The sequence below is a fragment of the Bizionia gelidisalsuginis genome (assembly GCF_008086185.1).
GTDB lineage: Bacteria > Bacteroidota > Bacteroidia > Flavobacteriales > Flavobacteriaceae > Bizionia > Bizionia saleffrena.
This window is the reverse complement of the sequence record NZ_VSKN01000008.1, coordinates 1-57,671: the sequence shown is the minus strand read 5'-3', so window position 1 is coordinate 57,671 and position 57,671 is coordinate 1. Positions and strand designations below refer to the sequence as shown.

Here is a 57,671-nt window from a genome sequence, read left to right as displayed (position 1 = left end):
GATTAAGAAGCAAAAAGGAACAGGTACTGCAAGAGCAGGTAGTATTAAGTCTGGTGTGTTTAGAGGTGGTGGACGTATGTTCGGCCCAAGACCTAGAAGCTACACAATGAAACTTAATAAAACGTTGAAGCGTTTAGCACGTAGATCGGCATTGAGTATCAAAGCGGGTGAGAAGTCAATTATGGTATTAGAAGATTTTAATTTCGACGCACCAAAAACAAAAAACTTCACTAACGTATTAAAGGCTTTAGACTTACAGAATAAAAAATCTCTGTTTGTGTTGGGTGATTCAAATAATAATGTATATTTGTCTTCACGTAATTTAAAAGGTTCTGAAGTTATAACTAGTTCAGAATTAAGCACTTACAAGATTTTAAATGCAAGTAGAGTAATCCTTTTAGAAGGTGCTTTAGAAGGAATTGAAACGAATTTAAGTAAATAGAGAAACAATGAGTATCTTAATTAAACCTATAATCACAGAAAAAGCAACTGCAAACAGTGAGTTAAACAACTGCTTCAGTTTTTTCGTGAATACCAAGGCGAACAAGGTAGAAATTAAAAAAGCGGTGGAAGCTGCTTATGGCGTTTCTGTTGAAAAAGTTCGTACTATAAATGTCCGTCCAGATAGAAAAACTAAGTTTACAAAAACTGGTATTCAACATGGTAAAACAAATGCTCTTAAAAAAGCAATTGTACAACTGGCGGAAGGTGAGATAATTGATTTATACACTAACATGTAATTAAAAACAAATGTCAGTAAGAAAATTAAAACCAATCACACCAGGACAGCGATTTAGAGTAGTAAATGGATTTGACGCCATCACTACTGATAAGCCGGAGAAGAGTTTATTAGCTCCGAAAAAACGTTCAGGTGGAAGAAACAGTCAAGGTCGTATGACTATGCGCTACATAGGTGGTGGTCATAAGAAAAGGTACCGTATCATTGATTTCAAAAGAAACAAAGTAGGAGTTCCTGCTGAAGTGAAATCAATTCAATACGATCCTAACCGAACAGCGTTTATTGCGTTGTTAAATTACCAAGATGGTGAGAAAACTTATGTCATTGCTCAAAATGGCTTACAAGTTGGACAAACCGTGGTTGCAGGCGAAGGTAGTGCTCCAGAAATTGGAAACGCTATGCCTCTAGCGACTATTCCCTTAGGAACTATTATATCTTGTGTTGAATTACGTCCAGGTCAAGGAGCTGTTATGGCTCGTAGCGCTGGATCATTTGCACAATTAATGGCAAGAGACGGTAAATTTGCATCTATTAAATTACCATCAGGTGAAACAAGATTAATCTTGGTTACGTGTATGGCGACAATAGGAGCAGTATCTAACTCAGATCATCAATTATTAGTTTCAGGAAAAGCTGGTAGAAGTAGATGGTTAGGTAGAAGACCGCGTACAAGACCAGTAGTAATGAACCCAGTCGATCATCCAATGGGTGGTGGTGAAGGTAAATCTTCTGGTGGACATCCACGTTCTAGAAATGGAATACCTGCTAAAGGTTATAGAACCCGTTCTAAAACAAAAGCGAGTAATAAATATATTGTAGAACGTAGAAAGAAATAAGATATGTCAAGATCACTAAAAAAAGGACCTTACGTTCATTATAAGCTAGAGAGAAAAGTTGCTGCTAACGTAGAAGTTAACAAAAAGACAGTAATTAAAACATGGTCTAGAGCCAGTATGATTACTCCAGATTTTGTTGGACAAACAATAGCAGTGCATAACGGTCGCCAATTCGTACCTGTTTACGTAACAGAGAATATGGTAGGTCACAAGTTAGGAGAATTTTCACCAACAAGATCTTTTAGAGGTCACTCTGGTGCTAAAAATAAAGGTAAAAAGTAGTAAGCTATGGGAAGTCGTAAAAAACAAATGGCAGACGCTATCAAGGAAGGTAAAAAGCAAATCGCTTTTGCAAAACTTAATAACTGTCCTACATCACCGAGAAAAATGCGTTTAGTAGCCGATTTAGTAAGAGGTGAACGCGTAGAAAAAGCACTTAACATTTTAAAGTTTAGTTCTAAAGAAGCATCAAATCGTTTAGAAACGTTGTTAGTATCAGCTATCGCTAACTGGCAAACAAAAAACGAAGACGAAAGCATCGAAGAAGCAGAACTTTTTGTTAAGGAGATTACAGTGGATGGCGGATCAATGTTAAAAAGATTGCGTCCAGCGCCACAAGGTCGTGCACACAGAATTAGAAAACGTTCTAACCACGTAACAATTGTGGTAGGAGCTAAAAACAATACACAAAGCTAAGATAGATATGGGACAAAAGACAAATCCAATCGGGAATCGCTTAGGAATTATCAGAGGATGGGAATCTAACTGGTATGGGGGAAACGATTATGGTGATAAACTTGCCGAAGACGATAAGATCAGAAAATACGTTCACGCGCGTTTATCTAAAGCTAGTGTAAGTAGAGTAATTATCGAAAGAACTTTAAAACTTGTAACCGTTACTATCACAACGGCTCGTCCAGGTATCATTATTGGTAAAGGCGGTCAAGAGGTAGACAAGTTAAAAGAAGAACTTAAGAAAATTACTGGTAAAGAAGTTCAGATTAATATTTTTGAAATAAAAAGACCTGAGCTTGACGCATTCTTAGTAGCCTCAAGTGTTGCCCGTCAAATTGAGAACAGAATCTCTTACAGACGTGCAATTAAAATGGCTATCGCGGCAACAATGCGTATGAACGCTGAAGGAATTAAGATCCAAATTAGTGGTCGTTTAAATGGCGCTGAAATGGCGCGTTCTGAACACTACAAAGAAGGACGTATTCCTTTATCAACTTTTAGAGCCGATATTGACTATGCACTTGTTGAGGCACATACTACTTATGGTAGATTAGGTGTTAAAGTGTGGATCATGAAAGGTGAAGTATATGGTAAAAGAGAACTTTCTCCTCTTGTTGGATTATCTAAGAAGCAAGGAAAAGGTGGGCGTGCAAGTGGAAATAATAAAAACCAATCTCGTCGTAGAAAGTAATTTTTTAAAGAAAAGAAAAAATGTTACAGCCTAAAAGAACAAAATTTCGTAAAATGCAAAAAGGCCGTATGAAGGGGAACTCGGGAAGAGGAACCCAACTTTCAAACGGTACCTTTGGAATAAAATCACTAGATTCGAACTTTTTAACTTCGCGTCAAATAGAAGCAGCTCGTATTGCAGCTACTCGTCACATGAAAAGAGAGGGGCAACTTTGGATTAAGATATTTCCAGACAAGCCTATTACAAAGAAACCTCTAGAAGTACGTATGGGTAAAGGTAAAGGAGCCGTAGAATATTGGGCAGCAGTAGTTAAACCAGGTAGAATACTTTTCGAAGTAGGAGGAGTGTCGTTAGACGTTGCTAAAGAAGCGCTTCGATTGGCAGCCCAAAAATTACCTGTAAAAACTAAGTTTTTAACCGCTAGAGATTACGAAGCATAATTTATTTGATGTTATGAAACAATCAGAAATTAAAGAATTATCTGTAGCTGAGTTACAAGAGAAACTTAGCGAAACAAAAAAGAGTTATTCAGACCTTAAAATGGCACATGCAATATCTCCTTTAGAGAACCCAATTCAATTACGCTCTGTAAGACGTGATGTAGCGAAATTGGCAACAGAAATAACTAAAAGAGAATTACAATAATTCTGCTTAATGATGGAAAAAAGAAACTTAAGAAAAGAACGTATAGGAGTAGTTACTAGTAACAAAATGCAAAAATCAATTGTAGTTGCTGAAGTGAAAAAAGTAAAACATCCTATGTACGGTAAATTCGTGTTAAAGACAAAGAAATATGTTGCGCACGATGAAACAAACGACTGTAACATTGGAGATACAGTAAAGATCATGGAAACACGACCTTTAAGTAAATCTAAATGTTGGAGATTAGTTGAAATAATTGAAAGAGCGAAGTAATTATGGTACAACAAGAATCAAGACTAAAAGTAGCAGATAACACTGGGGCAAAAGAAGTATTAACAATACGTGTTCTAGGTGGTACTAAAAGAAGATATGCTTCTGTAGGAGACAAAATTGTTGTTACAGTTAAAGAATCGACTCCTAATGGAAACATTAAAAAAGGAGCCGTTTCAACAGCAGTAGTTGTTCGTACTAGAAAAGAAGTGAGACGTCCAGACGGATCTTATATAAGATTTGACGATAACGCTTGTGTCCTTTTAAACCCTACAGGGGAAATGAGAGGAACGCGTGTTTTTGGACCGGTTGCTAGAGAACTTCGTGATAAACAATTCATGAAAATTGTATCATTAGCACCAGAAGTGCTTTAATTGATAAATCAGATGACAAAGCTTAAAATAAAATCAGGGGATACTGTAAAAGTAATAGCTGGAGATCACAAAGGATCTGAAGGTGTTGTACAAAAAGTATTGACAGATAACAACAAAGCGATCGTAGAGGGTATTAATATGGTTAAAAAACATACTAAACCTAGCGCGCAAAATCCTCAAGGAGGAATCGTGGAAAAAGAAGCTCCAATTCAAATCTCTAACCTATCACTGTTAACTTCGAAAGGAGAAGCGACACGTGTAGGTTACAGAGTAGAAGGAGATAAGAAAGTAAGATTTTCTAAAAAATCTAATGAAGTAATATAGTTATGGCATATACACCTAGACTCAAAGAAGAGTATAAAAGCAAAATAATTGCAACTCTTACAGAAGAATTTGGTTATAGTAATGTAATGCAAGTACCAAAACTAACTAAGATAGTTCTATCTAAAGGTGTTGGTGCTGCAGTAGCAGACAAAAAGTTAGTGGATCACGCAGTTGAGGAACTAACGTCTATAACAGGACAAAGAGCTATTTCAACGTTGTCTAAAAAGGATGTTGCAACATTTAAATTACGTAAAGGAATGCCAATTGGCGCTAAAGTAACTTTACGTGGTGAAAAAATGTACGACTTTTTAGACCGTTTAATTACTTCAGCCTTGCCTCGTGTAAGAGATTTTAATGGAATTAAAGCAACTGGATTCGACGGTAGAGGTAACTACAATTTAGGAGTTACTGAGCAAATTATTTTTCCAGAGATAAATATTGACAAAGTTAATAAAATCTCAGGAATGGATATTACATTTGTAACAACAGCCGATACGGATAAAGAAGCAAAATCATTATTAACTGAATTAGGGTTACCTTTTCAAAAAAACTAAGTTATGGCTAAAGAATCAATGAAAGCCCGCGAGGTGAAAAGAGCTAAAACAGTAGCTAAATATGCGGAGAAACGTAAAGCTTTGAAAGAAGCTGGAGATTACGAAGCATTACAAAAGTTGCCAAAAAATGCCTCACCGGTACGTCTACACAATAGATGCAAATTAACGGGTAGACCAAGAGGTTATATGCGTACATTTGGTCTTTCGCGTGTAATGTTTAGAGAAATGGCGAACCAAGGATTAATACCAGGAGTTAGAAAAGCAAGCTGGTAGAATTATAAATTGGACTAAGGTTTAAGAAGCAAACTTAAAAACCAAGTCCGCAAATAAATACACATGTATACAGATCCAATTGCAGATTACCTTACTAGAGTTAGAAACGCCGTGCGTGCTAACCATAGAGTAGTTGAAATACCTGCATCAAATTTAAAAAAGGACATTACTAAGATATTATTCGATCAAGGATATATTTTAAGTTATAAGTTCGATGATTCAAAAGTACAAGGAACTATTAAAATAGCTCTTAAGTATAATAAGGATACTAAAGAACCTGTAATTAGAAAGATCCAAAGAATAAGTAAACCTGGTTTACGTAAATATTCTAGTTCAAGCGACTTACCACGTATTCTTAACGGTCTTGGTATTGCCATAGTTTCAACATCTCACGGTGTTATGACAGGTAAACAAGCAGAAAGAGAAAATGTTGGTGGTGAAGTTTTATGTTACGTTTACTAATCTAAAAAAGGAGAAGAAATGTCAAGAATAGGAAATAATCCAGTAGTAATTCCAGAAGGGGTTACTGTAGAAGTAAAAGATAACGTAATCACAGTAAAAGGAAAATTGGGAGAATTAACTCAAAATTTCAATGCTGTAGATTTAAAGGTTGAAGAAGGAAAAGTTATAGTTACACGTACATCTGATATTAAAGATCACAAAGCCAAACATGGTTTATTCAGAGCTTTAGTAAATAATATGATAGAAGGAGTTTCTAAAGGTTGGACTAAAGAACTAGAACTAGTAGGTGTTGGTTACAGAGCAAGTAACCAAGGACAAAAACTAGAAATGGCTTTAGGGTTTTCTCACAACATTGTTTTGAGTATAGCACCAGAAGTATCAGTTGAAACAGTTTCAAATAAAGGTAAGAATCCAATTATCAAATTAACTTCTCATGATAAGCAATTGGTAGGACAAATCGCAGCGAAGATTCGCGGCTTTAGACCACCAGAGCCTTACAAAGGAAAAGGAATTAAATTTGTAGGTGAAGAGTTAAGAAGAAAAGCAGGTAAATCAGCTTAATAATTAAGTTATGGCGTTAACAAAAAACGAAAGAAGAATAAGAATTAAAAACAGAATTCGTAAAATTGTCTCTGGTACTGAATCAAAGCCAAGATTATCTGTTTTTAGAAGTAATAAAGAAATTTATGCTCAATTAGTCGATGACGTAACTGGTAAAACTATCAGCGCGGCATCTTCAAGAGATAAAGACATTAGTGCTGCAACAGGAGGCAAAGCCGATATCGCTACTTTAGTAGGTAAATCGGTTGCTGAAAAAGCTTTGAAGGCAGGTGTAGAAACAATCGCTTTTGATAGAGGCGGTTATTTATATCACGGTAGAGTAAAATCATTAGCTGAAGGAGCTAGAGAAGCAGGACTTAAATTCTAAGAAATTATGTATCATAAATACAAAAGTGCAGAGTTAGTAAAACCAAGTGGATTAGATCTTAAAGATCGTTTAATTGGTGTACAAAGGGTAACAAAAGTAACTAAAGGGGGTAGAGCTTTCGGTTTCTCGGCAATTGTTGTTGTAGGAGACGAAGCGGGAGTAGTAGGTCACGGTTTAGGTAAATCTAAAGATGTAGCTAGTGCAATTGCTAAAGGCATCGAAGACGCTAAGAAAAACTTAGTACGTATTCCTTTAGTGAAAGGAACATTACCACACGAACAAAAAGGTAAGTTTGGTGGAGCGAGAGTAAACATTATTCCTGCAGCGCCTGGTACAGGGGTTATCGCTGGTGGAGCTGTAAGAACAGTTCTCGAGGCAGTAGGAGTACATGATGTTTTATCTAAATCACAAGGTTCATCAAACCCACATAACGTAGTAAAAGCAACTTTTGATGCTTTACTACAGTTAAGAGACGCGAAAACAATTGCTCGTGAAAGAGGGATTTCTTTAGAAAAAGTTTTTAACAGTTAATATTTAAAGCAATGGCAAAAATAAAAGTAACAAAAGTTAAAAGCGCAATCAATCGTACTAAAACTCAGAAGCAAACTTTAGTAGCTTTAGGTCTTAAAAAGATTGGGCAAACTGTAGAGCACGAAAACACTTCTAGTATACTAGGAATGGTAAGAAAAGTAAATCACTTAGTTTCTGTTGAGGAAGCTTAAAAAACAATACTGAAAAATGGATTTAAGTAATTTAAAACCTGCAGAAGGTTCAGTTAAAACTCAAGGTAAAAGAATAGGTAGAGGACAAGGTTCTGGTAAAGGTGGTACTGCAACACGTGGTCACAAAGGAGCTAAATCTCGTTCTGGTTATTCTAAGAAAGTTGGATTTGAAGGAGGGCAAATGCCACTTCAAAGACGTGTACCTAAGTTTGGCTTTACAAATATCAACAGAGTAGACTATCAAGGTGTTAACTTAGATACTTTACAGAAATTAGTTGATGAGAAAAAAATCGAAAGTACATTAGATTTTGGAACTCTAGTAGATTTAGGATTAGTTGGTAAAAACGAACTAGTTAAAATTTTAGGACGAGGAGAATTAAAATCAAAACTTAATGTAACAGCTCATAAATTTACTGCTTCAGCAAAAGCTGCAATCGAAGCTGCTGGTGGAGAAGCTGTAACTTTATAAGACCAATTTAGAGTATGAAATTTATAGAGACTTTAAAAAATGTTTGGAAAATTGAAGAACTAAGAAATAGAATCATAGTTACACTAGGTCTATTATTAGTTTACCGTTTTGGAGCCCAAATCGTTTTACCAGGAATCGATGCCGCACAGTTAGAAAACTTACAGAGCGGTACCGAAAATGGTATTATGGGGTTACTAAATGCATTTACAGGTGGAGCTTTTGCTAATGCTTCTGTATTTGCATTAGGTATTATGCCTTATATATCCGCTTCAATTGTAGTACAGTTAATGGGAATAGCAATTCCTTATCTGCAAAAACTACAAAAAGAAGGGGCTAGTGGTCAGAAAAAAATTACTCAAATTACACGATGGTTAACCATAGCAATTTGTTTAGTGCAAGCGCCAGGTTATTTAGCGAGTTTAAGTACTATGTTTGGTATCCCTGAATCGGCCTTCTTATTAGGTCAAGGAGGGGTATTCTACTTCTCTTCTATAGTTATCTTAGTAACAGGGACTGTATTTGCAATGTGGTTAGGAGAAAAAATTACGGATAAAGGAATTGGTAATGGTATTTCATTATTAATTATGGTAGGTATTATAGCAAATATGCCTAAGTCATTTTTACAAAATGCAGTGTCTAGAATAGAGACTGGTAATAACGTAATGATGATTCTTTTTGAATTGGTAATTTGGATGGCTATCATTTTAGGATGTGTAATGTTAGTAATGGCTGTTAGAAAAATAGCTGTACAATATGCAAGAAGATCTGCAACTGGAGGCTATGAGAAAAACGTGTTTGGTGGAGCAAGACAATTTATACCTTTAAAGCTGAATGCTTCAGGAGTTATGCCCATTATTTTTGCTCAAGCGATTATGTTTGTTCCAGGTTTAATTGGGAGTTCGTCTTTCTTAGAAGGGACTGAAACTGGACAATGGATGCAAGCTAATTTCTCAGACATATTTGGACTTTGGTACAACATGTTATTTGCTTTCTTAATTATAGTGTTTACTTATTTTTATACGGCAATTACGGTACCAACAAATAAAATGGCAGACGATTTAAAAAGAAGTGGAGGTTTTATTCCAGGCATTCGTCCGGGATCTGAAACATCTGAGTATCTTGATAAAATTATGTCACAAATCACCTTACCAGGTTCTATATTCTTAGCACTAATAGCTGTATTCCCGGCGTTTATAGTTAAGTTGTTAAACGTACAATCTGGATGGGCTCTATTTTTTGGTGGTACATCATTATTAATTTTGGTTGGAGTTGCAATTGACACTATGCAACAAGTAAATTCTTACTTGTTAAATAGACACTATGATGGCTTGATGAAAACTGGTAAAAATAGAAAAGCAGTAGCTTAAATATTATACTATGGCAAAACAAGCAGCAATAGAACAAGACGGAACAATTATAGAAGCATTATCTAATGCTATGTTTCGTGTTGAATTAGAAAATGGTCACATTGTGACTGCACATATATCCGGTAAAATGCGTATGCATTATATTAAATTATTACCAGGTGATAAAGTAAAATTAGAAATGAGCCCTTACGATTTAAGTAAGGCTCGCATAACTTATAGATACTAATTACGATGAAAGTAAGAGCATCAGTTAAAAAAAGAAGTGCAGATTGTAAAATCGTGCGTAGAAAAGGTAGACTTTACGTCATTAACAAAAAGAATCCTAGATTCAAACAAAGACAAGGGTAATTATGGCAAGAATTGCAGGTGTAGACATACCAAAACAGAAAAGAGGAGTGATTTCATTAACTTACATCTATGGTGTAGGGGGAAGTAGAGCTCAAGAGATTTTATCAACGGCTAATGTTGATGAGAACATCAAAGTACAAGATTGGACAGATGAGCAAATTGGAGCGATCCGTGAAGCTGTTGGAACTTTTACTATTGAAGGTGAATTACGTTCTGAAACTCAAATGAACATTAAGCGATTAATGGATATTGGATGTTACAGAGGTATACGTCATAGAGCGAGTCTTCCATTGAGAGGGCAACGTACTAAAAACAACTCTAGAACTAGAAAAGGTAGAAGAAAAACAGTTGCCAATAAGAAAAAAGCAACTAAATAATAAGTAGTATGGCAAAGACAAATACTAAAAGCATAAAAAAACGTAAAGTTATAATTGACGCGGTTGGGGAAGCTCACATTACTGCTTCTTTTAACAACATTATTGTGTCTTTAACAAATAAGAAAGGTGACGTTATTTCATGGTCATCTGCTGGTAAAATGGGATTCAGAGGTTCTAAAAAGAACACACCTTACGCAGCTCAATTAGCTGCAGAAGATGCATCTGGAGTTGCTAAAGAAGCCGGACTTAAAAAAGTTAAAGTTTATGTAAAAGGACCAGGTAACGGTAGAGAATCTGCTATCCGTTCTATCCATAATGCAGGAATTGAAGTAACAGAAATTATTGATGTTACGCCTTTACCTCACAATGGATGTCGCCCTCCTAAACGTAGAAGAGTATAATTTATTCAAAAAAATGAATTAATATCAATTATAATTAATTTATAGTTGGTATTAATTTTTTATGTTTAAATTTGCAAATTATAAAAATAATCAAGTATTAATAAGAGAACAACGATTATCGAAGGATAAGATTAAGACCTTAATTCATAATCACTCTTTAAAAAACAATTAGAAATGGCAAGATATACTGGTCCTAAAACTAAAATAGCACGTAAATTTGGCGAAGCTATTTTTGGAGACGATAAAGCTTTCGAGAAAAGAAATTACCCTCCAGGTCAACACGGAAACGCAAGAAGACGTGGAAAGAAATCTGAATATGCAATCCAATTAATGGAAAAGCAAAAAGCTAAATATACTTACGGTATTTTAGAAAAACAATTCAGAAATATGTTTAAAAAAGCTACAGCATCTCCTGGAATTACAGGTGAAGTTTTATTACAATTATGTGAGTCTAGATTAGACAACGTTGTATTTAGAATGGGTGTTGCACCTACACGTAGCGCAGCAAGACAGTTAGTTTCTCACAGACACATTACTGTAAATGGTGAGTTAGTAAACGTACCATCTTACAACTTGAAAAGTGGAGATGTTGTTGCGGTTAGAGAAAAATCAAAATCACTTGACACTATAGATAGATCTTTATCTAGCTCAAGTAACGTATACGAGTGGATTACTTGGAATAACGACACGAAACAAGGAACTTACGTTTCTATTCCTGCTAGAATCCAAATCCCAGAAAACATCAATGAGCAATTCATAGTCGAATTATACTCTAAATAATAACTGATAGAAATCGCAAATATGGCAGTATTTAATTTTCAGAAGCCCGATAAAGTAATCATGATTGATTCTACCGACTTCGAAGGTAAATTTGAATTTAGACCTTTAGAACCAGGTTACGGATTAACAATAGGGAATGCTCTTAGAAGAGTTTTACTATCTTCTCTTGAAGGATTTGCAATTACATCAGTTAGAATCGAAGGTGCAGACCACGAATTCTCAACACTTGCTGGTGTAGTAGAAGATGTGACTGAAATGATTTTGAACTTAAAACAAGTACGTTTTAAAAGACAAATTGAAGATGTTGATAACGAATCTGTTTCAATTTCTATTTCAGGACAAGATCAAATAACAGCTGGTGACTTTCAGAAATTTATCTCAGGATTCCAAGTATTAAATACAGATTTAGTTATTTGTAACTTAGAATCTAAAGTTAATTTTAATATGGAACTTACTATCGAAAAAGGTAGAGGTTATGTTCCTGCAGAAGAAAATAAGAAAGCTTCAGCGCCAATTGGAACGATCTTTACAGATTCGATTTATACGCCTATAAAAAACGTAAAATACAGTATCGAGAACTACCGAGTAGAACAAAAGACAGATTACGAAAAACTAGTTTTCGAGATCCAATCAGACGGTTCTATATCGCCTCAAGATGCTTTAACTGAAGCAGCGAAAACGTTAATTCACCACTTTATGTTATTCTCAGATGAGAGAATAACATTAGAAGCTGATGAAATAGCGCAAACTGAAACTTACGATGAAGAATCGCTTCATATGAGACAGTTGCTTAAAACAAAATTAGTTGATATGGATTTATCTGTACGTGCACTAAACTGTTTAAAAGCTGCGGAAGTAGATACTTTAGGAGACTTAGTATCATTCAATAAAAATGATTTAATGAAGTTCCGTAACTTTGGTAAAAAATCATTAACAGAACTAGAAGAACTAGTAAATGTTAAAGGTTTAAACTTCGGAATGGACTTATCAAAATATAAACTAGATAAAGATTAAAACATCATATTTTGCTCCTCTATAACGAGTAGTAGCAAGATGGTGATTAAAACTAAATGTCATGAGACACGGAAAAAAAGTAAACCACTTAGGGAGACAAACAGCGCATAGAAAAGCAATGTTAGCAAATATGGCTTGTTCTTTAATACAACACAAACGTATTAATACTACTGTAGCTAAAGCTAAAGCTTTAAAGCAATTTGTTGAACCTATGATCACAAAATCTAAAGAAGATACAACACACAACAGACGTATTGTTTTTTCTAGATTAAGACAAAAAGAGGCCGTTACAGAATTATTTAGAGATGTAGCAGCTAAGGTAGGTGATCGTCCAGGTGGATACACACGTATTATTAAGTTAGGAAATCGTTTAGGAGATAACGCTGATATGGCAATGGTAGAATTAGTTGATTACAACGAAATCTATAATGCTGGTAAAGCTGAAAAGAAAACGACGCGTAGAAGTAGAAGAGGAGGTAAAACTCAACCAGCTGCAGATACGGCTTCTAAAGCTTCTAACGAAGAAGAAGAATAAAAATGTTAATAAGCATTTAAAATAAAAGGATAAACTATTTTAGTTTATCCTTTTTTTTATGCAATTTTGTCAAACTTTTGGAATCAATGAAATATCAAAAACTTAAAAAAGCAATTGTCTTACTCGCAGATGGCACTATTTTTCATGGTAAAGCTGTAGGTAGAGAGGGTAGCGCTGTTGGTGAAGTATGTTTTAATACCGGCATGACAGGATATCAAGAAATTTTTACGGATCCGTCTTACTTCGGTCAGCTATGTGTAACTACCAATGCACATATTGGTAACTATGGTGTTACTAAAAACGATGTAGAATCAGATTCTATAAAAATCGCTGGTTTAATTTGTAAAAACTTTAGTTACGATTATTCAAGAGATATCGCAACAGGCTCATTAGAAGACTTCCTAAATGAAAACAATTTGTTAGCCATTTCAGATGTCGATACAAGAGCGTTGGTAAGCTACATTAGAGATAACGGTGCAATGAATGCTGTTATTTCTACAGACGTCGATAATATCGAAGGATTAAAGACGCTTTTAGCCGATACTCCAGATATGAATGGTCTTGAATTAGCATCAAAAGTATCGACTAAAGAACCCTATTTTATAGGAGATGAAAACGCTTCAATTAAAATAGCCGCTTTAGATATCGGTATAAAGAAATCCATTCTAATTAATTTTGCTAAAAGAGATGCCTATATAAAAGTGTATCCTTACAATGCTTCTTTCGAAGAAATGAGTAGCTGGAATCCTGATGGCTATTTCTTATCTAACGGCCCTGGAGATCCAGAGCCTTTGGTGGAAGCACAAGAATTAGCAAAAGAAATAATCAGTAGAAATTTACCGCTTTTCGGAATTTGTTTAGGGCATCAAATTATTGCTTTAGCCAATGGAATTACTACTTATAAAATGCATAATGGCCATCGCGGGATTAATCACCCAGTAAAAAATTTAGTGACAGGGAAGGGAGAAATCACCTCTCAAAATCATGGTTTCGCTATTAGCAGAGAAGAAGCTGAGGCACATTCGGATATCGAGATTACACACATTCATTTAAATGATAATACTGTTGCAGGTATTAAAATGAAATCTAAAAATGTATTCTCGGTGCAATACCACCCGGAAGCTAGTCCAGGGCCAAATGATGCTAATTATCTATTCGATCAATTTATAGAAAACATAAAATCTAAATAAATGTAAAGGACAATGAATATAATTTCATTGTCCTTTTTACTTTAATAAAAGCGAGATAGTTTTTTGTATTTCTTTACTAATAACTATTTTTAGCTTGAAATTAAACAGTAAATTTGAACACAAGACCAACTTAAACATATATTATGAGTATTATAATTAACGTCCACGCAAGACAAATTTTTGATTCAAGAGGGAACCCAACAGTAGAAGTCGATGTAGAAACAGAAAACGGATACTTCGGTAGAGCAGCAGTGCCTTCTGGAGCATCTACTGGAGAACACGAAGCAGTGGAGCTTAGAGATGGCGGGAAAGACTTTATGGGAAAAGGTGTTTTAAATGCTGTAGAAAACGTTAATACTATTTTAGCCGAAGAACTTCTGGGCGTAAATGTTTTCGAACAAAACTATATAGATACCTTAATGTGTGAAATCGATGGTACACCTAATAAATCAAAATTAGGTGCCAATGCCATATTAGGAGTGTCTTTAGCCGTGGCTAAAGCTGCCGCTGCCGAACTTGGTATGCCATTGTATAGATATGTTGGTGGAGTTAGCGCTAACACATTACCGGTTCCTATGATGAATATTATAAATGGGGGTTCACATAGTGATGCTCCAATTGCATTTCAGGAGTTTATGGTAATGCCGGTAAAAGCGAAAAACTTTTCACATAGCTTACAAATGGGAACTGAAATTTTTCATCATTTAAAAGCGGTGTTACACGGCCGTAATCTAAGTACTGCTGTAGGCGACGAAGGTGGGTTTGCACCAACATTAGAAGGTACTGAAGATGCTTTAGACACCATTGCGGTCGCTGTTAATAATGCAGGATATACTTTAGGTGAAGATGTAATGATTGCTTTAGATTGTGCTGCTGCAGAATTTTATGTAAACGGAAAATACGATTACACTAAATTTGAAGGGGAGTCTGGGAAAATTAGAACGAGTACAGAGCAGGCGGATTATCTAGCTGAATTAGCAGCAAAATATCCGATCCTTTCTATTGAAGATGGAATGGATGAAAACGATTGGGAAGGATGGAAATACTTAACAGAAAAAATTGGAGATAAAGTGCAATTGGTTGGTGACGATTTATTTGTTACTAATGTTGAAAGACTATCCAAAGGAATTACTGAAAATATTGCCAATTCTATTTTAATTAAAGTGAACCAAATAGGAACACTAACAGAAACGATAGCGGCTGTAAATTTGGCACATAATGCAGGGTATACCTCTGTTATGTCTCACCGCTCTGGTGAAACGGAAGATAATACTATTGCTGACTTAGCAGTAGCCTTAAATTGCGGACAAATAAAAACAGGTTCTGCGTCGCGAAGTGATCGTATGGCTAAATACAATCAGCTATTACGTATTGAAGAGGAATTAGGTAGCATTGCGTATTACCCAAGAGAAAAAGCGTTTAAAGTGGCTTTCTAGATGTAAGTTTACCTTTTTATATAACTACAAACGGACTAAATGACCTTTATCAAGGTGGTTTAGTCCGTTTTTTGTAGTGAGAAGTGTAATCGTTGGATTGAATAAATAGTCGTTAAACGTAGTTCTATTGCGTGATAACGCTTTTAATCGTCAAAACAATACGTTTAATCTGAAGAAATAACGAAAAACACATCTCTTATTTGAAAAGAATAGTATTTTTGTTAAGCTAGCCCCTATTCAGTTTAGAATTAATTAACGCCCCTAAACCTAAAAAATCTACTATGAAAATAAAATTACTTCTTGCAATACTATCTGTTATAGTTATGCCGCTCTTCGCACAAAATAATGACATTTTGAAAGTTCAGCAAAAATCAGAATTGGCAAAGAATAATGAATCCAAAAAACGTGCTATTTCGGACGTGCAGCCCTCTGCCCTAACGGTGATTATTATAAGTGCTTTGGCGCCAACGGGAGATGCTAATCAGTCCTTTTGCTCTTCCGCCTTACCCACACTTAGTGATGTTATTGTAGACGGTAATAATATTCAATGGTACGATGCTAATTCTTTAGGAAACACACTACCTCTTGGAACAAGTTTATTGGATAATACAAGTTATTTTGCAACCCAAACAGTGGGTGGAGATGAAAGTGATACTAGACTCGAGGTTCTAGTCACATTATTAGCAGATGATGATGCGAGTTTCAGTTATTCAGGGTCCACATTCTGTAATACAGCTTACGATCCTTCACCAACGATTAACGGGTTAGCTGGCGGAACGTTTACAAGTTCTCCTGTAGGACTAATAATTGAAGCTAATACAGGTAGTGTTGATGTGTCAGCAAGTGCCCCCAACACGTATGCCATTACTTACACCACCACCGGTGATTGTGTAAACAGCGCAACTGTTTCTTTAGCGGTAAATAGTGCAGACGATGCAAGTTTTAGTTACTCCGCGTCGGCATTCTGCGAAACAGACTCAGATCCAGTGCCAACGGTAACAGGCTTAGCTGGCGGAACGTTTACAAGTTCCCCTTCAGGATTAGTTATTGATGCGACTACAGGTAGCGTTGATTTGTCATCAAGCACTACTAATACGTATTCCATTACGTATATAACAAACGGTAATTGTATAAATAGTTCGACGGTGTCACTAACGGTAAACAGTTTAGATGATGCGAGTTTCAGTTATTCGGCATCTACATTCTGTACCTCAGATTCAGATGCAGTGCCAACGGTAACAGGTTTAGCTGGCGGAACGTTTACAAGTTCCCCTTCCGGATTAGTGATTGATGCAACTACAGGTAGTGTTGATGTCTCAGCAAGTGGCACCAATTCGTATACCATTACTTACAATACCAACGGCAATTGTGCGAATAATTCGACTGTTGCATTCACGGTAAACAGTTTAGATGATGCGAGTTTTAGTTATTCGGCATCAACATTCTGTACCTCAGATTCAGATGCAGTGCCAACGGTAACAGGTTTAGCTGGCGGAACGTTTACAAGTTCCCCTTCCGGATTAGTGATTGATGCAACTACAGGTAGTGTTGATGTCTCAGCAAGTGGTACCAATTCGTATAGCATTACTTACACCACCAACGGTAATTGTGCGAATAGTTCGACTGTTGTATTCACGGTAAATACTATTTCAACGTTGCCAACAGGAGCTTCTCCACAGTCTTTCTCAAGTGCTACAAATCCAACATTTGCAGACGTTATTATTAATGGAGACAATTTGCAATGGTATGATACCTTAACGGGAGGAAACTTTATTTCTATCTCAACCTCACTAACAGATGGTACTTTTTATGTGAGTAAAATGCCAGATGGCGAATGTGAAAGTGAGCGCCTAGAAATAGAAATATTATTAAATACTTTAGCTATCAATACTTTCGATAAGTCTATATTTTCTGTATATCCTAACCCGAATAACGGCCAATTCGATATATCTTTTACTAAAATTTTAAAAAATCCAAAAGTGCAATTATTCGATATTCGAGGGCGAATGGTTTTTGAACAGACTTATAATATTTCAGAACAAAAATTAAAGGTTAGTACTTCGATTTTAGAAGGTGGTGTTTATATTGTACGAATAACGGCGCATTCCACGGTAATAGATAAGAAAATAATTATTACAAAGTAAACTTTTATTTTATATATAAACGGTGTTATTGAATGAATGTAATTAAAATAGCATTCGTATTATATTATTATAAATTTTAGTGATATCATAATTGTTAAAACCTTTGTTAATGCATTTCCTAAACCGAGTGGTTTTTTGTAATTTAGCATTCCGCAAAAACAAGTAAAACAAAAAGTAAATATGTCAAAAACTGCTACGTTAGAAATTAATGGCCAAAAGCACGAATTTCCTTTAATAGAAGGAACTGAAAAAGAAATCGCAATAGATATAAAAACTCTAAGAGCAGTAACAGGAGGTGTTACTACAATAGATCCAGGTTATAAAAACACAGGAGCTTGTGAGAGTGCGATTACTTTTCTAAATGGAGAAGAGGGTATTTTACGATACAGAGGATACTCAATAGAGGAATTAGCAGAAAAAGCAGATTTCTTAGAAGTCGCTTATCTTTTAATTTTTGGCGAATTACCTACGCAAGAGCAATTAGAGAAATTTCATAATGACATTAAAGATGAGTCTGTTGTAGACGACGACATTAAAAAAATAATAGATGCGTTTCCAAAAACGGCGCATCCAATGGGCGTTTTAGCTTCTCTAACCAGTGCTTTAACCGCATTTAATCCATCGTCTGTAAATATAGAGTCGGAAGACGATATGTATAGAGCTATTGTAAAAATATTAGGAAAATTTCCTGTGTTAGTAGCTTGGACAATGCGTAAGAAAAAAGGATTGCCATTAGATTACGGTGATCGTTCTTTAGGTTATGTTGAAAACGTTCTTAAAATGATGTTCAAGAAACCTAACGAAGAGTACAAGCAAAACCCTGTTTTAATAAACGCTTTAGATAAACTATTAATTTTACATGCAGATCACGAACAAAACTGTTCTACATCTACGGTTAGAATTGTAGGATCTTCTCACGCCGGGTTGTTCACTTCATTATCTGCTGGTATTTCTGCACTTTGGGGCCCACTTCACGGTGGTGCAAACCAAGCTGTTTTAGAAATGCTAGAAGCGATTAAAGAAGATGGTGGAGATACTAAAAAATATATGGCGAAAGCGAAGGATAAAGAAGATCCTTTCCGTTTAATGGGCTTCGGACATAGAGTTTATAAAAACTTCGATCCAAGAGCAAAAATCATTAAAGTAGCGGCTGATGAATTGTTGGAAGATTTAGGAATGGAAGATCCTATTTTGGATGTTGCTAAAGGTTTAGAAAAAGAAGCGCTACAAGACGATTACTTTGTAAAACGTAAATTATATCCAAACGTCGATTTCTACTCTGGAATTATTTACAGAGCAATGGATATCCCAACCGAAATGTTTACAGTAATGTTCGCATTAGGACGTTTACCAGGATGGATTGCACAATGGAGAGAAATGCGTTTACGTAAAGAACCAATTGGAAGACCAAGACAAGTATATATCGGTGAAAATCACAGAGATTTTAAAGCTATCGATAATCGCTAATTATATAGAAACACAATACACAAAGCTTCATAATTAATTCTTATGGAGCTTTTTTATATCTTAAATTATGTTGAAACTAAACGTTAAAAACGAAACCTCTCGGTTAAGAGCAGTTATTTTAGGAACGGCTAAAAGTTGCGGTGAAACGCCCAAAATAGAGGATGCTTACGACCCAAAATCGTTAGAGCATATTAAAGCGGGAACATATCCTATAGAGAAAGATATGGTCACGGAAATGGAGGCCGTGGCCGCTGTTTTAAATACGTATGATGTAAAAGTCTACAGACCAGAATTAATTGAGGATTATAACCAGATTTTTACAAGAGATATTGCCTTTGTAATCGACGATGTTTTGGTAAAAGCAAACATTTTACCCGAAAGAGAAAAAGAACTTGATGCTATACAGCACATAATAGATAAAATAGATCCTAAAAAGGTTATTCGACCTCCAGAGGAAGCGCATATTGAAGGTGGTGATGTTATGTTATGGAATGATTATATCTTTATTGGAACCTATCGTGGTGAAGATTACTCCAATTATATCGTAGCTAGAACTAATAAAGCAGGAGTCGATTTTATAGCCGAATCTTTTCCGAATAAAAAAGTAAAAAGTTTTGATTTAGTGAAATCCCAAACTCAAGCTCGCGATAATGCATTACATTTAGACTGTTGTTTCCAACCTATTGGAAAAGATAAAGCGATACTTCATAAAGAAGGATTTAGAGATGAAACTGAGTTTAATTGGTTGTTAGATTTCTTCGGAAAGGATAATTGTTTTGTTATTTCTAAAGATGAAATGTATAACATGAATAGTAATATTTTCTCCATTTCTGAAGATGTTATCATTTCAGAACAAAACTTTACGCGTTTAAACACTTGGTTAAGAGAGAAAGGATTTACTGTTGAAGAAGTACCTTACGCCGAAATAGCGAAACAAGAAGGCTTGTTACGTTGTAGTACAATGCCTTTAATTAGAGATTAATTTAGAATTAACTTTTTTGAAACTACTTCGGTTTTATTTTTAAAAGTAAGTATATAAACGCCCTTTTTTAAGCGGCTTAAATCTAAGGTTTGAGTCTGTTTATTAAGGGCTTTTTCGTATACCTTTTTACCTAAAATATCAGAAATAAATACCGTATAATAAGTCATGCTTTTAAAATTAGATGATACGGTTACTAGTCCTTTTGAAGGGTTGGGGTAGATTTTAATGTTTTTTTTTTGGCTAGGGAGAACTTCTTGAGTACTTAATGTGCTTATTCCAACAGCAAACTCTAGTGCAGCACCTAGACTTCCTTTGGTAACTTCAAACACATAATTAGGGTCCATGTTTGCTAATACATCATTTGCAGTATGCGAGTACGGCGTTTCATTCTTTTCGTACAATCCAGTAATTACTTTCCCGGCATTTTCAAAAGGCACATAATCAGAGCCGTAAGCGTACGATAATTCGGTGCTTAAATTAGAATATAAACTTATACAATTGGCAAGACTATTTGTTTTTGTAAGGGACTCTGCATTGTTTTCTGTAGGATTGCTAGCATCATACTCGCAAATTAGTGTGTCATTTAGTGCGCCATTAACGCCACCCACTTGATCGATATTAAAAACTAAAGAAATATCTAAATTCTCCGGAATAGCGGTATTGTTTACATAATAATTGCTGCCAATTAATCCTGCTTCTTCACCACTAAAATGAATAAATTTTATTGAATATTCGGTATTTATATTGTGTAAAAGACGGGCCATTTCTAAAAGTAAAACCGTACCACTTCCATTATCGTTAGTTCCTGGACCATTTAAGGTGTCGTAATGCGCATCGATTATTATAAAGGTGTTAGGGTAAACACTCCCCGTTTTTGTCACGATAATATTATTTGTTGTATTACCTGAATAAGTGAAAGGTTGCTCAACAATGTCCGTATAACCCAAAGATTGATAACGCGAAACAATCCAATTTTTGGCATTATTTATAGCGGTAGATCCATTTGTTTTAATGCCGAAATTTTCGAATGTGGTTAAGTCTGTTACGATGTTAGAGGCAGAAACCGTGTTCACAATATCGCCATAAAACGGATTGTAGGTTTGTGATATTGCCTTAGTGGTATACAGTAAAATACAGAAATAAAATAGGAGTAAAGCGCGATTCATTATAACTAATAGGATTTATTACGGTGAAGATATTAATTTATTACGGACTCTAAACCTATTAAAAAGTTAATTTAAAACTAACGTTTGGCGTTATTCCCAACGATCTTTTTTCAATTTTTAATATCGAATCATCTGGTTCTATAGAATAATAGGTGTTCAGATTATTTTTGGTATTGAAAAGGTTCCAAATAGAAACACCGATATCGGCTTTTGTGGTTTCGGTAAATTTAAAATTGAAAGTCGCCGAAAAATCTGTTCTAAAATAATCTTTTAGATGTCTGCTGTTTGGTGATTCATAATTTATGTTGCCGTCAAACACTTCATTTCCAACCACAGGAGCTGTCGTAATATTTCCTGTATGCCAATTAAAACCAAGTGCTAATTTTAGGTTGTTTATGGTATACGTGTTGGCAAATGTTAAAGCATTAGTAATATCTGTAGTGTTTGGGAAAGTTGCACCATCGTTTAAGGTTTCAAAGGTATAATCGTTAGCGCTTAACGAGTAGCTTAACCACATACTAAAGTTTGTAAATTGTTTATTTATTAAGAAATCTATGCCGTTTACGCGGTAACTTCCAATAGCATTTACAAATTGATATTGGTTTTGCATGCCCTGACTTCTCGTTGTTATACCGTTTACGTTTTTGGCGTAAAACTCCGCACTGACCAATAATTTATTGGCTTTGTATTGTAATCCCAAAGACGCTTGTTTACTCTTTAAGGTAGGGATTGTAGTGTTATTAGCTAATACCCATCGCCTTTTTTCGATTCCTAAAAAATCGTTTTGCCTATCGATAACTTGCGACGTAATTTGACTTTTATATTCGCCTAATACTTCGAGTTTAAAATATTTTAAAAACTTCTGACTAAAACTTAATCGTGGTTCAATGTGTATCTGGTTGGAAATAGAATATTTATTAGCGCGCAAGCCAGCTTTTATAAATGTTTTATTGGAAGTTGAGCTCCAAATGGCTTCGCTATACCCTGATGTACTTATCGCTATCTTCTTTAGACGACTTTTAAAAGGAGGGTTGTTCGTTGCTTCTCCATTTGAAACACCAATTTCGAACACTTGAATTCCATTAAGCCAAATTAAATTTGGGTTCACATAAAACTCAGTATTCAATTTAAGATTCGTTTCTAACACCTCATTTTGTTGTTGTAGTTGCTGGTTGTTTTCAATTTTAAAATTTCGCGCATCCAATTTATAATGGGTAACATACGCTTGTGCTTCTGTCGAAAATTTAGAATTCCAATCTCGGCGATAGGTAATGCCAACTGCTTGATTACGCTGCTCAATACCACTTGAAATATTAGTGCTCGTTCCTGTAGGGCTTTCAATATAACGTAACGCATTGAAAGTTGTGGTTGCACTAAGACTTATTTGATCTTTTTTTGAAGGCTTATAAATAAGTTTGGAATTAACATCATAAAAATAAAAGGCATCGTTTTTAATGGTGTTTTCACTATTCGTAATATCGGTATCCTGAAATACACGCTCAAAATAATTAGAATAAGTAGCGGTTTCAAAGACATCGGTTATCGAGCGGCGGGCCGAGACTTGCATTTCTAATTTATCAGTAATAGGTACTTTACCAAAACCGCTAAAATTAATTAGATTTAATCCTAAACCTCCCGACGCTTCATTATTTAATTGAGAATCCAATTCCATAGCAATCGTACTAGAAACCGCATCACCAAATTGCGCGCTAGTTCCGTTTTTAGAGACCTCTACTTTTCGTGTTAAGTTGGGAGTAAAACTCGATATTAAACCAAAAAAATGTCCCGATTGGTACATTTTAATCCCGTCCCATAAAATAAGGTTTTGGTCGTGAGTACCACCGCGAACGTTTAAATTAGACACCGATTCGTCGGTGCTTAAAACACCTGGTAGCGCTTGTACGGTTTGTAAGATGTCGGGTTCTATTAATCCGGGAAGAATTCCGAATTTTTTGGTTCGAATGGCAATGCCTCCAGCTTTCGTTTTTGAGATTCCAGAGGTTAAGTAATCGGAGAGGTAGACTTCATCTAATTTTTGAATATCCGTAACATTCTTTTTTGCAGGTTGTATCACAATAAAGCGCGAATTAAGAACGCTAAACTCTAAGTGACAATCTCTTTCTAACCGATTTAAAACGTCGTTTAATTCTAAATTTTTAGCTGGAAGAACACTTGTTTTGTTCGCTATGGTGATATCAGCATAAGAAAAACGAATAGTATAACGCTCTTGTATAATTTCTAAAACGGAAACAAGCGGGTGCCTATCGTCTGTAATGGTTTGCGAAAATATATTACAAACATTAAAAACAAATAAGAAAAATAAAAAAGTAAGTGTTCTCTTATTACTCACTACTAAGCAGTATAACGTCGCTGTCTTTTTTAAATGTTAAATGTAAAGGTAGCGTTATTGCTTGTAAAGCTACATTTATATTCTCGTGCGTAAAACTTCCTGTGAATAATTGTGTAGTATTTATGTCTTTAGTATTTACTGTTACGTTGTATTGTCTTTCAAACTCTGCAATAACATAACGAAGCGGCATACTTTTAAAAGTGCTTTCGTTTGCAAGCCATAACGGACTTCCAATCGAAACAATTTCAGTTGCTTTACGTTCTCCATCTATAACAACAAAGCTTTCAGTGGGTTTTAAAATTATCGAATCTGAGTTATAATTTACACTTACAGAACCTTCGTAGCACACCACTTCAAAATTAGAGTCGCGCTCTTTTACACTAAACTGCGTGCCTAAAACAGTCACAATACCGTGTTTCGTTTGTACACTAAAAGTTGCGCCTTTGGCTACTTTAAAATACCCCTCACCGTTTAGTTTTATTTCACGATTACCGTTCCAATTCTTTGTATTAAAACGTATTGAAGATAATGAATTTAAAGTAACTGTAGAGGCGTCGGGTAATGTTATAGTGTTTTTTTGAGCTGCTAAAGTTTCAAAATTAGTGTCTTGAGTAGCGGTATAATAAAAAGTTCCAAAACCAATCGCTAAAACGGCAGCGATACGTAATATTGGTTTCATCCAGTTCCTTTTTTGCTTCGTCTGTTGTTTTGCCTTTAATTTTTCTTGCAAATCGGCTAATGCGTCATCGCTATTATAATCTTCGGTTTTAAAGCGCATTATCGCTTGAGATAACGTCACTAGATCCTCATAATCTTCAAGGTTTTTAAACGCTTCAAGCTCTGTCGGGCTAAGGTTATTATCTAACCATTTTAATATTAAGTCTTCTTTTTTCATAATGTGTATTCAACTATATAACAATTAACAGTTAATAATTCCTACCTTTTGTACACTCTAAATAGTATCGAGATCTTCTCGAAGTTTTTTTAAGGCGCCATAAATTCGTTTTTCTACCGCTTTTGTGCTAATCTCGAGAAGTGCTGCAATCTCCTTGTGGCGTTTACCTTCAACTCTATTTAGTAAAAAAGCGGTACGTTGGGCTTCGGTTAAATTAGAGATAGCACGCTGTAATTTCTCCATATACTCGTTGCCTTCCATAATATATTCCGGGGTTTCGTTGGTATAAGATTGTGGTTTGGTTTGCTGGTATTTTAAAACCACTTTCTGATGCTTGGTTTCATTTAGCATTAAATTATTACCAATAGTAAAAACATAACTTTTAGCCTTGTCGGGAGTTACTTTAGCGCAATTCTCCCATAGTTTAATAAAAGCGTCTTGCGTTTTATCTTTAGGGTTTAGGTGTGCGCCAAATTTATAGTACAGAAAATCGTGTAAACTTTTTGCGTGCTTTTTAAAAATAGAATTAAAAAGCGTTTCGTTGCAAATATCTTTTTGAAGGTTTTTACTCATATAGTTGTTATGCTATCGCATACAAAGTAGCAACATTATTTTTAAAAAGTCAAGGTAGGACTTTTAAGAACTAAATTGTTTAATAAAAGTAAGGAAGTTAAAAGGGCTTCTGGAATTTAACCTAAAAAAATAATTAAGTATGAAACCACAAAGTCATTTACAATTCTTTAAAAAACTTTTTATACTGCCAATCTTGGCCTTGTTTATAGTCACGTCTTGCCAAGATGAAATAGTAGAGGTAACACTCCCAAATAATCAAGACACCATCGGTGCAAATTCTAATTTGTCTAACTTACTGTCTAGTGTATCCTCTTTAAATGGTTCATTAGACGATATTATCGATAACGCAAGTTGCTTTGCAATAGCATTGCCAGTCACTATTGAAATTAATGGGTCTGTGTTTGTTGTGAATTCTGAAGATGATTATGAAATTATCATAAATATTTTTGAAGAATTTAGCGATGACGATGATTCTCTAGAAATCCAGTTTCCTATAACGATTATTTTAAATGATTATACCACATTCGAAATCACAAATCAATCAGAGTTAGAGGTGTTGGTGGATGAATGTTTAAATGATGAAGAACTTGATGACGCTATTGAATGTGTCGATTTTCAGTATCCCATTGTGTTCTCTGTCTACAATTCTAATTTTCAAGTCACCGAGACGGTAACCATTCAAGATGATGAAGCGTTATATAATTTTATTGAAGATTTAGATGGTGGTATTTTAGCGAGTCTTAATTTTCCTGTCACTTTAATTTTAAGCGATGGTTCTACAATTGAAGTAAATAATAACGTGGAATTAGAAGCCGTTATTGAAGCTGCCGGCGATACTTGCGACGATGATGAAATGAATGAAGACGACGATTGCGCTATAGAAACCATTAATGGAAATATTGTAGAATGTATTTGGAGTGTTGCTAGTTATACCGGTAACGACGATTTAAGTGTGTTTACTTTCGAATTTAACAGTGATGGTTCAGTTTTAATATCAGATAATGGCAATTATGTTGATGGTAACTGGGAAGTCTCAGAAACGAACGAAGGTTTAGTGATTACATTTAGTAATATTAGTGCGAGCGTTATAGAGCTTATGTTAGGGGAGTGGCAAATTGTAGAGTGCGATGATGATGATTTAGAGCTAGCACAAAATCAAGACACTTTAATTTTAGAGCGCGATTGTAGCCCTGAAACGTTTGGTTGTTTTGAGAGCTTTAATGAAGAATTAATAGGTTGCGACGATGACAATGATGGTTTTGCGCAATTCGATTTAGACGCGGCTTATGCCAATTGCAATCCAAACGGTGAATTTTATATTACCTATCACGAAACATTAGTAGATGCAGAAATAGGTGCATACGCGATAACATCTCCGTATACAAATATGACAAACCCAACAACATTATACGTACGAGTAGAATTAGTTAATAATCCATATCAATTTGAAATTTTTGAACTTGAACTAATTCTAGAAAACTGCAATCCTACCACGTGTTCCGAAACCGATCTTACTAATTACTTACAAGAATGCGATTGGAATGTTGTAAATTTTAATGGTAGTGACGATTTAATAATTTATGACTTAGAATTTCAAATAAATAATACCCTAGTAATTACCGGAAATGGTGAAACATTAACGACAACTTACACCGTGACGCAAGATGCAAATGGAGTGTATTTAGAATTCGATAATGTAAGTGGTCCAAATATTCAAGCCATTACAGGTATATGGCATATTATAGATTGCGATACAGAACGTTTAGAAATGACAATGGGAGATAATACAATGGTGATGGAACGTGATTGTAATTAAAATAAACACTCGTTTTGTGTGTTTTGTCTATTGAAAAGGATGCAAAACAGATACAATAATTCTTAAAAGAGAGCGAATTGTATATGCTTTTAGGGTAATAAAAGCATTCAAAATGATTACTTTAACACAGTCTATAGAGTGTGTTAGTGTGGTAAACCTTTAGATTTAAAAAGAAATACAAGAGTAGATTTAGTTTTTTTAGTAGGAAAAAGAGTTGTTGCCATAACAGCTCTTTTTTTTTGCGTTAATTAAATAGTAGTTAAACTTTAAAAAGACACATCAAATTCTTATTTTTGCAACTCTTAAAAAGACAATAAACTATGTTCAATAATTTAAGTGATAAGTTAGATAAAGCGTTACACGTATTAAAAGGCCACGGAAGCATAACAGAAGTTAATGTTGCCGAGACTTTAAAAGAAGTACGTCGTGCCTTATTAGACGCCGATGTTAACTTTAAAATTGCTAAAGAATTTACGACTAGAGTAAAGACAAAAGCATTGGGGCAAAATGTGTTAACCACGTTACAGCCAGGGCAATTAATGGTTAAAATCGTTAAAGACGAATTAACAGAATTAATGGGTGGTGATGCCGCAGAACTAAACTTGACTGGAACACCAACAGTTATTTTAATGTCTGGTTTACAAGGGTCTGGTAAAACAACCTTTTCTGGTAAGTTAGCCAATTACTTAAAAAATAAAAAAACAAAGAACCCTTTATTGGTAGCCTGTGATGTGTATCGTCCGGCGGCGATCGATCAATTACATATTGTAGGAGAGCAATTAAATATAGAGGTGTTTAGTGATAAAGGAAATAACGATCCTGTGGCCATTGCGCAAGCTGGTATTGCACACGCAAAGGCAAACGGGCATAACGTTGTTATTATCGATACCGCAGGTCGCTTGGCTGTAGATGAAGCGATGATGACCGAAATTTCGAACATTCACAAAGCTATTGAGCCACAAGAAACGTTGTTTGTTGTCGATTCAATGACAGGTCAAGATGCTGTAAATACAGCAAAAGCATTTAACGATGTTTTAAATTTCGACGGGGTTATCCTAACCAAATTAGATGGTGACACACGTGGTGGAGCAGCGATTTCCATTAAATCTGTAGTTAATAAGCCTATTAAGTTTATTGGTACTGGAGAGAAAATGGAAGCGATAGATGTATTCTATCCAGCGCGTATGGCCGATCGTATTCTTGGAATGGGAGATGTTGTGTCTTTAGTAGAAAGAGCACAAGACCAATTTGATGAAGATGAAGCGAGAAATTTGCAAAAGAAAATTGCAAAGAATCAGTTTGGTTTCGACGATTTCCTAAAGCAAATTCAGCAAATCAAGAAAATGGGGAATATGAAAGACCTTGTTGGAATGATTCCTGGTGCTGGAAAAATGATGAAAGATATCGATATCGATGATGATGCCTTTAAACATATTGAAGCGATTATCCACTCGATGACAATAGAAGAAAGAACAAGCCCTTCGGTAATAAATGCCAGTCGTAAAAAGCGAATCGGTAAAGGTTCAGGAACGTCGGTGACACAAGTAAACCAACTCCTGAAGCAATTCGAGCAGATGAGTAAAATGATGAAAATGATGCAAGGCGGAGGCGGTAAACGTATGATGCAAGCAATGAAAAACATGAAATAACCCTTCTTGTTTTTTATTTTATTATTAATTGAAACCCAACCGATCTTAAACATAAGAACGGTGAAAATGAAAACTGATATTTAAAAGTAAAGCTACAGCAATCGCGCTTTATAACAATACCGCAACAAGACAAAGCAATGACAATATTAGATGGTAAAAAAGTAAGCAACGACATTAAAGATGAAATTGCCGAGGAAGTAAAAAAAATGAAAGCTAATGGAGAGAAAGTTCCCCATCTAGCCGCCATTATTGTTGGTAACGATGGAGCCAGTTTAACTTACGTAGGAAGTAAAGTGCGCGCTTGCGAGCGTGTAGGTTTCGAATCTACAATGGTGCGTTTATCTAACACAACTAGCGAAATTGAATTATTAGATAGAATTGAAGAGTTAAATAATGATGACAATATCGATGGCTTTATCATTCAATTGCCCTTACCTCCACAAATTGATACTCAAAAAGTATTAATGGCTGTAAACCCAGATAAAGATGTCGATGGTTTTCACCCAATGAACTTTGGTAAAATGGCACTAGACATGTCTACATTTATTCCTGCAACACCATTTGGTATTTTAGAATTGTTAGACCGTTACAACGTGTCTACAAAAGGAAAACATACTGTCGTTATTGGCCGTTCGCATATTGTAGGACGACCAATGAGTATTTTAATGGGGCGTAAAGGATTTCCTGGAAACTCAACAGTAACATTAACACATAGCCACACAAAAAATATAACGCAAATTACCTCCCAAGCAGATATTATAATCTCAGCTTTAGGTGTACCAAACTTCTTAAAAGCCGAAATGGTGAAAGAAGATGCCGTTATTATCGATGTTGGAATAACAAGAGTTGCCGATGAGTCGTCTCCAAAAGGATATGTAATTACAGGAGATGTCGATTTCGAAAACGTGAGTAAAAAAGCGAGTTTTATTACGCCAGTTCCCGGTGGAGTAGGACCTATGACGATTGCAATGTTGCTTAAAAATACGCTATTGGCAAGAGAACGTCACTTAGCGAGATAACTAAGACAACCGTAGTATTATAAAATGCTTATAACTCTTTTCAATATTTTATCATCGGTAAAAATTGGGAGTTATAAGCATTTTTGCCTATACGCATTGCGGCTGTTTTTACCATTGTACTCATAAAACGGGTTATAACGATGTCCCAGGAAATACAAACACGTGTCTTTAAACTTTTAGGAGTGCTTGTTACTTTAGTTAGCCATTATTGCTACCACTCTTACTTAGCGCTAACCACCGATTAAATTACTACCGATTTACCGCTATTACTATGTCGTTTTCTAGACTTAATAAGCGTAGAATTCACGTATTATAGAACCTACTGGATGTACGAGATATTGCTGTTTTGGGTGATTGCAGGAACCTCTCAAGCGATTATAACGCCGGATATCCCCGCAGAGTTTCCAGTTTTTAACTTTTTTAGATCTTGGACTGCGTATTTAGTGCTTTTTACTATTATGGCTATATGGCACCGTCGTTTTTAATATGCGATCGAGCATTAAAAGTGTCTTCAAATCTTTTTTGGTGTTGCAAGTTTAAATGGCTGTAATGCTGATTGTAAACTCTCTTTTAGGATCGAATTATTCCTACTTAAACCGAAAACTAACTACGCATCAGCTTTAGATTATTTAGTCGATAGGCCGCAATATATTATTGTTGTTGAGGTCTTTCTAACTCCGTATTTTTTACTGATCTATCTTCCGTTTTATCTTATCGATAGAAAAAAGTCTTGAGCTTGAAGGTTTAAAAGGTATTAGGTGAAGAGCGGAACAACTATAATTTAATAAAATACCACTGCATCTATTAAATTAAAAAGTCCGCTCTAAGTTGCCAACTTCCAATTAACGTCTACTCTTCGTAGGAATGCCGTTTTTAACTTTAGCATTGTATTCTTTATCAGAATTCTCTAATAACATATTAAGTGTTTTAAATTCGTCTTTAGTGAACTCGCGATATTCTCCGACGGGGATGTCCAACTTAATATTCATAATTCTAACCCGCTTTAATGCGACTACTTCATAAGTTAAATATTCGCACATTCTACGAATCTGTCGGTTCAAACCTTGAGTAAGAATAATGCTAAACGTCGTCGAATCTATTTGTCGTACTACACAAGGTTTTGTCGTTTTGCCTAAATCTTCTAGAGGGATACCACCAGCCATACGCTTTATAAACGTTTGCGAAATAGTCTTGTCTACACTCACTATATATTCCTTATCGTGGTTGTTGCTTCCTCTTAAAATTTTATTTACGATATCGCCATCGTCCGTCATAAAAATTAAACCTTCACTCGGTTTATCTAAACGGCCAATAGGAAATATACGTTTTGGGTAATTTATGTACTCAATAATATTATCTTTTTCAACAGTGGTGTCTGTTGTGCAAACAATGCCTACGGGCTTATTAAAGGCAAGATAAACGTAGTCGTCTTTGCGTTCTGTAACGGCTTTGCCATCCACTTCTACAACATCACTTTCTTTTACTTTTGTACCCATTTCTGGCACTTCTCCATTTATGGTAACGCGGCCTGCAGCGATAAGTTTATCTCCTTCTCGGCGCGAGCAATAGCCAACTTCACTTAGGTATTTATTCAGTCTTGTTAATTTTTCTTCCATAGTGCAAAGCTACAATAAAGTTTAATGGGTTATAAATTTTATAATATGACTATTAATTTCTTTTTTTCGGAGGCTATGGCCAAATCCTTCAGTGGTAATTAAACGGCCTTTTTCTAGATTTTTAATAATGAGTTTAGCATCACTATACGGAATTATTTGATCGTTTTTATCGTGAATTAAAAGTGTATCCGTAGATATTTCTTTAACAAACTGCGCTAACGAAAAGTAATCTGGTGTTTTATTGAATGTTGAAAATACGCGATCATTTAAACCTTTTTCAATACGTTTGTTATAACCTAACATAGCAACATAGCGCTCGAAAACGCCAGTAAATTCTGAAGGAGCGCCTAAAAGAATTAGTTTTTCAACGGCTTTATTTTGATGCTGATATTGATAAAATACTGAAGCCATACCACCTACCGAATGGCCGATTATAATTTCGGGATGGTAAATAGTGGTCACTTTATGAATACACTCTGCATATAAAATAGCATTAAAATGTTTGCCAGACGTTTTACCGTGTGCTGGAGCGTCTAAAGCCACAATGTTGTAATCTAACGCCTGAAGTTCTGTAATTAGTTTTTCCCAACGGTGCGTATTACTTTCCCAACCGTGAACGAGCAAAATAGTCTTTTTACTTCCTTGCCAATGGTACGTGGCAATCTTTAAAGCATCGTGCGTTATGGTTTGCTGTACCGCAGTATTTAAAAAGGGCTGTTGTGTATCTTTAACACGCCCTTTTCTGGGCGTTATAAATAGGCTCCAAGCTTTGCTAGTGGCATAGTTTTGCGACGCGTAGCTAGCAGCATTTAGCGCGTTACCTATTATTTTAATAAGTGTTTTAGACATATATTTAGTCTTCTCTATGTACTTTGTCTATAGAAAACGCAGGGGTGCAAACCGACAGATAGTCGCAAGCAATAGTAAACGGGTTCGAATATTGCACACGCGTGTTTTTCTCTATTTTAATAGATTGCCCAGCTTCGAGAACAATAATCTCGTCGTCTATAATAAATTGTTTTTTACCTTTTATAATATAAGTATACTCATCGAATTCTGGCGTTTGAAAAGGCTCTTCCCAATTGGCAGGTGCCACCATATGCGCAATACTTATGTCTTGGTTTCCATCGGTCGCTTGCCCGAAATGCTCTTCAATTAATTTGCCATCTGTGGTGGGTACAACAAAAGGAGAATTCTGTATTTTATATTTTTTAGTGCTCATTATTTTAAAGGTTTTCTTTTAATCATTCCGCCTTTTAAATCTTTAACAACATTCATTATTATAAAGGCATCTTGATCTATTTTGTCTATTTCAGTTTCAAATCGGGCAAGTTCTAAACGTGTAATAATGATAAATATAATGGGTTTATTATACTCATCTTTACCCGTTTTATAACCGCCTTTACCAGCATATATAGTACACGCCCGGCGCATTTTTTCGGTGAGCATTAAACGAATGTCTTCGTGCTGTTTTGAAATAATGGTAACACCAATGTATTCTTCAACACCATCTATAACATAATCTATAGTTTTTGCGGCAGATAAATACGTTAGGATTGCATATAGCGCAGTTTCTACCGATAAGATATAAGCACCTACCGAGAAAATTAAGATATTTATAAGCAGTAAAACATCCCCAATAGTTAACGATAATTTTCGACTTAAATAAATAGCTAAAACCTCGGTACCGTCAATAACACTGCCGCCTCTCATAGCCATACCAATACCGAAACCTAGAAAAAAGCCTCCAAAAATAGAAATAAGTAGTTTGTCTTCGGTTACTATTGGATAGTCCACAAAATGTACCACTAAAGCTAGTAAAGTAATAGCCACGACACTTTTTAGAGCAAATTTCACACTAATAGTTTGCATTGCTAAAGCTAGAAAAGGAATGTTTACGACAATAAGTAAAATACTCAATGAAATACCCGTCATATTTTGTATTAATAGCGACATCCCGGTAACACCACCATCTATAAAATTATTAGGTAATAAAAAGCCTTTTAAACCAAACCCTGCAGAAATAACACCAATAACCATATATAGTGTTTCCTTAAGACCGTGAGACAATTCAATTTCTAAATTTCTAACAATAGAACCGACTTCATTTTTCTGGTCGTCAATAAGAACACCGCTACTTTTTATGCGTTTATTAGCAATTTTTGTGAGTACTTTTTTTATAAATGGAATCATATATTATGTCGCTTCTTATAAGGTTGAATAGTGATGAAATGTTTTAATCCGTAGTGGCAGAAATTAATCGTTCCAACCTACCATAAAGTATTTAATTTTTGCGGTATCAGGAATATTATTAGCTACAATTTTTTGTGATACTTTAAATTGAAGATCTGAAGGCAATTCCTTTTTGTCGATTGTAAAGAACGTGTTATTTTCGTTTACAAAAATTACTACATTACTAATGGTGTTTTGAATACTAGAAATTTTATAGTTTGCTTTAATATCTCCAAAAGTACTTTCGGTACTAATGCCTTTTTCCGTTTTGTAACGCGGATCGATAATTTTTATAGTTTCAATAGTAGCCGTTGAATCTATCAAATGATTAGGTGATAGCTCTAGCAATTTTTTTCCGCCTTTCTCGAAAACTTCTATATCGTTTCCGTTTTTTAAATAGGCATCTGTAGATGTGAAATTAGCTATGGAGTCGGCAGCGAAAATGGTTTTTAAATCGTTAATTTGAGTAGAATCGGTTAACAAACCAATATTCTGACTAGAAATTAAAAACGGATTTACTTCTTTCTCGCAAGAAGTAAAAAGTAGGCTAGCGATAGTAAGGGTAAAAAATAGTTTCTTCATTATATTATTCTTAATTATTTAGGGGTTAACTACAATACTTTCTTTATAATACCAAACACGCTTCGTATAAAAGTCGCGCTGGTTAATACTTTTATTAAGGGGTTTTGTGGGGTGCTACGATGAGATGAGGTGCGCGTCTTTTTCTGGCTATCGGCTTCTTTATCGAGTTTCGCTTTTACCGCTTCTGCAGCTTCAATTTTTTTATTTAATATTTCGTAAGCACTTTCGCGGTCTATTGTATCGTTATATTTTAAAGCCAATTTAGAATCGTCGATAACGACTTGTAGTTCTTTATCCGTTAAAATATCCATTCTACTCATTGGAGCACGCATCATCGTTGCCGCCAATGGCGTTGGTCGGCCTTTTTCATCCAATGCAGAAACTAGAGCTTCACCAGTTCCTAAGGCCGTTAAAATCGCCGCGGTGTCGTAATAATCGGTATCAGGATAATTCTGGGCCGTTAATTTTATAGCTTTTCGATCTTTGGCAGTAAAAGCTCTTAAAGCGTGTTGGACTTTTAAGCCTAACTGACTTAAAACACCTTCAGGAACGTCGGTTGGGTTTTGCGTAACAAAATAAATACCCACGCCTTTACTGCGAATTAATTTTACAATACTTTCTATTTGATTAAGAAGTGCTTTAGAGGCTTCATTAAAAATTAAATGCGCCTCGTCTATAAACAATACTAATTCTGGTTTTTCAGAGTCGCCTTGTTCGGGTAGCGTTTCATAGATTTCAGCTAATAAACTCAACATAAATGTCGAAAAAAGCTTCGGTTTATCTTGAATGTCTGTTAATCTTATAATGTTAATGTAGCCTTTACCATCGCGAGTGGTTCGCATTAAATCTTCAACTTCAAAACTTTTCTCTCCGAAGAAGAGATCGCCACCTTGCTGTTCTATTTCGATTAGTTTTCTTAAAATAGCACCGGTTGAAGCAGTAGAAATACGACCGTATTCTTCTTGAAATTCAGCTTTACCATCTTGAGTACAGTAGTGAAGAATTTTTTTAAAATCTTTTAAATCTAATAAAGGGAGTTTGTTATCGTCGCAATATTTAAAAATTACCGATACAATGCCCGATTGGGTGTCTGTTAATTCCAAAATACGAGAGAGTAAAACAGGACCAAATTCACTAATAGTAGCGCGAAGTCTTACCCCGTTTTGTTCCGAAAGCGTCATCAATTCAATAGGAAATCCTTTAGCATCAAACGGAATACCAATTTTTTCGTGGCGTTCATCAATTTTTTCGTGTCCGGGACTTGGTTTTGCTAATCCGCTTAGGTCACCTTTAATATCCATTAAAAGGACAGGAATTCCTTTGTCGCTTAAATTTTCAGCTAAAACCTGTAGCGTTTTTGTTTTTCCGGTTCCGGTAGCTCCAGCAATTAAGCCATGACGATTCATTGTTTTTAAAGGAATCTTAACATAAGCGTTAGTTACCGTTTCACCGTCTAGCATAGCCGATCCTAAAGTTATAAAATCGCCTTGAGTTTTGTTTCCTTCGGTAATATGATTAAAGAATTCGTCGCGTTTACTCATACTATTTAATTTGTTTGTGTAAAAATAGTAATCTTAGATGAAACGATTTGGAAAACAAGAAAATATTAACAGCAAAAAGATCTAAATATACTATCTTTGGCCGCTATGACGGAAGCGGTAAAAGATTTAGTAAACAAAGGTGAAATGCTCCCATTAATGGAGGAGTTTTACACGATTCAAGGTGAAGGATTTCACAAAGGAACAGCAGCGTACTTTATACGATTAGGCGGTTGTGATGTGGGTTGCCATTGGTGTGACGTTAAAGAAAGTTGGAATGCAGAATTGCATCCACCAACAGCAACAAAAGATATTGTTGCAAACGCTAAAAAGTATAGCGACACCATTGTAGTTACGGGTGGTGAACCCTTAATGTGGGATATGACAGCGCTTACAACACAGTTAAAAGCGCAAGGAATGCAAGTGCATATTGAGACGTCTGGTGCTTACCAATTAACAGGAGAATGGGATTGGGTGTGTTTATCACCTAAAAAAATGAAGTTACCAACGCAAGGTGTTTACGATGTTGCTAACGAGTTGAAAACCATTATTTATAATAAAGACGATTTTAAGTTTGCCGAAGAGCAGGCAGCAAAAGTAGGAAAGGATTGTATTTTATATATGCAACCAGAATGGAGTAAAAGTGATAAAATGATTCCAGAAATAGTGAACTATGTGATGAAACATCCAAAGTGGAAAGTCTCACTACAAACACACAAGTATTTAAATATACCCTAATAGAACAAAAAAAACCTTCATTTCTGAAGGTTTTTTTATGCGCTTAATAAGCGCAACTACTTTGTAATCTATTTGGTAAAAGGAACAACAAGTCTTGTGTTTCCCCATCCAATATGCATATTCACGTTTTCTTTGTTCTCGTCGAAAACAATAGAAAATGCTTCTACAACAGCGTCACCTTTTTTTACAGGAACAGTTAAACGCGCAACATCGTTAGCTTCGTTATAAAAGTAGCTTCCCCAAACATTAACATCTGCATTTATAATGGCTGTCCATTCTTTTTCTCCTGGAATTAAGTAAAACGTGTAGGTTCCTGGTTTAATAGTTGTTTTTCCTAATTTTATCTCTTTGTAAAATGAAATTTCTGCGGCTTCGTTAGCGCCAACTCGCCATACTTTGTCCATTGGTGCTAATTTAGAGACTTCACGGTCTTTTAATTGCGGACGACTGTAAGTGATTTTTACTAATTTGTTGGCGTCCTTATAACTTGTTGGAAACGCGGCTACGTCCATTGGACTTTTGTCTAATTCTGGAAAATCTTGAGCGGTAACATTAACGCTAAGTAAAGTGGTAAACGCTAAAGCGCAAGTGGCGATAAAAGTTGTTTTTTTCATAATTCTACGGTGTTAATTTATAAGTGTTATGCTATAAAGGTCGAGTTAAATTGTTAAACTTTACACTTATTAAGTAAAATACTATAAAAGTAATGTGTTTTGTTTCATTTTCATATTATTATTAATAATTATATTACAATTTATAACTGTTTTAGTATTTTGTGTTTTTAATATGAAACAGATATACCATATTTGCTTAATTAATAAAACAGAACAAGAAATTTAATACGATATATTATGTGTGGAATTGTATGTGCTTTCGATTTAAAACAGAACAGTGAAGAGTTGAGACCTCGGGTGTTAGAGATGTCAAAAACAATTAGACATCGCGGACCAGATTGGAGTGGTATTTATAGTAACGATAAAGCCATTTTAGCGCACGAGCGTTTGGCTATCGTCGATCCAGCCTCAGGGAAACAACCGTTGTTAAGTCTTGATAGTACTCTTGTTTTAGCGGCAAATGGCGAAATATATAACCATAGAGAATTACGTAAGCAATTTGAGGGTAAATACCAGTTTAAAACTCAAAGTGATTGCGAAGTCATTTTAGCATTGTACCAAGAAAAAGGCGTTGATTTTATTGATGAAATGAATGGTATTTTTGGTTTCGCTATTTACGATGTAACCAACGACACGTATTTTATTGCTCGCGACCATATGGGAATTATTCCGCTATATATTGGCTGGGATCAAAACGGAACTTTTTATGTCGCTTCCGAACTGAAAGCTTTAGAAGGTGTGTGTACAAAAATTGAATTATTCCCACCAGGACATTATATGTCGAGTACCGATGGGAAGTTTGTAAAATGGTACAACAGAGATTGGAGTGACTATGATGCAGTAAAAGAAAACGAAACCAGTATTGCTGAAATAAAAGAAGCCTTAGAAGCCGCCGTAAAAAGACAATTAATGAGTGATGTGCCTTACGGTGTTCTATTATCGGGCGGATTAGATTCATCTGTGATTTCGGCAATTGCTAAAAAATATGCGCAAAAGCGGGTGGAAAGTGACGATACTAGCGATGCTTGGTATCCACAATTACACAGTTTTTCAGTGGGATTAGAAGGCTCACCAGATTTAGCCGCCGCACGAAAAGTAGCCGATCATATTGGGACAGTACACCACGAAATAAAATTTACAATCCAAGAAGGATTAGATGCGATAAAAGATGTGATTTATAACATCGAAACCTACGATATTACTACAATTCGTTCTAGTACACCTATGTATTTAATGGCACGAGTTATTAAATCGATGGGAATAAAAATGGTGCTGTCTGGCGAGGGAGCAGATGAAATTTTTGGAGGTTATTTATATTTTCATAAGGCACCGAACCCTAGAGAATTTCACGAAGAAACAGTGCGTAAATTAGATAAATTACATATGTACGATTGCCTGCGAGCAAACAAAAGTTTAGCGGCTTGGGGAGTAGAGGGGCGCGTACCTTTTTTAGATAAAGAATTTATAGATGTAGCGATGCGTATTAACCCACAAGATAAAATGATTAATGGTGAACGTATGGAGAAATGGGTAATTCGTAAGGCCTTTGAAGATATGTTGCCAGCAAGTGTCGCGTGGAGACAAAAAGAGCAATTTAGCGATGGCGTTGGTTATAGTTGGATTGATACACTTAAAGAAGTTGTTAATATAGCAGTTAGCGATGAGCAAATGGCGAATGCCAAATACCGTTTCCCATTACAAACACCGCAAAACAAAGAAGAGTTTTATTACCGCTCCATTTTCGAAGCGCATTTTCCAAGTGATGCGGCGGCCCTAAGTGTGCCGCAAGAGCCAAGCGTAGCATGTAGTACAAAAATAGCCCTAGAATGGGACGAAGCGTTTAAAAATATGAACGAACCTTCAGGTAGAGCAATTGCAAATGTGCACGACGCGGCGTATTCATAATATAATAAAAGATATATGATAGAATGAAGTGAAAACCCTTTTAGCTATAAGAGGGTTTTTTATTAAGAGTGCTTAATATTATGCAATAAATTATTCCTATCACATTCCGTTTTAAAAGTCCTCAGTATGCTTTATTTTTGAAGTAAATAAATCATACTATGTCACACACGCTTATACATAACGAAAGCAAACATCAATTTGAAGTCCATTTAAACGATAGTATCGCCTTTGCAGCTTACGAGCGTTTTGAAAATGGTATTACTTATACACATACCGAAGTGCCGACAGAAATGTCTGGTCAAGGCGTGGGGAGCTTTATAGCAAAAGGGATTTTAGACTACGCGAAAGAGAATAATTTACAAGTGAAACCAGAATGTTCGTTTATTTTGTCGTATATCGATAAGCATCCAGAATATCAGGATATTTCAGTTGTTCACAATAAAAAATAAAAAACGAGAGACGTAAAATGAGTACAAAGTCTATAGAGTTGGTGGCGCGCCCAAGGGCACCGCATTTTGTTGGTGACGGATTTCGGGTGCATAATTTTATACCGAGCGGATTTCGGTTAGATATGAAACGAATGGATCCTTTTATTTTTATGGATTATAATTCTAAATTTTATTTTCCGCCAACAAACGAGCCGCGTGGAGTCGGTGTGCATCCACATCGTGGTTTCGAAACGGTAACCATTGCTTATAAAGGAAAAATCGCTCATCATGACAGTGCTGGAAATAGCGGCGTTATTGGAGAAGGCGGAGTGCAATGGATGACGGCCGCTTCGGGGGTTTACACAAAGAATATCACGAAAAGGAGTTTAGTGCTGCGGGAGGTGATTTTCAGATGGTGCAATTATGGGTGAATTTGCCTCAAAAAGATAAAATGTCTACGCCTAAATATCAAGGACTAGATCCTTCCTGTATTAAAAAATACCAATTACCAGATCAGCAAGGTGTGGTTGAGGTTATCGCTGGTGCTTATAAAGAGGTTAAAGGTGCCGCTTCAACGTTTACGCCGCTGCATCTATTAAATGTAAAACTAAAAAAAGAGGCACACACCGATTTTTCTTTTCCGGCGCATTACAACACGGCTTTAGTCGTAATAGAAGGTGAGATAAAAGTGAATGGCAAAGAGAATGTTTCTACCGACCACTTTGTATTGTTTGAGAATAAAGGCGAAACATTTACGCTAGAGGCCACTGAAGCGGCAGTGGTTTTAGTTTTAAGCGGAGCCCCAATTAACGAACCGATTGCCGCACAAGGCCCGTTTGTAATGAATACTAAAGAAGAATTAGCACAAGCGATACACGATTTTAATAGCGGTAAATTTGGCTATTTAGAATAGTGATTCACTCCGTCGTTCCCGAGAAATAAATTGAAGAGGAATGCTTTGAGAAGAGACCCTTGTAAAAGGTTTTATTCCTTCTCTTTTTTAGCGTTTTTCAGTCGTAATACTCCCGTCTGTAGATCTTTTTATTAAGGTTGGGAGCTCCAAAACTTGTCTTTTTAGCTCGTTTTTAAATTTTCAGTTTTCAGAATAATTAAAAACAAGTCACTATTCAATTTAAGATGTGTTTTAGTCGATTTAAGCGACTTTCTTTAAATTAATAATTGTTAATAAAAACAGGGGGCTTTCCATAAAAAGCTTTAAAACCATCTCGAAATTGCGTATATTTGGTGGTGTTCAAAAGGATGCCTTAAGCCTCCTTTTTTTATGTTAAGGACACACTGTTTTAAGACATTGTAATAGCGCATAAAAGGACTCCCGTTGCAGAAAATGGGGTTTTCAAAAAAAGGACTATTAGATTATAAAGACTATAACTATGAGCGAAAAAAAAGAAGAGTTTAACAAAGAGAATTATTCAGCGGATAGTATTCAGGCTCTAGAGGGTATGGAACACGTTCGTATGCGTCCTTCCATGTATATTGGAGACGTAGGAACTCGAGGGCTTCACCATTTAGTGTACGAAGTTGTAGATAACTCTATTGATGAGGCGATGGCCGGACACTGTAATAATATTACGGTAACTATTAATGAAGACAATTCCATTTCGACCGAAGATGATGGTCGTGGTATTCCGGTAGATCTTCACAAAAAAGAAGGTGTTTCTGCTCTTGAAGTAGTTATGACAAAGATTGGCGCCGGAGGTAAGTTCGATAAAGATTCTTATAAAGTTTCTGGAGGACTGCACGGGGTTGGTGTAAGTTGTGTTAACGCATTATCCGATCATTTAAGAGCTACGGTTTACAGAAATGGCGAAGTTTGGGAACAAGAATACAAGCACGGTAAAGCTTTGTACCCTGTAAAATGTATTGGAGAAACAGATAAAAGAGGTACGGTAATTACCTTTAGACCAGATCATACCATATTTACGCAAACGTTAGAGTATAGCTACGATACATTAGCCAGTAGAATGCGCGAATTGTCGTATTTAAATAAAGGGATTACTATTCATTTAATCGACAAAAGAGCGGTTAAAGATGATGGTTCTTTCGAAGGTGAAACATTCCATTCTGAAGAAGGTTTAAAAGAATTTATAAGATTTCTAGACGGAAGTAGAGAGCCTTTAATAAAAGAGGTTATTTCTTTTGAAGGAGAGAAAAACGGAGTGCCAGTTGAGGTTGCGATGATGTATAACACGTCGTATGCTGAGAACTTACACTCGTATGTAAACAATATTAATACCCACGAAGGTGGGACGCATTTATCGGGGTTTAGAAGAGGGTTAACGCATACTTTAAAAAAGTACGCCGACGAATCTGGGATGCTAGATAAATTAAAATTCGATATTGCGGGAGATGATTTCCGTGAAGGTTTAACAGCAATTATTTCGGTAAAAGTTCAAGAGCCACAATTCGAGGGACAAACAAAAACAAAATTAGGAAACAGAGAAGTTTCTGCTTCTGTGAGTCAGGCGGTTTCAGAAATGCTTTCTAACTATCTTGAAGAGCATCCAGACGATGCTAAAATAATAGTTCAAAAAGTAATATTAGCTGCTCAAGCACGCCACGCTGCGCAAAAAGCGCGTGAAATGGTACAGCGTAAAACAGTAATGAGTATTGGTGGTTTGCCAGGAAAATTATCTGACTGTTCTGAGCAAGATCCTACAAAATGTGAAGTATTCCTTGTCGAGGGAGATTCGGCGGGTGGAACTGCAAAACAAGGTAGGGATAGAGCATTTCAAGCTATTTTGCCCCTACGTGGTAAAATTTTGAATGTTGAAAAAGCGATGACACATAAAGTGTTTGAAAACGAAGAGATAAAAAATATCTTTACCGCTTTAGGAGTTACTATAGGAACAGAAGAAGATAGTAAGGCTTTAAATCTTTCAAAGTTAAGATATCATAAAGTGGTGATTATGTGTGATGCCGATATCGATGGTGCGCATATTGAAACTTTAATTTTAACGTTCTTTTTCCGTTATATGAAGGAATTGATTGAAAATGGACATATTTACATTGCAACTCCGCCACTATTCTTAGTGAAAAAAGGAGCTAAAAAGCAATACGCTTGGAGTGATGATGAGCGTAAAGTTTTAATGCAAGAATTTGGTGATGGTACAAAAATACAACGTTATAAAGGTCTTGGAGAAATGAATGCCATACAACTTTGGGATACCACAATGAATCCAGATTTTAGAACGCTTCGTCAAGTACAAATTGATAACGGTGTAGAAGCCGATCGTGTGTTCTCTATGTTAATGGGAGATGAGGTGCCACCGCGTCGAGAATTTATCGAGAAAAACGCAATTTATGCAAAAATTGATGTATAATTAGTAATACATACTTTTTAAAAACACCTTTCGTCTTATGTGCTTAAGGTGTTTTTTTATTTATATTTAAAAATAAAAAATAAGCTAAACGAGTTATAATCACTATCTAACGTTTACTTTTGTTATATTATAAAAAAAATAAAATTTATGAAAACCCCTTTTCTATTTCTTATTACATTGGCGTCTGTGCATTTTGTAACGGCCCAGGAAAACTTAAACGAATTATTGGCGGCTGGTATAGACGATACCAAACAATTTTCAGAACGCTATATTAAACCAGCAAACGATGGTTTAGCTTACGGCATCAATAACAATTGGTCTAACAGTGCGAAAGCACCAAAACGACTTGGCTTCTCATTATCCATTATTGGAAATGCAACCTTTATAAACGATGAAGATAAAAAGTTTATAATGACCGCTTCCGATTACGAAAATATACGTTTTAAAGATGGGAGTGCATCAAAACCTGTTGCAACTGCATTGGGACATAACGATCAGGATATTATTGTCGAAATTACTTACGACGATCCGTTGTTTGGGGAACAAACCACAGATATTGTTTTGCCAACAGGAATAGGATCTGCAAATATAAATTTAATTCCGACGGTGTTTTTACAAGGAAGTTTTTCGCCTTTTAAAGGTACCGAAGTAAAAGCACGTTATTTTCCTAAAATAAATCAACAAGATGTAGAGGCCGGCTTATTTGGTTTTGGTCTTCAGCAGGAGTTTACTTCTTGGCTACCTTCCGATAAATTATTTCCGGTGGCTGTTTCTGGATTAATTGCTTATACCCAATTAAACGGAACATACGATTTAGTGAATACAAGTACAGTAGAGGGTGAAAACCAACGCGTGGAAACACAAACTCACACAATGTTGTACCAACTATTAGTAGGGACAAATTTAAAACTATTTAATGTGTACGGTTCTGTAGGGTATTTAGATGGAAAAAATAAAACGGACTTATTAGGAACCTATCGCGTCTCTGATGGGATTTTGTTTTCTAAAGAAATTGTAGATCCGTTTTCAGTAGAATCAGACACTAGCGGTATTATGGGAACTTTGGGAGCAAATGTAAAACTTGGTTTCTTTAGTGTAAATGCAGCCTATACAATTGCCGATTTTAGTAGCGCCTCGTTAGGAATGACTTTCGGCTTTTAAAACTTTCTTAAAAAAATACATACGTCCTAAGAATTTCTTAAATTTGGAGGATAAAATTTAACACAAACTAAAATATAATACAAATGAAAGTAACAGTAGTTGGAGCAGGTGCAGTAGGTGCAAGTTGTGCAGAATACATCGCCATTAAAGATTTTGCAAGTGAAGTTGTTATACTAGATATTAAAGAAGGTTTTGCTGAAGGTAAAGCAATGGATTTAATGCAGACAGCTTCTTTAAATAGTTTCGATACTAAAATTACCGGAAGCACTAACGATTATTCTAAAACAGCAGATAGTGATATTTGTGTTATAACATCGGGAATTCCTAGAAAACCAGGAATGACTCGTGAGGAATTAATTGGTATCAATGCAGGGATTGTTAAAACAGTATCGGCTAGCTTAATCGCGCATTCTCCAAATACAATAATCATTGTGGTAAGTAACCCAATGGATACAATGACATATTTAGTGCATAAAACAACAGGATTACCTAAAAATAGAATCATCGGAATGGGTGGTGCTTTAGATTCTGCACGTTTTAAATACAGATTAGCTGAAGCTTTAAATGCCCCTATTAGTGATGTAGACGGAATGGTAATTGGTGGACATAGCGACAAAGGTATGGTGCCATTAACAGCGCACGCCACTAGAAACAGTATTAAAGTAACAGAATTCTTGTCTAAAGAACGTTTAGAGCAAGTAACAGAAGACACTAAGGTTGGAGGCGCAACATTAACTAAATTATTAGGAACGTCAGCTTGGTACGCACCAGGTGCAGCAGTCTCTGGTTTAGTACAAGCAATTGCTTGCGACCAAAAGAAAATGTTCCCATGTTCAACGTTATTAGAAGGTGAATACGGTTTAAATGATTTATGTATTGGTGTGCCAGTTATTTTAGGTAAAAATGGTATTGAAAGTATCGTAGAAATTAAATTAAGCGATGCCGAAAAAGCGCATATGCAAGAAAGTGCTAAAGGTGTAAAAGCGACGAATGGTTTATTAGAACTATAGTCGGTTTTCTAATTATATAAAGAAACACCTTAAGGTTTTAAATCTTTAAGGTGTTTTTGTAGTTATAGAGGACCTCTTTTTAAAAGATAATTTAACAGTCTTAAAAAGAAATTGAAAAATTTTTGGTATTATTGTTGCCAACTAAATCAAATAATAATACTTAAACACGGAAAAATTAGAATAAGATGAAAAAATCAATATTATTACTGTTAGCAGTTACGTTAAGTTTTACCAGTTTTGCACAAGATAAACTAACGGAAGGTACCGTTATATCAACGCAAACAATGTCTAGTGACGATGAAGCTATGAACTCGCAATTAGCAATGGTTGGAGAAGTGGTGACAACAACTTACATTAAAGAGAAGAAATCAAGATCGGAAGTGTCTAGCCCGATGACGGGAGACGTCGTTACTATTACTGATACGGAGACCAAAAAGATGTTAATGCTAATGGATAATCCTATGAGCGGTAAAAGCTATATGGAGATGAGTACAGATTCTAAAGCGGCACAAGTAGAAAATATTGAGGTAACAAATAGAGATGATAAAAAAACAGTTTTAGGTTACGAGTGTGAGGGTTACGATGTGATTATGACGGCAGGAGGACAAACTGTAGAGATGACGCTTTACACCACTAAAAGTATTACGGCCTATTCGCAACAATCACAAATGTATGGCGATAAAATTGAAGGGTTTCCAATGTGTTTTGTATTAAATATGAGTCAGATGGGAAAAAATATTACTATCGAAAATACGGTAACAGAAATGAAGCAATAAAACAGTCTATTCTATATAAAAGACTATTAAAAGAGCAACTATTTGGTTGCTCTTTTTTTGTATAAAAAACAGTAATTGTATTGTCATTTCTTGCTGTATATCATATATTTGGCACATGAAAGCTAATTGGTGTTTTAGTGTCTTATTACTTGTCCTTGCCTGTATTGGGGTTTTTAGGGACGACACTGTTATCCCTAATCAAGAACTCGTTCTAGAGTTTAATAGCGCACACGTTTCGGCTAACGAAGCTGAAAAAGCGATTATATTAGTAAAAAAACAATTACAAGAATTAGGTGTTTACGCGATTCAGGTGCATGCTGAGTCTAACGGGAAATACACGATCACTTATTATAGTGCTTCAAACGTAGCGCGTATTAAAAAAATACTAGGTACGCCATCGTCATTATCAATAGATATCGCGAACTCTAATCAACCCAATAGTGGTATTCCATTAGAGAAAACATCTAATCATTACCATGTAGATGTTTATGAAATTACTCGCAATTTAGATTCACAAATAGATTTAAAAGGAACGCTTGTCGTTAACGAAAAACGCGATTTAGAACGGTTTAACAGTCCTACTTTTAGTTCGTTTTTAGGGCAAGAATATAGTAACTTGACATCGGAAACTGAAGCCGTAGCTTACAAAATAAATACTACCATTGTCCATACTTTAAACAAAGGTTTATATACTATTCCAGAAGTTCGTGCCGGACCCTCTTATTCTAGAAGCGCGTAAACACATAAAAGTGCTTTTCTACTTTAAAATTGAGCTTTTAAAATTATTTTATAAAAGCGAAAACACCCTATTTAATTATTAAAATAATTGTCGAATCTCGATGTAAATTCTATATTTGCTCGTTCTAAAAAAAACCGACAATAAAATAACAACACCATGCAAAATAAAGGATTAATAAAGCTGTTTGCAGTTTTATTCGGATTGGTAAGTCTTTACCAATTATCTTTCACGTTTAAAAATAGTGCAATCGAGAGCGATGCATTAACAATTGCGGAAAGTAAATTTGATGCTTCAGTAGAAGACAGAAAAGAAAAAGTTAACGATTACGAAGTCGTTTATTTGGACTCGTTAGCAGCCTCTAATGAGAAAGTATTCTTAGGAAGTACTTACGCAGATGTTAAAGAAAACTCGATGAAATTAGGACTAGACCTTAAAGGGGGTTTAGAAGCAATTTTACAAGTCTCTGTAAAAGACATCTTAAAAGGATTGGCTAACAATAGTAAAGATCCTATTTTCAACAAAGCATTAGATGATGCTGCCGAACTTCAGAAAGACAGTCAGAATGACTTTATTGACGATTTCTACACGGCTTTCGATGCTATTAAAGGCGATACTAAATTAGCGTCTCCAGATATTTTTGCAACGCGTTCTTTGGAAAGTGAAATCAAAAGAGGAATGTCGGACGATGATGTAAAAGTTGTTTTATCACAAAAAATCAACGAATCTATCGCTTCTGCATTACAAGTATTGCGTACACGTATTGACCAATTTGGTGTGGCGTCTCCAAACATTCAACGTTTAGGAACTTCAGGGCGTATTCTTGTAGAGTTACCAGGGGTTAAAGATGTTGAGCGTGCTAAAGAATTAATTACAAGTACGGCAGAATTAGAATTCTGGGATACTTTAAAAGGAGAGCAGTTTTTTCAGTATTTTAATGATGTAAATACATTGTTGAAAGACGAGATAAAAGCAGAAAACCAAGTAGAAGGAGAAGAAACTGTAGCACAAGAGAGCACTGAAGACGCTACCGATGATATTATTGGTGATCTTACAGGAGAGGAAGATACATCAACTAAAGAAGTAAATCCATTATTAGATTTAGTAAAAGGACCAGGCTACCAAGGCGGACCAATCGTTTATCAATTTAACATAGCAGATAGCGCTAAAGTATATTCAATATTAAAAAAGCGTGAGGTAAAAGCTTTATTGCCAACAGAACTTAAAGATGTAAAATTCGTATTTGGTAAACCAGCACCAAATAGCGAGCTAACAGAATTATATGTATTAAAAGGAACCAGAGACAACATTCCACCGTTAGGCGGAGGAGTGGTAGACGACGCACGCCAATCTTACAGCCCGTCGAACAAGCCAACAGTAACGATGCAAATGAATGCTCAAGGCTCTAAAATTTGGGAAGAAATGACCGATAAAGCCTCTAAAACGGGAAGCCAGATTGCTATTGTATTAGATAACGTCGTGTATTCTGCACCAGGAATTAACAATGGTAAAATTGCCGGCGGACGTTCAGAGATTTCAGGAAACTTTACATTGAACGAAGCAACCGATTTAGCAAACGTTTTACGTGCCGGTCGTTTACCTGCAAAAGCGGAGATAATTCAATCGGATGAGATTGGACCAACATTAGGTAAAGAAGCTATCGAGAGTGGTACAATGTCTTTTATAATTGCGTTAACATTAGTATTAATCTGGATGTTCTTTTACTACGGTAAAGCAGGAGTATTTGCAGATATTGCAATGTTATTAAATATTCTATTAATCTTCGGTATTTTATCAGGATTAGGAGCTGTATTAACCTTGCCTGGTATTGCCGGTATAGTATTAACTATTGGTATGGCGGTCGATGCGAACGTGCTTATTTTTGAACGTATTCGAGAGGAACTCTATAAAGGTAAAGACCAAAAAACGGCTATTAAAGACGGTTTTAGTAATGCATTATCTTCAATTTTAGATGCTAACATTACAACAGGTTTAACCGCTTTAATTTTATTCTTATTTGGTACAGGGCCAATTAAAGGGTTTGCAACAACGTTATTAATAGGTATTTGTACCTCATTATTTACAGCTATTTTCATCACCAGATTATTAATTGACTGGTACGATGCAAGAGGTGGAAAATTAAGCTTCTCTACAGGAGTTACTAAAAACTTATTTAGAGGTATTAATGTAAGTTTCCTTAAGAAACGTAAAATAGCTTATGGTATCTCTACGGTAATGATTTTAGTAAGTTTAGTTTCTTTCTTTACAAATGGTTTAGATCAAGGTGTCGATTTTGTTGGAGGTAGAACGTATCAAGTGCGATTCGATCAGCCTGTTAGCGCAACGGAAATTACTGATCTGTTATCAGACGACGCTGTTTTTGGTAGTGCCGATGCTAAAACCTTTGGAGACGATAACCAATTAAAAATTACTACTAAATTTAGAGTTAACGAATCTTCACAACAAGCAGACGAAGAAATAAGAATGTCTTTATTTAATGCTTTACAGCCTTACCTAAATGGTATGGACTACCCAAGCTTTATTGAAAATAAAGAATCTAAAACGGCTGGTTTAATGAAGAAATATAAGGTAAGTCCAACCATTGCCGACGACATTAAAAAAGAGTCTTTCTGGGCTGTAATAGGATCGTTAGTGGTCGTGTTCTTATATATATTATTTCGTTTTAAAAGATGGCAATTCTCACTTGGTGCGGTAGCAGCAGTTTTCCACGATGTATTAATACTATTAGGAGTATTCTCTTTAACCTACAAGTTTATGCCATTCTCTTTAGAGATAGATCAAGCGTTTATCGCAGCGATCCTTACCGTAATTGGTTACTCTTTAAATGATACCGTGGTAGTATTCGATAGAATTAGAGAATTCTTTAACGAGCACACTTCTTGGACATTCGATGAGGTTATAGATAGATCTTTAAGTAGTACTTTAAGTAGAACCTTAAATACATCGTTAACAACATTAGTCGTGTTATTAACTATCTTCATTTTTGGAGGAGAATCAATTAGAGGATTTATGTTCGCCTTAATTGTTGGTGTAATTGTAGGTACGTACTCATCATTATTTATTGCAACACCTATAATGTACGATTCAGTTAAAAAAGGAGATGCAGCGAATGCATTAAAAGATAAAGAAGTAGAAACAGAAGAAAACACTGAGTTAAACGCTTAAGAATTCTAAGTTTTAAAATACAAAAGCCTTTCAAGATCTGTTCTTGAAAGGCTTTTTTGTATCTTAATTTTAATGGCTGTGTTTTGGGTATGACGTTGCAATTACTAGTAAAAATAAGGGATTTCGCGGTTCACTGACCAAAGAAACACTGGAAGCGCTTAAACAATCGCTCTGTGGCGTAGTAATAACGAATACCTGTTTATAAAATTAAAAATGAAGGGGTAATCCGTAATACAACCGCTATTTATAAAACTATTAATAATTAATGAAAGCATAATCCATAACACAGATAATAATTATCGTTAATCCTTTGGTAAGAAACCGTAATAAATTATCTGTAAATGCTATATTTACAAACCTAAAAATACATCTATGCACTTATTAACAATCGACTGGAATCCTATTACGGGAATAGACATCGTAGGTAATTTTAAAATTCATTTCTACAGTTTAATGTGGGTTACCGCCTTTATTGTAGGCTGGCAAGTAATGAAACGCATTTTTATAAGAGAAAAAATAAAAATAGAATATTTAGATCCCTTATTTATTTATACCGTTCTAGCGACAATGTTGGGAGCGCGTTTAGGACACGTTATCTTTTATCAGCCAGAATTATTCTCTCAAGATTTCTTTAGTGTGTTTTTACCGTTTCATTTCGTTCCAGAATTCGAATTCTCAGGATTTTCTGGATTAGCAAGTCACGGTGCAGCTATAGGTATTGTTATTGGTATGTATTTATACCGTCGCAAATACAAGTATAAGTCCTTAATGTGGATCTTAGATCGTATCGTGATTCCTGTAGCGTCTGGGGCTGTTTTTATACGTATTGGTAACTTTCTTAATTCTGAGATTATAGGTAAAATTACCGACTCTCCTTTTGGAGTGCGATTTGTGCAAGAATTTTATGGCAAACGCGAAATTATGCAACTTACTGGAATTAAAAACTACAAGCAGGCGTATGCCGCAGTAACCGATAATCCGCAATTTGTATCTTTATTAGAGGCTGTGCCGCTAAGACACCCGGCACAATTATACGAAGCATTTTGTTACATTTTCGTATTCATTATATTATTGTTTTTCTATTTGAAAACAAAAAAATCGGAACAAATTGGCTTTTTATTCGGACTGTTTTTAGTGTTGTTATGGACCGTAAGATTCTTTGTAGAATTTATAAAAGAAGCTCAAAATGCAGAGCGCGCCGATTGGTTCTTAAATACCGGACAATGGTTAAGTATCCCATTTATAATAGTCGGACTGTATTTTATGTTTGTCTATAAACCAAAAACAAAAGTGCAGTAATTATGAAAGTATACCGTGTATTCTTAATAGCATTAAGTACTTGTTTTGCACTAACCACAATGTCTTGTAAAGAAGAGAATAAGGTGATTAAGCAGGTAGAAGTACCCTTTAAAAAGGAAGGTGATTTAACACTTTTTAAAAAAGGAACAGATTCTATTATTAAAGTTTTAGATATTGAATTAGCACTAACGCAAACCGAACGCGATTTAGGGTTAATGTATAGAAACGAATTAAAGGACAACCAAGGAATGCTATTTGTATTTCCAGATAGCCAGCCGCGAAGTTTTTATATGCGTAACACGCACATTTCTTTAGATATTATCTATTTAGACCACAATAGAGCGATTGTAAGTATTCAAAGAGAGGCCAAACCAATGGATGAATCGTCTTTACCATCGGAAAGTGCTGCGCAATATGTATTAGAAATAAATGGCGGCCTATCTAAAAAATGGAATCTTGAAACGGGAGATACTTTAGTGTTTTCAGAATTGTAAAAACTAGTTATTACATAATTAAAAAGCCCACTCATAAATTTTAAGAGTGGGCTTTTTTATGGAAGTCTGTTACTCGCATTAAGGATTGAGCGGTGTGTTTGAGCTCTCCCGATTTTTATTCGGGAAGCGAGTAGCGAAAGCCTGACCTTGCTTTTTTTGCAAGGTAATGCCCAAAATAATAATCAGATAGATTTTAGAGCGGCATAGTATTAATCCTCCTTTTTAGGAACGGAATCGAAACCGCTGCCGCCCCAAGGATGGCAACTAAAAACACGTTTTATAGCGAGTACCCCGCCCTTAATTAGGCCGTGAACTTGTAGTGCTTCTTTGGTGTAGTGCGAGCAGGTGGGTTGGTACCGGCACGTGGCTGGTGTAAATGGAGAAATAAAGACTTGGTACACCTTAATTATAAATAAAAAAGGGGCGATTAGAATTTTTTTCACGTTACAAAAAGTTTAGGCTTAAAAAAGCGTGCGTTTAATTTACCGAAAAACTGGTACCGTCTCTACCGTCTTTTAGTTGTATTCCCGCATTGGCGAGTTCGTCGCGAATTTGATCGGAAAGGGCAAAATTTTTGTTGGCTCGTGCTTCTTGGCGTAATTTAATAAGCACGTTTACAGCACCGGCTAAAGTATCGGTTTCTGATGCGGCTTCGGTAACATTTGTTAATCCTAGAACCTCAAAAACAAAAGCATTAATGGTGGTTTTAAGTGTGTTTAAATGAGCTATTGTTACATGTTGCGAGCCGTCTTTAATTTGGTGAATAAACTTTGCGGCGTCGAATAAATGAGCAATTAAAATAGGTGTATTAAAATCGTCGTTCATTGCGCCGTAGCATTTCTGCTTCCAACTGTCAATATCTAATGTCGATGATTCAGACGGTGTTAAAGTGTCTAATTCTTTAATCGCGTCGAGTAAACGATTAAAACCTTTCTCGCTAGACTGTAATCCGGCATCGGTTAAATCTAAAACGCTACGGTACCCAGCTTGCATCATAAAAAAGCGAATAACGCTTGGGCTGTATGCCTTAGACATTTTATCGTTATGACCGGTAAGAAGCTCGGTAGGATTTATAATATTCCCGGTGCTTTTAGACATGCGCTGTCCGTTAAGCTCTAGCATATTGGCGTGCATCCAGTAATTTACTGGCGACTGGCCTTTGGCCGCTTGATTTTGAGCGATTTCGCATTCGTGATGTGGGAATTTTAAGTCCATTCCACCACCGTGAATATCGAAGTGATTACCCAAGTACTTGGTACTCATTGCTGTACATTCTAGGTGCCAACCCGGAAAACCGTCGCTCCAAGGCGATGGCCAACGCATAATATGTTGTGGTTCGGCTTTTTTCCAAAGCGCAAAATCTTGCGGATTCTTTTTATCGCTTTGGCCGTCCAGCTCTCGTGTATTATGAATAAGATCTTCTAATTTGCGTTTACTTAAAATACCGTAATTATTAGTCTCATTATATTTATGGACATCAAAATACACAGAACCATTAATTTCGTAACCGAAACCATTGTCAATAATAGTCTTAATTAATTCTATCTGCTCTATAATATGTCCAGTAGCTGTAGGCTCGATACTTGGCGGTAAAAAATTAAAAGTGTTTAAAATATTATGAAAATCTACGGTGTAGCGTTGTACTACTTCCATAGGTTCAATTTCTTCTAAACGTGCTTTTTTTGTAATTTTGTCTTCACCTTCGTCGGCATCATTTTCTAAGTGCCCAGCATCTGTAATATTACGGACATAACGCACCTTGAAACCTAAATGTTTTAAGTATCTAAAAACCATATCGAAAGTCATAAAAGTCCTAACGTTACCAAGGTGTACATGACTATAAACGGTAGGACCACAAACGTACATACCCACGTAACCGTCGGTAATTGTTTTAAAAGGTTCCTTTTTTCCGCTTAGCGAATTGTAGATCTTAATAGTTTGGTTTTTAAAAAGCTGCATTGCCATAGGTTATGATACTGTTTGTTTAAATTAAAACGTTGTGTCTAACTTAATATAATCTAAGAATTCTCTTTTGGTGTCTTTGTTTTTAAACTGGCCACCAAACTCTGCAGTTACTGTGCTACTATCGATATCTCTAATACCACGAGAATTAACGCAAAGGTGTTTAGCATCCATTACACAAGCAACATCTTCAGTATTTAATACTTTTTGTAACTCTTGTACGACTTGAAGGGTTAATCGCTCTTGAACCTGAGGACGTTTTGCGAAATAATCTACAATACGATTCATTTTAGATAAGCCCACAACAGTACCGTTAGAAATGTAGGCGATGTGAGCCCGGCCAACAATTGGTAATAAATGGTGCTCGCAAGTAGAATACACCGTAATGTTTTTTTCTACCAGCATTTCGCCATATTTATATTTGTTATCGAAAGTAGAAGCGCTAGGTTTATTTTGAGGGTCTAAACCACCAAAAATTTCGTTTACAAACATCTTAGCGACACGATTTGGTGTACCACTTAAACTATCGTCTGATAAATCAAGACCTAAGGTTTCTAGTATATGACGTACATCGTCTTTTATGATGTCAATTTTTTCTGTGCTTGTTAGTTTAAAAGCGTCTGCTTTCATAGGCGTAACTGCCGAAGTACCTATGTGGTTTTCACCAATTGACTCGTGATTTTTTGTTGTATTATCAATTTCCATTAATCCAGTAAAATGTTTAAAAAGCAAAGATAAGTAATAAAAAAATCATAGTTAAGAGGTAGGGGTTTTTAAATTTGAATTGTTATATAATTAACAGAACATTATATTAACGTAATGTTAAAGATATTTTACTTATTTTTAGACCCTATAATATAAAAAACAACTATGAAATTACTCTACACTTTAGTGTTTATGCTTACTTTGAGCGCTTATAATGTTAAGGCTCAGTCGGTAACTAAGCAGTCTCTTACGCTTGTAAAATACAATGATAATGTTACAGCACCATTAACTATAAAAGAACGCTCTTTTATTAAGGAAGTTTATGCAGATAAATTTGAGGAGTATGTAATGAATAGGCCTCAAAAATTGAAGGATTTAAAAAACTTATTAAGAAATAGAGTGCTTATTAGAGATATGCCTGATTTGATTAATAATCCTGAGAAATATACATTACTTAGCGAAACTGATTTATTTAATATATATAATTCGACATTAAATTTTGATAAAACCTATAATAAAGAAACGTTTAATGTGTTAAAATATAATCTCCAATTTTTTGGAAGGGGTTCTAAGGTCTATAGAATAGACAATACCAGTTATTTTATCATTATAAAGTCTCAACATCATTAAAAAATACAACAATGAAGAAAATTACCTTTTTAATATTATTTTTATTTATATCTACTGTTACATTTTCTCAAGACGTGTTAATGCAAAATGGAACGGTAAATACATGTTCAGGAACTTTTTATGATTCTGGTGGTGGTGCTGGTAATTACGGCAATGATGAAAATTTCACTCTTACTATTTGTCCTGATGAACCAGGGAGTCAAATACAATTAGATTTTACAGCATTTAACACGCAACAAAATAGTGATAGTATAACCTTTTATGATGGAGACGACGTCACTGCAAACCCTTTTGGAACTTATTCTGGAGGAGGGGCAGGTGCCAATCCAGGTTTTGTTTCTGCAACCCCAAATAATGTAACAGGGTGTATAACAATTGTTTTTACATCTAATGATTCAGCTAATTCTGTAGGGTGGTCAGCAGATATTTCTTGCTTTACACCTTGTCAAACGATTACCTCTCAATTAGACAGTACGAGTGTAGCTCCAAACCAAGATGGTTATATTTGGGTATGTCCTGATGAAGAAATAACGCTTACTGGAAGTGGCGCATTTTCTGCCGATGGAACGGGAGCGACTTATGAATGGGATTTAGGCGATGGTAATACGGTACCTGGCCAAACAGCAACTTTTTCCTACTCTAATCCAGGTGTTTATATTGTAAACTTAAATATTACAGATACTAATACAGACCCTGATCCAGGAACAGGTTGTACGAACACTAATTTGATTAACCAAGTTATACAAGTGGGTACCGAACCTGATTTTACGGGAACAGAAGCAGTCCAAGATACCTTGTGTTTTGGAGAAGTAACAACTATAGAAGGTGTTGTTACTCCTACAGAGTTTATAAATGATTGTACACCGCCTGTTAGTGGTACTACCTTTTTACCAGATGGTAATGGGGCTTCTTATTCAACATGTGTTACAGTTGATTGTTATGATTCAGCGCAAACATTAACTAATGTCGATCAAATTGTAGGAATATGTGTTAATATGGAACATTCGTTTATGGGTGATTTAGATATTAATATAATTAGTCCTTCAGGTCAAATGGCTGTTTTAAAGGGTTACCCAGGTGGAAATGGTACCTACTTAGGTGGGGCTAATGACGACGGTACGAACACTCCAGGTATTGGTGCCGATTATTGTTTTTCTACAGCAGGAACAGTAACCTTAGAGAATGGACCAACAATTATTGCGGGTAGTAATCCACCAAATACTTCTATTACGCCAGGAATGTATTTGCCAGAAGGGAGTTTTAATGATTTATTAGGGAGTCCCTTAAATGGGGATTGGTGTATTCAAATTATTGATAACCTAGGATTTGATAACGGGTTTATATTTTCTTGGAGTATTCAATTTGATCCAAATTTACAGCCTCCAGAATTATCTTTCACTCCACAAACAGTAACAGAAGGATGGGATGCAGACCCTACAATTACTGCGACAACAGGTAATACGATTACGGTAGCGCCTCCAACAGCAGGACAGTTTTGCTATACCTATAGAACAACCGATAATTTTGGATGTGAATATACAGAACAAGTGTGTATAGATGTATTACCGGAAATTATAACAGACGAACCAAATGATTTATATTTGTGTGATGTAGGTGCACCTCCTTATATTTTTGATTTAACAGAAAATGATACGGTCATCAATGCTCCTGCACCAAATCCTTTAGATCAAATTATAACTTATTTTGAAACTCAGGCAGATGCGGATAACAACACAAATGCGATAGCTACCCCAGATACTTATACTTCTACTGCCGTTATTGGTACACCCCAAACAATATACGTAAGAATAGAATATTTAACATCGGGTTGTTTTGAAACAGAAACATTTACACTAAATGTAGTTGCACCACCAATTATAAATCCAGCTCCAGATATGGAACTTTGCGATGATGCTTCTAACGATGGAACAGAACCATTCGATTTAGAATCTCAAAATGCAACTGTCTTAGGGCCACAATCTAATACAGACTATACGGTAACGTATTATACAACATTCGTTGATGCTAATGCAGGAACTAATGCTTTAGTAAGTGACTATGATAATGTTGCTAACCCAGAACCCATTTATGTTCGTGTTGACAGTGCAGGTGCTTTAGGATGCTTCATCGCTTCACCAACACCAGTATTTAACTTAATTGTTAATCCTATAGAGGACGCCTCATTTACAATGCAAGCGAATTGTAATGGAGGAACGGTAGATAGTTTCGCTACTGCAGGAGGAACGTATGCTTTTAATCCAGCACCAACAGATTCTGCAACAATCGATCCTACAACTGGTGAAGTAACAAATGGAACATCTGGAGCAACCTACACGGTAGAGTATAGCTTTGGAGGGGCTTGTCCTTCTTCAACAACTTTCGATCTTACGGTACTATCGATAGATGATGCTTCATTTACTATGATAGCAACATGTACAGGAGGAACGGTTGATACAGTAGCTTTACCAGGAGGACTATTTGTTTTTAATCCTGCGCCAATAGATACCGCAGTAATTGATGCTAATACAGGCGAAGTTACTAATGTTACTTTCGATACAACCTATACGATAGAATATACTACCAATGGTGCGTGTCCAGAGACATCGCAATTCGATTTAGTAATTCCTGCTTTAGACGATCCTAGTTTTACCGTTTTGGCAACTTGTGATGGCGCAGTAGTAGATACAGTTACTACTCCAGGTGGCGTATTTGCTTTAAATCCAGTACCAACAGATGGTACTACGATTGATGTGGCGACGGGTGAAGTTACAGGAGGAACCTCTAATACCTCTTATACTATAGAATACACAACAAATGGAACGTGTCCTGATTCTAGTACACAATCATTTGTGGTTAATACGACTGAAGATGCCTCATTTACAATGTTAGCAACGTGCGACGGCGGAACTGTAGATAGTTTTGCTACGGCAGGTGGTACGTATGCTTTTAATCCACTACCAACGGATACAGCAACAATCGATCCTACAACTGGTGCAGTAACAAATGGAACTTCAGGAGCTAACTATACAGTAGAGTATAGCTTTGGAGGGACTTGTCCTTCTTCAGCAACTTTCGATCTTACCGTTTTATCAGTAGACGATGCGAGTATAACAATGACGCCAACGTGCGACGGCGGTATTGTCGATACAGAAGCAACACCAGGCGGAACGTATGTGTTTAACCCAGTACC

The 57,671-nt window shown here is 35.6% G+C and carries 63 protein-coding genes and 1 pseudogene (1 of these 64 running past the window's edge); 50 read left to right on the top strand and 14 right to left on the bottom strand.

Annotated elements, in window-relative coordinates; genetic code table 11:
* From rplD to ES677_RS07605, 32 genes are all read left to right on the top strand, one after another.
* A protein-coding gene (rplD, locus tag ES677_RS07760) for a 50S ribosomal protein L4 (protein ID WP_148369996.1) crosses the window boundary here: on the top strand, window positions 1-442 show its 3' portion. 188 nt of this gene lie to the left of the window's left edge; the window shows 442 of its 630 coding nt (coding positions 189-630); its start codon lies beyond the left edge, outside the window; the stop codon is at window positions 440-442.
* A 7-nt stretch (window positions 443-449) separates the two neighbouring features.
* On the top strand, window positions 450-740 hold the full coding sequence (rplW, locus tag ES677_RS07755; protein ID WP_092133874.1) for a 50S ribosomal protein L23: 291 nt from the start codon (window positions 450-452) through the stop codon (window positions 738-740).
* 10 nt (window positions 741-750) lie between these two features.
* Window positions 751-1,575: a 50S ribosomal protein L2 gene (gene rplB / locus ES677_RS07750; protein ID WP_148369995.1), complete on the top strand. Its 825-nt coding sequence runs from the start codon at window positions 751-753 to the stop codon at window positions 1,573-1,575.
* Between the two features lie 3 nt (window positions 1,576-1,578).
* Window positions 1,579-1,857: a 30S ribosomal protein S19 gene (gene rpsS / locus ES677_RS07745; RefSeq protein ID WP_148369994.1), complete on the top strand. Its 279-nt coding sequence runs from the start codon at window positions 1,579-1,581 to the stop codon at window positions 1,855-1,857.
* Between the two features lie 6 nt (window positions 1,858-1,863).
* A complete protein-coding gene (rplV, locus tag ES677_RS07740) occupies window positions 1,864-2,271 on the top strand; it encodes a 50S ribosomal protein L22 (RefSeq protein WP_148369993.1) in 408 nt (135 codons plus the stop codon).
* Between the two features lie 7 nt (window positions 2,272-2,278).
* On the top strand, window positions 2,279-3,001 hold the full coding sequence (gene rpsC, locus ES677_RS07735; RefSeq protein WP_148369992.1) for a 30S ribosomal protein S3: 723 nt from the start codon (window positions 2,279-2,281) through the stop codon (window positions 2,999-3,001).
* Between the two features lie 20 nt (window positions 3,002-3,021).
* The gene (gene rplP / locus ES677_RS07730) at window positions 3,022-3,441 is read left to right on the top strand and encodes a 50S ribosomal protein L16 (protein ID WP_148380942.1); all 420 of its coding nucleotides are present in this window, start codon (window positions 3,022-3,024) and stop codon (window positions 3,439-3,441) included.
* 13 nt (window positions 3,442-3,454) lie between these two features.
* Complete coding sequence (rpmC, locus tag ES677_RS07725) at window positions 3,455-3,646, top strand: 50S ribosomal protein L29 (protein ID WP_148369990.1); 192 nt, start codon at window positions 3,455-3,457, stop codon at window positions 3,644-3,646.
* 12 nt (window positions 3,647-3,658) lie between these two features.
* Entirely contained in the window at window positions 3,659-3,916 is a 258-nt protein-coding gene (gene rpsQ / locus ES677_RS07720) for a 30S ribosomal protein S17 (RefSeq protein WP_006988541.1), read from the top strand.
* 2 nt (window positions 3,917-3,918) lie between these two features.
* A complete protein-coding gene (rplN, locus tag ES677_RS07715; protein ID WP_148369989.1) occupies window positions 3,919-4,287 on the top strand; it encodes a 50S ribosomal protein L14 in 369 nt (122 codons plus the stop codon).
* Between the two features lie 12 nt (window positions 4,288-4,299).
* Complete coding sequence (gene rplX / locus ES677_RS07710; protein ID WP_148369988.1) at window positions 4,300-4,611, top strand: 50S ribosomal protein L24; 312 nt, start codon at window positions 4,300-4,302, stop codon at window positions 4,609-4,611.
* Between the two features lie 2 nt (window positions 4,612-4,613).
* On the top strand, window positions 4,614-5,165 hold the full coding sequence (gene rplE / locus ES677_RS07705) for a 50S ribosomal protein L5 (RefSeq protein WP_148369987.1): 552 nt from the start codon (window positions 4,614-4,616) through the stop codon (window positions 5,163-5,165).
* A gap of 3 nt (window positions 5,166-5,168) precedes the next feature.
* The gene (gene rpsN / locus ES677_RS07700) at window positions 5,169-5,438 is read left to right on the top strand and encodes a 30S ribosomal protein S14 (RefSeq protein ID WP_148369986.1); all 270 of its coding nucleotides are present in this window, start codon (window positions 5,169-5,171) and stop codon (window positions 5,436-5,438) included.
* 63 nt (window positions 5,439-5,501) lie between these two features.
* A complete protein-coding gene (rpsH, locus tag ES677_RS07695; protein WP_148369985.1) occupies window positions 5,502-5,900 on the top strand; it encodes a 30S ribosomal protein S8 in 399 nt (132 codons plus the stop codon).
* 18 nt (window positions 5,901-5,918) lie between these two features.
* Window positions 5,919-6,461, top strand: a complete 543-nt coding sequence (rplF, locus tag ES677_RS07690) for a 50S ribosomal protein L6 (protein WP_148380941.1) — start codon at window positions 5,919-5,921, stop codon at window positions 6,459-6,461.
* Window positions 6,462-6,471: 10 nt separating this feature from the next.
* Complete coding sequence (gene rplR / locus ES677_RS07685) at window positions 6,472-6,828, top strand: 50S ribosomal protein L18 (protein WP_148369983.1); 357 nt, start codon at window positions 6,472-6,474, stop codon at window positions 6,826-6,828.
* A gap of 6 nt (window positions 6,829-6,834) precedes the next feature.
* Window positions 6,835-7,359, top strand: coding sequence for a 30S ribosomal protein S5 (gene rpsE, locus ES677_RS07680; RefSeq protein ID WP_148369982.1), 525 nt, complete (start codon window positions 6,835-6,837; stop codon window positions 7,357-7,359).
* A gap of 11 nt (window positions 7,360-7,370) precedes the next feature.
* Window positions 7,371-7,550 (top strand): 50S ribosomal protein L30, encoded by a 180-nt coding sequence (gene rpmD / locus ES677_RS07675; protein ID WP_148380940.1) that lies wholly within the window; start codon window positions 7,371-7,373, stop codon window positions 7,548-7,550.
* A gap of 16 nt (window positions 7,551-7,566) precedes the next feature.
* Entirely contained in the window at window positions 7,567-8,019 is a 453-nt protein-coding gene (gene rplO / locus ES677_RS07670) for a 50S ribosomal protein L15 (protein ID WP_148369980.1), read from the top strand.
* 14 nt (window positions 8,020-8,033) lie between these two features.
* Window positions 8,034-9,386 carry a preprotein translocase subunit SecY gene (gene secY / locus ES677_RS07665; RefSeq protein WP_148380939.1) on the top strand — a complete coding sequence of 451 codons (1,353 nt, stop codon included), beginning with the start codon at window positions 8,034-8,036 and terminating at the stop codon, window positions 9,384-9,386.
* Between the two features lie 10 nt (window positions 9,387-9,396).
* Window positions 9,397-9,612 (top strand): translation initiation factor IF-1, encoded by a 216-nt coding sequence (gene infA / locus ES677_RS07660; RefSeq protein ID WP_028289261.1) that lies wholly within the window; start codon window positions 9,397-9,399, stop codon window positions 9,610-9,612.
* 5 nt (window positions 9,613-9,617) lie between these two features.
* Window positions 9,618-9,734: a type B 50S ribosomal protein L36 gene (gene ykgO / locus ES677_RS07655; protein ID WP_013305171.1), complete on the top strand. Its 117-nt coding sequence runs from the start codon at window positions 9,618-9,620 to the stop codon at window positions 9,732-9,734.
* A 2-nt stretch (window positions 9,735-9,736) separates the two neighbouring features.
* A complete protein-coding gene (gene rpsM, locus ES677_RS07650) occupies window positions 9,737-10,111 on the top strand; it encodes a 30S ribosomal protein S13 (protein WP_148369978.1) in 375 nt (124 codons plus the stop codon).
* An 8-nt stretch (window positions 10,112-10,119) separates the two neighbouring features.
* A complete protein-coding gene (gene rpsK, locus ES677_RS07645; RefSeq protein ID WP_148369977.1) occupies window positions 10,120-10,512 on the top strand; it encodes a 30S ribosomal protein S11 in 393 nt (130 codons plus the stop codon).
* A 174-nt stretch (window positions 10,513-10,686) separates the two neighbouring features.
* Window positions 10,687-11,292 carry a 30S ribosomal protein S4 gene (gene rpsD, locus ES677_RS07640; protein ID WP_148369976.1) on the top strand — a complete coding sequence of 202 codons (606 nt, stop codon included), beginning with the start codon at window positions 10,687-10,689 and terminating at the stop codon, window positions 11,290-11,292.
* A 21-nt stretch (window positions 11,293-11,313) separates the two neighbouring features.
* Window positions 11,314-12,306: a DNA-directed RNA polymerase subunit alpha gene (locus tag ES677_RS07635; RefSeq protein ID WP_148369975.1), complete on the top strand. Its 993-nt coding sequence runs from the start codon at window positions 11,314-11,316 to the stop codon at window positions 12,304-12,306.
* Between the two features lie 61 nt (window positions 12,307-12,367).
* Window positions 12,368-12,841 carry a 50S ribosomal protein L17 gene (rplQ, locus tag ES677_RS07630; protein WP_148369974.1) on the top strand — a complete coding sequence of 158 codons (474 nt, stop codon included), beginning with the start codon at window positions 12,368-12,370 and terminating at the stop codon, window positions 12,839-12,841.
* Between the two features lie 86 nt (window positions 12,842-12,927).
* A complete protein-coding gene (gene carA / locus ES677_RS07625) occupies window positions 12,928-14,031 on the top strand; it encodes a glutamine-hydrolyzing carbamoyl-phosphate synthase small subunit (protein WP_148380938.1) in 1,104 nt (367 codons plus the stop codon).
* A 143-nt stretch (window positions 14,032-14,174) separates the two neighbouring features.
* Window positions 14,175-15,467, top strand: a complete 1,293-nt coding sequence (eno, locus tag ES677_RS07620; protein WP_148369972.1) for a phosphopyruvate hydratase — start codon at window positions 14,175-14,177, stop codon at window positions 15,465-15,467.
* Between the two features lie 281 nt (window positions 15,468-15,748).
* On the top strand, window positions 15,749-17,611 hold the full coding sequence (locus ES677_RS07615) for a T9SS type A sorting domain-containing protein (protein WP_148380937.1): 1,863 nt from the start codon (window positions 15,749-15,751) through the stop codon (window positions 17,609-17,611).
* 180 nt (window positions 17,612-17,791) lie between these two features.
* Entirely contained in the window at window positions 17,792-19,078 is a 1,287-nt protein-coding gene (locus tag ES677_RS07610) for a citrate synthase (protein WP_148369970.1), read from the top strand.
* Window positions 19,079-19,145: 67 nt separating this feature from the next.
* The gene (locus tag ES677_RS07605) at window positions 19,146-20,060 is read left to right on the top strand and encodes a dimethylarginine dimethylaminohydrolase family protein (RefSeq protein WP_148369969.1); all 915 of its coding nucleotides are present in this window, start codon (window positions 19,146-19,148) and stop codon (window positions 20,058-20,060) included.
* Here ES677_RS07605 and ES677_RS07600 read toward each other — a convergent pair.
* From ES677_RS07600 to ES677_RS07585, 4 genes are read right to left on the bottom strand one after another with little or no spacing between them, the layout of a single operon-like run.
* Entirely contained in the window at window positions 20,057-21,226 is a 1,170-nt protein-coding gene (locus ES677_RS07600; RefSeq protein WP_148369968.1) for a M28 family peptidase, read from the bottom strand. The two genes, ES677_RS07605 and ES677_RS07600, sit on opposite strands and share 4 nt — an antisense overlap.
* Before the next feature lie 58 nt (window positions 21,227-21,284).
* Complete coding sequence (locus tag ES677_RS07595; protein WP_148380936.1) at window positions 21,285-23,576, bottom strand: TonB-dependent receptor plug domain-containing protein; 2,292 nt, start codon at window positions 23,574-23,576, stop codon at window positions 21,285-21,287.
* Window positions 23,569-24,471: a FecR family protein gene (locus ES677_RS07590; protein ID WP_148380935.1), complete on the bottom strand. Its 903-nt coding sequence runs from the start codon at window positions 24,469-24,471 to the stop codon at window positions 23,569-23,571. Before ES677_RS07590 ends, ES677_RS07595 begins: the two co-directional genes overlap by 8 nt.
* 57 nt (window positions 24,472-24,528) lie before the next feature.
* Complete coding sequence (locus ES677_RS07585; RefSeq protein ID WP_148380934.1) at window positions 24,529-25,044, bottom strand: RNA polymerase sigma factor; 516 nt, start codon at window positions 25,042-25,044, stop codon at window positions 24,529-24,531.
* Window positions 25,045-25,183: 139 nt separating this feature from the next.
* On the opposite strand from ES677_RS07585, the gene ES677_RS07580 reads away from it, so the two are divergent.
* From ES677_RS07580 to ES677_RS15280, 4 genes are all read left to right on the top strand, one after another.
* Window positions 25,184-26,860: a hypothetical protein gene (locus ES677_RS07580; protein WP_148380933.1), complete on the top strand. Its 1,677-nt coding sequence runs from the start codon at window positions 25,184-25,186 to the stop codon at window positions 26,858-26,860.
* A gap of 320 nt (window positions 26,861-27,180) precedes the next feature.
* Window positions 27,181-28,509, top strand: a complete 1,329-nt coding sequence (gene ffh / locus ES677_RS07575; protein WP_148369963.1) for a signal recognition particle protein — start codon at window positions 27,181-27,183, stop codon at window positions 28,507-28,509.
* 137 nt (window positions 28,510-28,646) lie between these two features.
* Window positions 28,647-29,528: a bifunctional 5,10-methylenetetrahydrofolate dehydrogenase/5,10-methenyltetrahydrofolate cyclohydrolase gene (locus ES677_RS07570; protein WP_148380932.1), complete on the top strand. Its 882-nt coding sequence runs from the start codon at window positions 28,647-28,649 to the stop codon at window positions 29,526-29,528.
* Between the two features lie 245 nt (window positions 29,529-29,773).
* Window positions 29,774-30,013 carry a TMEM164 family acyltransferase gene (locus ES677_RS15280; protein ID WP_449374892.1) on the top strand — a complete coding sequence of 80 codons (240 nt, stop codon included), beginning with the start codon at window positions 29,774-29,776 and terminating at the stop codon, window positions 30,011-30,013.
* A gap of 357 nt (window positions 30,014-30,370) precedes the next feature.
* Here the strand turns inward: ES677_RS15280 and ES677_RS07565 are convergent, their stop codons facing one another.
* The 6 genes from ES677_RS07565 to ES677_RS07540 all read right to left on the bottom strand — a co-directional run bounded on the left by ES677_RS07565 (window position 30,371) and on the right by ES677_RS07540 (window position 35,499).
* The gene (locus ES677_RS07565) at window positions 30,371-31,144 is read right to left on the bottom strand and encodes a pseudouridine synthase (RefSeq protein ID WP_148369961.1); all 774 of its coding nucleotides are present in this window, start codon (window positions 31,142-31,144) and stop codon (window positions 30,371-30,373) included.
* A 21-nt stretch (window positions 31,145-31,165) separates the two neighbouring features.
* Window positions 31,166-31,993 carry an alpha/beta fold hydrolase gene (locus tag ES677_RS07560; protein WP_148369960.1) on the bottom strand — a complete coding sequence of 276 codons (828 nt, stop codon included), beginning with the start codon at window positions 31,991-31,993 and terminating at the stop codon, window positions 31,166-31,168.
* Window positions 31,994-31,997: 4 nt separating this feature from the next.
* Window positions 31,998-32,366: a cupin domain-containing protein gene (locus ES677_RS07555; protein ID WP_148369959.1), complete on the bottom strand. Its 369-nt coding sequence runs from the start codon at window positions 32,364-32,366 to the stop codon at window positions 31,998-32,000.
* Complete coding sequence (locus ES677_RS07550; protein WP_148380931.1) at window positions 32,366-33,337, bottom strand: YitT family protein; 972 nt, start codon at window positions 33,335-33,337, stop codon at window positions 32,366-32,368. Before ES677_RS07550 ends, ES677_RS07555 begins: the two co-directional genes overlap by 1 nt.
* A gap of 63 nt (window positions 33,338-33,400) precedes the next feature.
* Entirely contained in the window at window positions 33,401-33,958 is a 558-nt protein-coding gene (locus tag ES677_RS07545; RefSeq protein ID WP_148369957.1) for a hypothetical protein, read from the bottom strand.
* Between the two features lie 29 nt (window positions 33,959-33,987).
* The gene (locus tag ES677_RS07540) at window positions 33,988-35,499 is read right to left on the bottom strand and encodes a helicase HerA-like domain-containing protein (RefSeq protein ID WP_148369956.1); all 1,512 of its coding nucleotides are present in this window, start codon (window positions 35,497-35,499) and stop codon (window positions 33,988-33,990) included.
* A gap of 105 nt (window positions 35,500-35,604) precedes the next feature.
* On the opposite strand from ES677_RS07540, the gene ES677_RS07535 reads away from it, so the two are divergent.
* The gene (locus ES677_RS07535; protein ID WP_148380930.1) at window positions 35,605-36,234 is read left to right on the top strand and encodes a 7-carboxy-7-deazaguanine synthase QueE; all 630 of its coding nucleotides are present in this window, start codon (window positions 35,605-35,607) and stop codon (window positions 36,232-36,234) included.
* Between the two features lie 68 nt (window positions 36,235-36,302).
* Here ES677_RS07535 and ES677_RS07530 read toward each other — a convergent pair whose 3' ends face one another.
* The gene (locus ES677_RS07530; protein WP_148369955.1) at window positions 36,303-36,848 is read right to left on the bottom strand and encodes a DUF2911 domain-containing protein; all 546 of its coding nucleotides are present in this window, start codon (window positions 36,846-36,848) and stop codon (window positions 36,303-36,305) included.
* A 237-nt stretch (window positions 36,849-37,085) separates the two neighbouring features.
* On the opposite strand from ES677_RS07530, the gene asnB reads away from it, so the two are divergent.
* The 11 genes and pseudogenes from asnB (at window position 37,086) to ES677_RS07475 (ending at window position 51,184) form a co-directional block, all read left to right on the top strand.
* Complete coding sequence (gene asnB / locus ES677_RS07525) at window positions 37,086-38,753, top strand: asparagine synthase B (protein WP_148380929.1); 1,668 nt, start codon at window positions 37,086-37,088, stop codon at window positions 38,751-38,753.
* A gap of 158 nt (window positions 38,754-38,911) precedes the next feature.
* Window positions 38,912-39,202, top strand: coding sequence for a GNAT family N-acetyltransferase (locus tag ES677_RS07520; RefSeq protein WP_148369953.1), 291 nt, complete (start codon window positions 38,912-38,914; stop codon window positions 39,200-39,202).
* Between the two features lie 17 nt (window positions 39,203-39,219).
* Window positions 39,220-40,094 (top strand): annotated as a pseudogene (locus ES677_RS07515) (pirin family protein).
* 478 nt (window positions 40,095-40,572) lie between these two features.
* On the top strand, window positions 40,573-42,522 hold the full coding sequence (gyrB, locus tag ES677_RS07510) for a DNA topoisomerase (ATP-hydrolyzing) subunit B (RefSeq protein WP_148369951.1): 1,950 nt from the start codon (window positions 40,573-40,575) through the stop codon (window positions 42,520-42,522).
* A gap of 147 nt (window positions 42,523-42,669) precedes the next feature.
* Window positions 42,670-43,683, top strand: a complete 1,014-nt coding sequence (locus ES677_RS07505) for a DUF6588 family protein (RefSeq protein WP_148380928.1) — start codon at window positions 42,670-42,672, stop codon at window positions 43,681-43,683.
* 83 nt (window positions 43,684-43,766) lie between these two features.
* Window positions 43,767-44,693 (top strand): malate dehydrogenase, encoded by a 927-nt coding sequence (gene mdh, locus ES677_RS07500; RefSeq protein ID WP_148380927.1) that lies wholly within the window; start codon window positions 43,767-43,769, stop codon window positions 44,691-44,693.
* 185 nt (window positions 44,694-44,878) lie between these two features.
* Window positions 44,879-45,469 carry a hypothetical protein gene (locus tag ES677_RS07495; protein WP_148380926.1) on the top strand — a complete coding sequence of 197 codons (591 nt, stop codon included), beginning with the start codon at window positions 44,879-44,881 and terminating at the stop codon, window positions 45,467-45,469.
* A 115-nt stretch (window positions 45,470-45,584) separates the two neighbouring features.
* Window positions 45,585-46,208 (top strand): hypothetical protein, encoded by a 624-nt coding sequence (locus ES677_RS07490; RefSeq protein ID WP_148380925.1) that lies wholly within the window; start codon window positions 45,585-45,587, stop codon window positions 46,206-46,208.
* Between the two features lie 156 nt (window positions 46,209-46,364).
* Window positions 46,365-49,391 carry a protein translocase subunit SecDF gene (gene secDF, locus ES677_RS07485; RefSeq protein WP_148380924.1) on the top strand — a complete coding sequence of 1,009 codons (3,027 nt, stop codon included), beginning with the start codon at window positions 46,365-46,367 and terminating at the stop codon, window positions 49,389-49,391.
* Window positions 49,392-49,763: 372 nt separating this feature from the next.
* A complete protein-coding gene (lgt, locus tag ES677_RS07480; RefSeq protein ID WP_148380923.1) occupies window positions 49,764-50,690 on the top strand; it encodes a prolipoprotein diacylglyceryl transferase in 927 nt (308 codons plus the stop codon).
* Between the two features lie 2 nt (window positions 50,691-50,692).
* Window positions 50,693-51,184: a DUF192 domain-containing protein gene (locus tag ES677_RS07475; protein ID WP_148380922.1), complete on the top strand. Its 492-nt coding sequence runs from the start codon at window positions 50,693-50,695 to the stop codon at window positions 51,182-51,184.
* Window positions 51,185-51,393: 209 nt separating this feature from the next.
* On the opposite strand, the gene yidD is transcribed toward ES677_RS07475, so the two are convergent.
* The 3 genes from yidD to folE are packed head-to-tail and all read right to left on the bottom strand — an operon-like array spanning window position 51,394 to window position 53,851.
* Window positions 51,394-51,627, bottom strand: a complete 234-nt coding sequence (gene yidD, locus ES677_RS07470) for a membrane protein insertion efficiency factor YidD (RefSeq protein WP_148380921.1) — start codon at window positions 51,625-51,627, stop codon at window positions 51,394-51,396.
* 34 nt (window positions 51,628-51,661) lie between these two features.
* Window positions 51,662-53,143, bottom strand: a complete 1,482-nt coding sequence (gene cysS / locus ES677_RS07465) for a cysteine--tRNA ligase (protein WP_148380979.1) — start codon at window positions 53,141-53,143, stop codon at window positions 51,662-51,664.
* Window positions 53,144-53,173: 30 nt separating this feature from the next.
* Window positions 53,174-53,851, bottom strand: coding sequence for a GTP cyclohydrolase I FolE (folE, locus tag ES677_RS07460; RefSeq protein ID WP_148369941.1), 678 nt, complete (start codon window positions 53,849-53,851; stop codon window positions 53,174-53,176).
* A 165-nt stretch (window positions 53,852-54,016) separates the two neighbouring features.
* Between folE and ES677_RS07455 the strand changes: the two genes are divergently transcribed.
* Both ES677_RS07455 and ES677_RS07450 read left to right on the top strand, forming a co-directional pair.
* Window positions 54,017-54,481, top strand: a complete 465-nt coding sequence (locus ES677_RS07455; protein ID WP_148380920.1) for a hypothetical protein — start codon at window positions 54,017-54,019, stop codon at window positions 54,479-54,481.
* Window positions 54,482-54,492: 11 nt separating this feature from the next.
* Window positions 54,493-57,671 (top strand): PKD domain-containing protein (locus ES677_RS07450; RefSeq protein WP_148380919.1); only part of this gene is annotated, 3,179 nt, incomplete at its 3' end.

Excerpts from the sequence above, each read along its gene's own strand:
- rplE (WP_148369987.1), top strand. The coding sequence starts at position 4,614 with ATGGCATATACACCTAGACTCAAAGAAGAGTATAAAAGCAAAATAATT.
- folE (WP_148369941.1), bottom strand. The coding sequence starts at position 53,851 with ATGGAAATTGATAATACAACAAAAAATCACGAGTCAATTGGTGAAAAC.
- rpmC (WP_148369990.1), top strand. The coding sequence starts at position 3,455 with ATGAAACAATCAGAAATTAAAGAATTATCTGTAGCTGAGTTACAAGAG.
- rpsM (WP_148369978.1), top strand. The coding sequence starts at position 9,737 with ATGGCAAGAATTGCAGGTGTAGACATACCAAAACAGAAAAGAGGAGTG.
- rpsE (WP_148369982.1), top strand. The coding sequence starts at position 6,835 with ATGTATCATAAATACAAAAGTGCAGAGTTAGTAAAACCAAGTGGATTA.
- rpmD (WP_148380940.1), top strand. The coding sequence starts at position 7,371 with ATGGCAAAAATAAAAGTAACAAAAGTTAAAAGCGCAATCAATCGTACT.
- rpsK (WP_148369977.1), top strand. The coding sequence starts at position 10,120 with ATGGCAAAGACAAATACTAAAAGCATAAAAAAACGTAAAGTTATAATT.
- mdh (WP_148380927.1), top strand. The coding sequence starts at position 43,767 with ATGAAAGTAACAGTAGTTGGAGCAGGTGCAGTAGGTGCAAGTTGTGCA.
- ykgO (WP_013305171.1), top strand. The coding sequence starts at position 9,618 with ATGAAAGTAAGAGCATCAGTTAAAAAAAGAAGTGCAGATTGTAAAATC.
- ES677_RS07490 (WP_148380925.1), top strand. The coding sequence starts at position 45,585 with ATGAAAGCTAATTGGTGTTTTAGTGTCTTATTACTTGTCCTTGCCTGT.
- rpsC (WP_148369992.1), top strand. The coding sequence starts at position 2,279 with ATGGGACAAAAGACAAATCCAATCGGGAATCGCTTAGGAATTATCAGA.
- ES677_RS07520 (WP_148369953.1), top strand. The coding sequence starts at position 38,912 with ATGTCACACACGCTTATACATAACGAAAGCAAACATCAATTTGAAGTC.
- ES677_RS07550 (WP_148380931.1), bottom strand. The coding sequence starts at position 33,337 with ATGATTCCATTTATAAAAAAAGTACTCACAAAAATTGCTAATAAACGC.
- ES677_RS07580 (WP_148380933.1), top strand. The coding sequence starts at position 25,184 with ATGAAACCACAAAGTCATTTACAATTCTTTAAAAAACTTTTTATACTG.
- ES677_RS07600 (WP_148369968.1), bottom strand. The coding sequence starts at position 21,226 with ATGAATCGCGCTTTACTCCTATTTTATTTCTGTATTTTACTGTATACC.
- carA (WP_148380938.1), top strand. The coding sequence starts at position 12,928 with ATGAAATATCAAAAACTTAAAAAAGCAATTGTCTTACTCGCAGATGGC.
- ES677_RS07635 (WP_148369975.1), top strand. The coding sequence starts at position 11,314 with ATGGCAGTATTTAATTTTCAGAAGCCCGATAAAGTAATCATGATTGAT.
- ES677_RS07570 (WP_148380932.1), top strand. The coding sequence starts at position 28,647 with ATGACAATATTAGATGGTAAAAAAGTAAGCAACGACATTAAAGATGAA.
- ES677_RS07610 (WP_148369970.1), top strand. The coding sequence starts at position 17,792 with ATGTCAAAAACTGCTACGTTAGAAATTAATGGCCAAAAGCACGAATTT.
- rplO (WP_148369980.1), top strand. The coding sequence starts at position 7,567 with ATGGATTTAAGTAATTTAAAACCTGCAGAAGGTTCAGTTAAAACTCAA.
- rplF (WP_148380941.1), top strand. The coding sequence starts at position 5,919 with ATGTCAAGAATAGGAAATAATCCAGTAGTAATTCCAGAAGGGGTTACT.
- ES677_RS07505 (WP_148380928.1), top strand. The coding sequence starts at position 42,670 with ATGAAAACCCCTTTTCTATTTCTTATTACATTGGCGTCTGTGCATTTT.
- rplR (WP_148369983.1), top strand. The coding sequence starts at position 6,472 with ATGGCGTTAACAAAAAACGAAAGAAGAATAAGAATTAAAAACAGAATT.
- rplV (WP_148369993.1), top strand. The coding sequence starts at position 1,864 with ATGGGAAGTCGTAAAAAACAAATGGCAGACGCTATCAAGGAAGGTAAA.
- ES677_RS07455 (WP_148380920.1), top strand. The coding sequence starts at position 54,017 with ATGAAATTACTCTACACTTTAGTGTTTATGCTTACTTTGAGCGCTTAT.
- lgt (WP_148380923.1), top strand. The coding sequence starts at position 49,764 with ATGCACTTATTAACAATCGACTGGAATCCTATTACGGGAATAGACATC.
- rpsS (WP_148369994.1), top strand. The coding sequence starts at position 1,579 with ATGTCAAGATCACTAAAAAAAGGACCTTACGTTCATTATAAGCTAGAG.
- rplN (WP_148369989.1), top strand. The coding sequence starts at position 3,919 with ATGGTACAACAAGAATCAAGACTAAAAGTAGCAGATAACACTGGGGCA.
- ES677_RS07475 (WP_148380922.1), top strand. The coding sequence starts at position 50,693 with ATGAAAGTATACCGTGTATTCTTAATAGCATTAAGTACTTGTTTTGCA.
- rpsQ (WP_006988541.1), top strand. The coding sequence starts at position 3,659 with ATGGAAAAAAGAAACTTAAGAAAAGAACGTATAGGAGTAGTTACTAGT.
- rplX (WP_148369988.1), top strand. The coding sequence starts at position 4,300 with ATGACAAAGCTTAAAATAAAATCAGGGGATACTGTAAAAGTAATAGCT.
- ES677_RS07530 (WP_148369955.1), bottom strand. The coding sequence starts at position 36,848 with ATGAAAAAAACAACTTTTATCGCCACTTGCGCTTTAGCGTTTACCACT.
- rpsD (WP_148369976.1), top strand. The coding sequence starts at position 10,687 with ATGGCAAGATATACTGGTCCTAAAACTAAAATAGCACGTAAATTTGGC.
- ES677_RS07565 (WP_148369961.1), bottom strand. The coding sequence starts at position 31,144 with ATGGAAGAAAAATTAACAAGACTGAATAAATACCTAAGTGAAGTTGGC.
- ES677_RS07590 (WP_148380935.1), bottom strand. The coding sequence starts at position 24,471 with ATGAAAAAAGAAGACTTAATATTAAAATGGTTAGATAATAACCTTAGC.
- rpsN (WP_148369986.1), top strand. The coding sequence starts at position 5,169 with ATGGCTAAAGAATCAATGAAAGCCCGCGAGGTGAAAAGAGCTAAAACA.
- ES677_RS07545 (WP_148369957.1), bottom strand. The coding sequence starts at position 33,958 with ATGAAGAAACTATTTTTTACCCTTACTATCGCTAGCCTACTTTTTACT.
- rplP (WP_148380942.1), top strand. The coding sequence starts at position 3,022 with ATGTTACAGCCTAAAAGAACAAAATTTCGTAAAATGCAAAAAGGCCGT.
- ES677_RS07535 (WP_148380930.1), top strand. The coding sequence starts at position 35,605 with ATGACGGAAGCGGTAAAAGATTTAGTAAACAAAGGTGAAATGCTCCCA.
- asnB (WP_148380929.1), top strand. The coding sequence starts at position 37,086 with ATGTGTGGAATTGTATGTGCTTTCGATTTAAAACAGAACAGTGAAGAG.
- cysS (WP_148380979.1), bottom strand. The coding sequence starts at position 53,143 with ATGCAGCTTTTTAAAAACCAAACTATTAAGATCTACAATTCGCTAAGC.
- infA (WP_028289261.1), top strand. The coding sequence starts at position 9,397 with ATGGCAAAACAAGCAGCAATAGAACAAGACGGAACAATTATAGAAGCA.
- rplW (WP_092133874.1), top strand. The coding sequence starts at position 450 with ATGAGTATCTTAATTAAACCTATAATCACAGAAAAAGCAACTGCAAAC.
- ES677_RS07560 (WP_148369960.1), bottom strand. The coding sequence starts at position 31,993 with ATGTCTAAAACACTTATTAAAATAATAGGTAACGCGCTAAATGCTGCT.
- ES677_RS07555 (WP_148369959.1), bottom strand. The coding sequence starts at position 32,366 with ATGAGCACTAAAAAATATAAAATACAGAATTCTCCTTTTGTTGTACCC.
- rpsH (WP_148369985.1), top strand. The coding sequence starts at position 5,502 with ATGTATACAGATCCAATTGCAGATTACCTTACTAGAGTTAGAAACGCC.
- eno (WP_148369972.1), top strand. The coding sequence starts at position 14,175 with ATGAGTATTATAATTAACGTCCACGCAAGACAAATTTTTGATTCAAGA.
- gyrB (WP_148369951.1), top strand. The coding sequence starts at position 40,573 with ATGAGCGAAAAAAAAGAAGAGTTTAACAAAGAGAATTATTCAGCGGAT.
- ES677_RS07605 (WP_148369969.1), top strand. The coding sequence starts at position 19,146 with ATGTTGAAACTAAACGTTAAAAACGAAACCTCTCGGTTAAGAGCAGTT.
- ES677_RS07585 (WP_148380934.1), bottom strand. The coding sequence starts at position 25,044 with ATGAGTAAAAACCTTCAAAAAGATATTTGCAACGAAACGCTTTTTAAT.
- secDF (WP_148380924.1), top strand. The coding sequence starts at position 46,365 with ATGCAAAATAAAGGATTAATAAAGCTGTTTGCAGTTTTATTCGGATTG.
- rplQ (WP_148369974.1), top strand. The coding sequence starts at position 12,368 with ATGAGACACGGAAAAAAAGTAAACCACTTAGGGAGACAAACAGCGCAT.
- ffh (WP_148369963.1), top strand. The coding sequence starts at position 27,181 with ATGTTCAATAATTTAAGTGATAAGTTAGATAAAGCGTTACACGTATTA.
- rplB (WP_148369995.1), top strand. The coding sequence starts at position 751 with ATGTCAGTAAGAAAATTAAAACCAATCACACCAGGACAGCGATTTAGA.
- ES677_RS07615 (WP_148380937.1), top strand. The coding sequence starts at position 15,749 with ATGAAAATAAAATTACTTCTTGCAATACTATCTGTTATAGTTATGCCG.
- secY (WP_148380939.1), top strand. The coding sequence starts at position 8,034 with ATGAAATTTATAGAGACTTTAAAAAATGTTTGGAAAATTGAAGAACTA.
- ES677_RS07495 (WP_148380926.1), top strand. The coding sequence starts at position 44,879 with ATGAAAAAATCAATATTATTACTGTTAGCAGTTACGTTAAGTTTTACC.
- ES677_RS07540 (WP_148369956.1), bottom strand. The coding sequence starts at position 35,499 with ATGAGTAAACGCGACGAATTCTTTAATCATATTACCGAAGGAAACAAA.